We start from the raw sequence: 57,671 nt of genomic DNA, 5'->3' as shown, positions 1-57,671 counted from the left end.
CCAGCGAGTCTTCCTGCTGCGCAATACGAGCGGCCTCGATAGAGAGCTTACGATTGATGATATCCTCGTCGATACCCTCGAGCAGCATCTGGCTCTGCTTGTGCGAGAGCTCGGCGAGCTCGTTGCCCAGCTGGTCGTGACGCTTCATAAACTCGTAAAGCTTCTCATTGAGTGGCGAACCAGTAACGGTACGGCTGGCATTGTCGATATGAATCTCGATATCGCCCTGCTCTATCACGATAGGCATCATCAGGGGTTCATCATCCATATAGAGGTTGGCCAGCTTGATGGTATCAAGCAGACCTGTAAACTTAAACTTTCCATGTACCACATCGCACGAGTCGAGATTCTTCATCTCATCGTTAACCATGGTCTTAAGGTATAATTTGCTGCCGTCGAGGGCCGACACAGATGTCGAACCTTGGATTGTGTATGACTCAGCACATGATACGAATGTAACGGCTGTTAGTAATGCGTAGAATATTTTGTTCATAACATATTGTTTTCGGGCGCAAAAGTACAACGATATATTGATGTAGAAAAATAATTTTGCGCATTTTAAAACAAATGCGCAAACTTTTAATTATTTTTTTGCCTCTTTATCGAGTTCGTTGCCAATTCTGTGCATAGAATAGAGTTGAAGCAAGGCGGCGATGAGGAGTACAATCACCCACTTGTTGAACACATATTCTATATAAGTAATATAGCTTAATCCAAACACGTTGCCCATGTTGGCAAACATCAGCACCGCAGCTGCCAGGAACAGCACATCGCTCAGCACCTGCATACGGCGCAACCTACGGATGGTGAAATTACTGCCCTCATAGCGCTGCAGCATCTGCATCGAGGCAAAACCCAATGCACCTAAGGCATAGATATAGGGGGCACTACCCCATCCTAACAACGTGGTTCCGGCACCAATGGCCATCAGGATACCACCAAACAGGAAAATAGCGGTTTGTATCTTATTCAACTCTTTCATTGCTCTCCAGTGGTTTGGCTTCACGATCGTCATCACTCAGCACGAAGATATCCTCATCATCGGCCTTCATAAAATAACGCTCGCGTGCTATCTTCTCAATAGCCTTCGGGTTTCGGTCGAGTTCCTTGATCTGAGCCTGATCACGCTGGTAATCAGACTCATACTTCAGCTTCTCCTCCTCAAGATCTGCGATACGCTGGCGGTTCTGGAAATGACTCCACAGACTATTATCGTCGAGGAAGCCAACCAACAGCACTCCCAGGATACAAACCACGGCATATTTAAAATAGTCCGATTGCCATATCCTCAGCGCATAAGCCTTTATACTCGTCAAAACTTTCATATTATTCTTATTTGGCTGCAAAGTTACAAAAAACTCTTAATTCTTAATTCTTAATTCTAAAATATTTTGTATCTTTGCACAAAAATTTATCATAAGCAATATGGAATATATCGTTTCAGCCAGAAAATACCGTCCGCTGAGTTTCGACACGGTGGTTGGACAGGCTGCTCTCACCACCACGCTCAAGAATGCCGTCAAGAGCGGCAAACTGGCGCATGCCTACTTGTTCTGTGGTCCAAGAGGTGTGGGCAAGACCACCTGTGCACGTATTTTCGCCAAGGCCATCAACTGCCAGCACCCTACTGCCGAAGGAGAGGCATGTAACGAGTGTGAGTCGTGCCAGTCGTTCAACGAGCAGCGATCACTCAACATCTTTGAACTCGACGCTGCCTCGAACAACTCGGTAGAGCACATCAAGACCCTGATGGAGCAGACCCGCATTCCACCGCAGTTGGGCAAGTACAAGGTGTTTATCATCGACGAGGTGCACATGCTCTCGACCGCAGCCTTCAACGCATTCCTGAAGACGCTCGAGGAGCCACCCGCACACGTCATCTTCATCCTGGCTACCACCGAGAAGCATAAGATACTGCCTACCATCCTGAGCCGTTGCCAGATATACGACTTTGAACGTATGACCATCCGCAACACCATCGACCACCTGAAGCATGTGGCCGAGCAGGAAGGTATCAGCTATGAGGAGCAGGCATTAGCCGTGATTGCCGAGAAGGCGGATGGCGGTATGCGCGATGCCCTCTCCATCTTCGACCAGGCAGCCTCGTTCTGTCAGGGTAACATCACCTACGAGAAGGTGATTGAGGACCTGAACGTGCTGGACAGCGAGAACTACTTCAAGATTATCGACCTGGCAATTGATAACAAGGTGAGCGATATCATGGTACTGCTCAACTCGGTAATCAACAAAGGTTTTGATGGCGGACTGATGATTCAGGGACTGGCCAAGCATGTACGCAACGTGCTGATGGCCCGCGACCCGCAGACACTGCCCCTACTCGAAGTAAGCGACCAGATGCGCCAACGCTATGAGGAACAGGCTAAACGATGCCAGATACCATTCCTCTATGAGGCCTTGAAACTGATGAACCAGTGCGACATCAACTACCGCCAGTCGAGCAACAAGCGCCTACTGGTAGAACTCACACTGATAGAAATAGCACAGATCACCCAGCCTGCGGAGGATGGCGTGAGTGCGGGGCGTAAGCCCCGAAGACTGAAATCCCTGTTTAAGAACCTGATTCAGCAGTCGCAGCCCAAGAAGACCACGGCCCCGCAGGTAGCCGCGGCTGAACCTGCTGTATCAACCAGTACTGCCAGCGCTGCTGGTAGCAGCAGTACATCACGCACAACCAGCACCACCACTGCCCCATCGGCAAAGCCCAACATCCCCCTTGGCGGCATAGGATTCTCATGGAACAAGCTACGCCATCAGGACAACGGCACCAAGAAGGGCGGTATTCAGATTATACCTGGCTCTATCAACATGCCTACCGCCCAGGAGACTGTTACCGATGCCGTATTTACACAAACCGATCTGGAGTTCCAATGGATGTCGATGTGTAACCGCATGCCAAAAAATCTGAGCGGCATTGCCACACGTATGAAGAACATGAACCCGATGATCAGCGAATTCCCAACCATAGAACTGGTTGTAGACAACGAGCTGATCAAACAGGAAATAGAGAACATCCAGAAAAGTGTGGCCAAGACGCTGCAGATCTATCTGCGGAACAACCAGATAGAACTCACCGTCAGAGTGGCCGAACAGAAAGAGAAGCCAAAGATACTATCACGCCGCGAACAATATGAGGTGATGGCAGAAAAAAATCCTGCCGTAGCTCATCTACAGCAGGCTTTCGATTTAGAATTGGCTTGAGTCACTTACCGACTCAAGCCTTTTTCTTTATGATTACTCTCCTAACAGAGATTTGATCAGCTTCATGCACTCGTCGCGATTAACGGGTTTCGACAGGAAGCCCACACAACCAGCCTCTTGAGCCATCTGGCGATCGCTGTCGAAAGCATTGGCCGTCAAGGCTACAACTGGCAGTTCAGGATGCTGGGCCTTGATACGGCGGGTAGCCTCCAAGCCGTCCATGACTGGCATCTTAATGTCCATCAACACCAGGTCGTAAAGACCACTATCTGCCATCTCAACTGCGATCTGACCATTCTTTGCACGATCAAACTCGAAATCCTTCTTCAACAGATACGTCATCAGAACGTAATTACTGTCGTTGTCTTCTGCTACTAAAATCTTCTTCATATGCCAAAAAGTTAATTATTTGTGAGTTTATCTTTCCACATCTTACTCATATCCTCGAGTGTCTTACCCTTGGTCTCGGGCACAAGGCGCCATACAAACAGGGCTGCCACTACGCAGATAATACCATAGAGTCCGTAAGTAAACCAGTGGCCGAAGTCGTCACCCTCAGAAAGGTGCATGTTGAACATGGGCACAAACGATGAGCTGACGATGAAGTTTGAGATCCACTGGAACGCTACAGCGATAGCCACAGCACCACCACGGATGGTATTGGGGAATATCTCGGCAATGAGCACCCAGGTGATGGGGCCCCAAGAGAACATGAACGAAGCCGAATAAACCAGCAACGATACGGCGGTCAGCATCTCAAGTCCGGCATGTCCGAAGGTGAAAGCCACACCGAAGGCACCCAAGGCCATACCCAGCGAACCACTGATCAACAGCGGCTTACGTCCCCACTTCTCAACGGTGAACACAGCCACCAGGGTGAATGAGATATTGATGATACCCATGAATACGGTCAGGATCATCGGGTTGTCCATACCCATATCACCAAAGATACGTGGTGCATAGTAGAGCACGGCGTTGATACCTACTGCCTGCTGGAATACCGACAACATGATACCCACGAAGATGCAGAGTGCACCATAGGTGAGCAGCTTCTCGGTCTTAACCACCATGGTATCCTTGATATCCTGCAGAATCTGCTGGGCCTTCTGTGCGCCATTGATCTTGGCCAGAATACCCTCAGCCTTCTTGTCCTCACCGATGCTTACCAGATAACGTGGGGTTTCGGGCACAAAGCAGATGAGCAAGGCAAAGAGTCCTGCAGGAACAGCCTCGCTACCGAACATATAACGCCAACCTGTAGTAACGGTCCACTGAGCAGCTGGATTGATGGCAGCAATACCCTTACCCATCTCCTCGACCAGCGGCTGCAGATGATCGCCCAGGATGAAGAAGTTGACAAAGTAAACCACCAGCTGACCGAAGATAATGGCAAACTGGTTCCACGATACCAACATACCTCTTATATTAGAAGGAGCCACCTCGCCGATATACATCGGGCAGATGGCCGATGCCAAGCCAACACCAATACCACCAATCACACGATAGACATTGAACATCAAAGCCAAAGAGTAGCTTGGCTGACCATACTCAAAGAACAAGAACTCTGGATCCATAGAACCCAGCGCTGACACAAAGAACAGCAAACCAGCGATGATCAATGACTTCTTACGTCCTAAGTTAGTAGCGAGGAAGCCTGAGATGGCCGAACCGATGATACAGCCTATCAAGGCACTGGCCGATGTAAATCCATGCCAGCCATCAGTATAGGCAAAATCCTTTGACTCCATAAAGAATGCCTGCAATCCCTTTTCTGCTCCGGAAATAACAGCTGTATCGTATCCGAACAGCAGGCCGCCAAGCACTGCGACCATGACAATTGAAATGAGGTAGGCCTTGCTACCTTGCTCTGTTTGTTGATTTACCATAATTATAATGTTGTTTTAAGTTTAATAGGCAAGCTCAGTGTAAAGGAAGTGCCTCTTTCCGACGTTTGGTCGAGCTTCAAGGTGCCTCCCAGCTTCTCCACAGTTTCGTGGCAATAGGCCAGTCCCAGTCCCAGTCCTTCCTTGAACGCATTGACTTTGGTGAAGCGCTCAAAGATGGTGTCCACCTTATCAACAGGGATGCCGCATCCGGTATCCTCGATCGTAAAGTGGAAGTGGGTCTTATCTTTCTTCAGAATCAGTCGGATATAGCCCTCATCGGTAAACTTCGCCGAATTCTCAAGGATATTACCCAGCATCTGCAACAAGCTATCGCTATGGGTTTCCAGTATCTTGTTATCACTATTTGTCAGATCAGCCAGTTCTATTCGTACACGCGCAGCATCTACCTCTGGCATCGCACTGAGTGCCTTATGGCAGATGTCAAGTGCATCAGTCGCCTCTACATCCTTCAGCAGATCCTTGGTATGCTCGTTGGCCAGAGCCAGCATCTTGTTGACCAACGATGTGATCTGTCGGGTGTTTTTGCTGATGGTGTCGCCCAGACTCTTGCGCTCCTCTGGCGCAAACTGGGCATTATCCTCTGTCAGCAACTGGGTAAATCCGTTGATAATGTTGAGCGGTGTACGGATCTCGTGACTGACGTTGCGGATAAACTCCGTTTTCATCTCGTCGGCAGCAGCCGCCTGTTTATAGGCTTTCTTCAGTTCCTTATTCTTCTTAAGCAGGATATCCTGGTAACGGCGTTTGCCATAAATGGTCAGAGCAAGTCCCACAATCAGCATCATCGCCATGACCATTGCAATGACCAGCACGATATTCATCACACGGGCAGCCTTCTGGCCCTGCTTCAGCAGCACCATCTCCTCCTCCTGCTTCTGGATGTTCTCTGCAATGATGACACCTGTGATGGAGTCACGCTTATGCATCAGCTCACGCTGGGTGAGGAATGCCTTTTCGTTATCACCTATATATCTGTAGATGTCGCAACGCATCAGGTAGCTCTCCTTCATATTCGCCATCTTCTCAGCATCGGCCAGCGCCTTACTGGTGTTACCATCGTACAGGGTCTTATAGATACGGGCATAAGGCAGGAACAAATCAGCGGAAGGTGTGGCATTCATGCTATCTGCCTTTTCTGCCAACGCATAGAGCTCACGGAATGCGGCATAATGGTGCTGTTTGAATTTCACAATAGCCTTCATGGCATAAGCATTAGCCATTCCACGCCAGTATTCACGATGATCCTTGTGCTTGGCCAGCTCCTCCAGGTCCTTGTCCAACCACTTCAAGGTTTCCTCACTATCGTTATTCAGTTGGATATGAGCCATACCCAAATACAGGAAGCTCAGTCCGCCTTCTTCATAGCGCGTACCTTTAATCAGTTCGATAGCCTTTTCCAGTTCTTTCAGCGCCCCTGGTATATCGCCACAGGCATTAAAGATATGCCCCAGCATCTTGGGAGCCAAATACAACTCTTCCGACACCTCACTCCCGCGTGCCACGAGATCGTCCTTCAACTTATTGGCAATATGATAAGCATCGCGGATATTCATACGGTCCAGATTATACATGATGCCGCATACCCAAGAATCGTAATACCCCTGGTTATCCTTCTCTTCCTTACAATGAGCCTGATATTCCCAACATGCAGCATAAACCTTATGGACATCCTCCTGGGTACATAATGCCCACATCTGATCGTGTAGTTTCTGGTGCTTAACAGAGTCTTTACAGTTTAATGGCTGCGCCCCTAACTGAGTAGAAATCAGTAAGGTGCCCAAACATGCAATATATTTCGTCCAACGAGTGAAAGTCATTCCTTTAGGTTTATAAGAAAAATCCTCTGCAAAAGTAACGTTTTTCCTCGAAATCTCCAAACTTTTCACTCACTAATACGTTATTTTTTGTATAAATGACACCATTCTCAGTTTTTTTATGTAATTTTGTAACCGCTGGCAACTAATTACAAAACGAAATATGAAACATTTATCAGCAATCCTTCTGCTTGCATCCACTCTGACAGCTGGAGCACAGACCCACGTCTTCGACGTGAACACTAAAAAACTGGGCGCACCAGTACAGCCCACTATGTACGGCATCTTTTTTGAAGATATCAACTATGCTGCCGATGGCGGTCTTTATGCTGAACTGGTGAAGAACCGTTCGTTTGAATTCCCTAACGCCTTCACAGGATGGGACATTTCTGGTAACGTAACCCTCAAGGACGATGGTCCTTTCGAGCGTAATCCCCACTATGTACGTCTGGCACCTACGGGACATGGCGACAAACACACCATGATTGAGAACCATGGATTCTTCGGCATGGGTGTAAAGGGTGGTCAGGAATACCGATTCTCTGTATGGGCGCGCGTGCCCGATGGCGGTAAAGCCAAACTGTGGATCGACCTGGTTGAGAATGCCACCATGGACGATGACCAGAAACTGGGCAACGCCGGTATAGAAGTTGCCGGTAAGGAATGGAAGAAGTACACAGCCATCCTCAAGCCCAAACGTACGTGCGCCAAGGCTCACCTGCGTGTTTGGGGCGATGGAAAGGTAACAACCGATCTGGAACACGTATCACTCTTCCCCGTTGACACCTGGAAAGGCCGTGAAAACGGTATGCGTAAGGATCTGGCCCAGGCCTTGAACGATATGCGTCCCGGTGTATTCCGTTTCCCTGGCGGATGTATCGTGGAAGGTACCGACCTTGCCACACGCTACCAGTGGAAGAACACCGTTGGCCCAGTAGAAAACCGTCCGCTCAATGAGAACCGCTGGCACTACACTTTTACTAACCGCTACTTCCCCGACTATTTCCAGAGCTACGGACTCGGATTCTTCGAGTTCTTCCAGCTTTGCGAAGACTTCGGCTCCGAGGCGCTCCCTGTTATCTCATGCGGCCTGTCGTGCCAGTTCCAGAATCCCGATCCAACCAAGCCAGGTGTACATGTAGCACTCGAGGATCTGGAACCCTACATCCAGGACGCCCTCGACCTCATCGAGTTTGCCAATGGTCCTGCCGACTCTAAATGGGGTAAGGTTCGTGCCGAGATGGGGCACCCCGCTCCTTTCAACCTCAAGTACCTGGGTGTAGGCAACGAGCAGTGGGACTACGACGAGCAGCATGGCGGCTTCGGTCCTGTGTTCACCTCGCGCCTCAAGAAGTTCAGCGATGCCATCCGCAAAAAGTATCCTAACATCAAGCTTATCGGCACCACCGGTCCTAACTCTGAAGGCTGGGACTTCGACCTGCTGCAGCCCCGCATGAAGGAGCTCAAGGTTGACCTCTACGACGAGCACTACTATCGCAACGAGAAGTGGTTCCTAACCCACGGTCTGCGCTATGACTCATACGACCGCAAGGGTCCCAAGGTGTTTGCCGGCGAGTATGCCTGCCACGGCAGCAACAAGCACAAGTGGAACCACTATTATACCTCTTTATTAGAGGCTGCCCACATGACGGGTATCGAGCGTAATGCCGACATTGTACACATGGCGACCTACGCCCCACTCTTCGCCCATGTTGAGGGCTGGCAGTGGCGTCCAGATGCCATCTGGTACGATAATCTGCGCTCCTTCAAGTCGGTGAGCTACTATGTTCAGCAGCTCTATGCCACCAACAAGGGCACCCACGTGCTCCAGCTCACAATGAACAAGAAGCCCGTAGCCGGTCAGGAAGGTCAGGACGGACTCTTTGCCTCATCGGTATTCGATGCATCCACAGGCGAGGTCATCATCAAAGTGGTAAACACCAGCGATGCCATCCAGCCTGTCAGCATCCAGTTGACAGGCATGAAGGGTGCCCGTACCGCAGAGACCATTACCCTCTGCCACAACAGTATGGATGATGAAAACACGCTCGATGAACCCCAAAAGATTATTCCACGTTCTGGAACCTGCGCTGTAGATGCTGGCAAGGGTGCATCGCTCATCACCGACGATCTGCCTGCCAAGAGCTTCAGAATCTACAAGATCAAGAAGTAATCAGGTTATATAAACAAAAGAATCTCCCCCATCACGGGGAGATTTCTTTTTTTAATAGGATTCATATAATAAAACACCTTGTTTGGTTCGTCGGATATTCTTTGTGATTTTCGGGTACAAGGGATCATACTCGGCTTTGGGATTAGCCATAGTAAACCCTCTCACCTTAACAATAAAGCGATTCACACTATCAGTAGACAAGTGTTGTAAACGTGTCGACTCATTATAGAACTCAGTCATCTCAGTCATTGATTCTTGTTTCAACAACGGCGACTCACTTAAGTATGCCAGTCCTACTAAGAGGAGTGCTGTGACAGATAATAATACCTTCTTCATTTTTTAAGTAAAATGGTTGGTCTGATAATTACGGCTACAAATATAGACATATTTTTCTAAACTCATCACATTTTTCCATAAAAATATGCTCTAAAACTAAAAAAACATGCAAACAGCCATGCCAACCTCACCCAAAATGCCCTAATTGATCAGTACAAAATTTAAAAGAGGCTCGTTTCACAACGAACCTCTTTCAAAAAAATTACTTAAAAAACTAAATTAATCAACCATAAACCTTAACCATTAAAATCTTTTTCTGCTGCAAAGATAAACAATGTTTCCGAAATAAACGAATATTTTTGCTTAAAAAATGTTTAAAAGCAGAATTTTATCGCATATTAAACACAAAATATCTATAATTAAACAGCAAAAATAGCTTTTTTATCTTTTTTTCTTACGATATTCGTATAATTCAAGACTATTGACAATATTCTGCCACAGCACGTAACAGCCAGCACCTACCGATGCTACAGGGTTCAGGTAAGTATAGGCCACCCAGATGCTCAGGGCCGTATTCTTCTGGAACGAAGCCTGTCCACCATCGATCTCATCGCCCAACTGGCGACCAATCCAACGGCCCATCAGGAAAAGCACAAAGCAAAGAATCAGCGACATCATGGCTATCATCAACAGCGTACGTAGTGCAGCATCGCTATGAACAATGTTACGCACGGTTACACCCGACGTAACTGCCAACTGCGCTGCCCAAAGGTAGAACGAGAGGTCGGGTATCGACACAATCCATGCGCAAAGGCGCTTGGCATAGTGCTGCACCAACCATCCCAGCACCAGCGGAGCTACCAGCACCATAGCCAGTTTTTGCAGGATAATAAAGAACACCGCCCAGAAACCAGTGCTTACGCCACGCTCCAACAACGGGAACACCGCAGGAATCATAAGTGCCGAAGCAAAAGCCGACATCACGACGTAGGCCGTCATCGTATTGATGTTACCGCCAATCTTTGCAGTAACCACAGGAGCCGCCGTAGCTGCAGGACCGATGATACACGTAAGCACACTCTCCCATAGCAACTTCTGTTCGGGATCAGCATCAACCTGGAAGATAATCCACACGTTAAGCGCCACCAAAGCCACCTGCGCCACCAGCACACCTATGTGCCAGCGGTGAGGACGCATCTGATGAAAGTCGATACGACAATAGGTAGAGAACAACGTAGAGAACACCATAAACGGGAAAATGGCATCCACCACCTCGCCCAACGTATCGCCTGCACCATCGAGAAAAGGCAACAGATAAAACAGCAGATACACAACAGTACCAACGGCTATAGCCACCGGAAGTGTCCAATCTTTAACAAATTGCTTCAGTTTCATGCTGCAAAATTACAAAAAATTTTTGTAATAAAGAAATTTTTAGTATCTTTGCAGCCAATATGAGTGTTACTGAGTTTATCCATCAAGATAAGGAGGCTAAGCGATTCTCGTTCGAAGTACTGCCACCGCTTAAGGGTAATGGCACAGCCAAACTGTTTGCCGATATCGACAAACTAAGAGAATTCGACCCAGCCTACATCAATATTACCACCCATCACTCGGAGTTTGTTTATCGCGAACTTGAGAATGGGCAGTTTGAGCGTCGTCGCATTCGTCGCCGCCCAGGAACCATCGCTATTGCCGCAGCCATACAGCAGCGTTACCAGATTCCCGTTCAGCCCCACGTTATCTGTAGTGGTGCTACCATCGAGGATATCGAATACGAACTGCTCGACTTGCAATTCTTAGGCATTAACGATTTGTTGCTGTTGCGTGGCGATAAGGCCAAGGAGGACAGCCGGTTCCAGCCCACCCATGGCGGGCATGCGCATACCACAGACTTGATGGCTCAGGTAAAACGATTCAACGAGGGCTTTTTTGCTGATGGCACCCCCATCAAGAATCCAGGTCGTCCGTTCGACTATGGCGTAGCTTGCTACCCCGAGAAACACGAGGAGGCACCCAACCTCGAGATGGACATGCAATACCTGAAACAGAAACAGGACTTGGGTGCCCAGTATGCCGTAACACAGCTGTTCTTCGACAACGAGAAGTACTACGCTTTTGTGGAGAAGGCACGCCAGATGGGCATTACCATCCCCATCATCCCAGGCATCAAGCCCATGGCCAAGCTAAGTCAGCTGACAGTAGTACCCAAAACATTCCACTGCGATATCCCTGAGCCACTGGCCAAGGAGGTAGTGAAATGCAAGACCGACGAAGATGCCAAACAATTAGGTATAGAGTGGACCACCCAGCAGTGTAAGGATCTGTATGCGCATGGGGTACACAACATCCACTTCTACACAGTGTCGGCTGTAGATAGTGTTGCAGAAGTCGTCAAGCGACTTCTTTGATTGAACATTGAACATTGAGGATTAAGCATTATGGGGTTCGACGAGGTAATAGGACAGAAAGAAGCAGAGGAGCGATTGCTACAACTGGTGAAAGAGGAAAGACTCCCTCACGCGTTGATGCTATGCGGTCCGCAGGGGTGTGGCAAGCTGCCATTAGCAGTGGCTTTTGCCTGCTATCTGCTGGACAACGGTACGCCATCGGCCAAAGCCATGCTGGCCAAACTGGAGCATCCTGATCTGCACTTCACCTACCCTACCATCAAGCTGCCATCGATGGGAGCCGATCATAAGCCTGTGAGCGACGACTTTGCCAAAGAGTGGCACGAGCTGATAGCCAAAGGGCTCTATTTCACCATGGAAGAGTGGATGACGGCTATGAATACCGAGAACCAGCAAGCCATCATCACCGCTGGTGAAAGCGACGAACTGGTAAGGAAACTGAGTCTGAAATCGAGCCAGGGCGGTTATAAGGTAAGCATTGTATGGCTGCCTGAGCGCATGAATATAGAATGTGCCAACAAACTGTTGAAGCTGATAGAGGAGCCACCACACCAAACGGTGTTCATCATGGTCAGCGAAGAACCTGACAAGCTTCTGGAAACCATCCGTAGCCGTGTGCAAAGGATCGATATCAAGAAGATTGCCAATGAGGATATAGAGCAGGCATTGATAGAAAAGCGAGGTATAGGTCAGGAAGACGCCCACCGCATAGCCCGACTGGCCAACGGCAACTGGATCAAGGCGCTCGACGAGTTGCAGGTTGGTTCTGAAAACGAACTATTCCTCGACATGTACATCATGCTGATGCGACTGGCCTACCAGCGTAAGATCAAGGACCTGCGCAAGTGGAGCGAGCAGATGGCTGGCATGGGACGTGAGAAGCAGAAACGCTGGCTGACCTTCTTTCTGCGCATGACCCGCGAGAACTTTATGTACAACTTCCAAAACGAGGAACTGGTATATATGACCCAGCGCGAGGAGGACTTTGCCAAGAACTTTGCCCGCTTTATCAATGAAAAGAATATTCTGCCCATCAGCGACCTGGCTAATCTGGCCATCCGCGACATTGGACAGAACGCCAACGGTAAGATTGTATTCTTCGACTTGGCACTACAAATGATTGTTCTGCTACTGCAGAAGTGAAGAGTGATTAGTGATTTGTGAATAGTAAAGAAGTGAACAGTGATTATATATGGAAAAATCTAAAGAACATATCGTACAGGTAGGCTGTGACCGTGGTTTGTGCCATCAGGCCGTGGGGCGCCAGGACAAGCAGCTGAACACCTACGACTGGTTGGCCGATGTGCCTGGAAATGCAGATACTACCGACCTGGTAGAGGTGCAGTTCAAGCACACCCGTAAGGGCTATTACCACAACGTGAACCATTTAGACCTGAAGAAGGGCGACATTGTGGCAGTAGAGGCCAGTCCTGGTCACGACATTGGCGTGGTAACCCTCACAGGCCGTCTGGTAAAACTACAGCTCAAGAAGGTGAACATCAAGTCGCCCGATGATATCAAACGTATCTATCGCATAGCCCGCGAGAACGACATCCAGAAATGGCATGAGGCCCAGGCTCGCGAGCACTCAACCATGATTGAGAGCCGTAAGATAGCTAAAGGTCTGGGACTTGACATGAAGATAGGCGACGTGGAATATCAGGGCGATGGCAACAAGGCTATCTTCTACTACATTGCCGATGAGCGTGTGGACTTCCGACAACTCATTAAGGACTTGGCAGTAGCCTTCCACGTACGTATCGAGATGAAACAGATCGGAGCACGCCAGGAGGCTGGACGTATCGGTGGAACAGGCCCTTGCGGACGTGAGCTCTGTTGCGCTACGTGGATGAAAAACTTCTCGAGCGTAAGCACCAATGCCGCCCGATTCCAGGATATCTCGCTGAACCCACAGAAACTGGCAGGTATGTGTGCCAAGCTGAAATGCTGTCTGAACTACGAGGTAGACGACTATGTAGAGGCTAGCAAACAGTTGCCTGGCAAGGATGTGGTGCTACAGACACAGGATAGCGACTACTATCTGTTCAAGAGCGATATCCTGGCAGGACTCTGCACTTACAGCACCGATAAGAACATTGCCGTCAACTGCGAAACGATTACAGCCCAGCGTGCCAAGGACATCATTGAGATGAACCGCCGTGGTGAGAAGCCCCTATCGCTGGAGCACGATGAAGGCAAGAAGACAGAAGCCAAGCCACACGTGGATCTGGCAGGAGGCGACATCAGCCGATTTGATAAGGCCAAGAAGAAAAAGAAGAAAAAGAAGTCGGCAGCTGGAAATCGCAACAACGATAAGAAAGAAGCGAAAGAGGCGAAAGATGCGAAATAAGATGATGATACTGACACTGGCGATTACAGGCATGCTCACAGCTGCCTGTAATCGTTCGGTGATATATAACCACTACGAGCACGTTGACAACGATGGTTGGGAACGTAACGACACGATGCACTTCTACATCCCCCCAGTGAAGCAGGCTGGCAACTACCAGCAACAGGTGATGTTGCGTACAAACAACTCACTCCCCTTCTTAGGCATCAGCATCATTGTGGAACAGGACATCTACCCTATGGGGCGCAAGCTGCGCGAGCGCATAGACTGTCCGTTGGTAGAAAAGAACGGGCACGTATTAGGCAATGGTATCAGCTGCTATCAGTACACATTCGACGTAGGCAACATTGAACTTAACGAGGGCGACTCGTTGCACGTCTATGTGATGCACCACATGAAACTGGAAACGATGCCAGGTATCAGCGATGTAGGTATTCTAATTTCTCAATAGATTTCGGCCTGCGTCTATTCGGAGGAAGATAAACAGCAGCAGGGTGAATCCCCAAAGCGACGAACCACCATAGCTGAAGAAAGGTAAAGGAATACCGATAACGGGAGTCAAGCCCAATACCATTCCTACATTGATAAACACATGGAATAAGAAGATACTCACCACACAATAGCCATACACCCTGCCAAACCGATGCACCTGGCGCTCTGCCAGATGGATGAGACGTAGAATCAATGCCAGGAACAACAGCAACACGCTGGCCGAACCCACAAAGCCCTCTTCCTCACCAACGGTACAGAAGATAAAGTCGGTATCCTGCTCAGGCACGTATTTCAGTTTGGTCTGAGTACCATTCAGGAATCCCTTTCCCTGCAGTCCTCCAGAACCAATAGCAATCTCGCTCTGGTGCACATTATAACCCGCACCCTTCAGGTCCTCCTCAAGTCCCAGCAACACGTTGATACGTACACGCTGGTGAGGTTCCAGTACATGATTCAGGGTATAATCAGCCATACTGAAGAAGATCAATGACCCCAAAGCAAAAGCTGTTATCCACAGGTAATTACGCAAGCGCGTGGCCAGAAACCGATACAATAGATAGACAACCAAAGCCGTACAGAGCAGCATCTCGACAATGTTGATATCGAAGGGAATAATCCATAAGCCGAACAGTACTGCCACCAAAGTTGCTCCAAGCCCCACAAGTGCCATACGGATAGCGTTACGCTTATCGTTGCAATACACATATACCAGACCGGTGGAGAATACCTGAATCATGAGGAGCACAGCAAACTTACCGACTGATGTCGGGGTGATACTCAGCATCGTATCGGCAAAACGAATGCCTACCACGAAATACACCACCATAGCCACACCTGTGAACAGGATGCTGCCCGGCATTCCCTCGCGATACAGCATGAGGAAGAGTGACAGATATACCAATGCCGACCCCGTTTCACGCTGCAGCACTATAAACAGCATGGGCACGAAGATAACAGCCAGCACCAGGGCGAAATCCTTCCACTTCTGGATGGTAAACCCGTAGGTGTTCATCATCTTAGCCAATGCCAAAGCCGTAGCAAACTTGGCAAACTCGGCAGGCTGCAGACGGATAGGACCTAATACCAGCCAGGATCGGGACCCCTTGATGGAATGCGGATTAAAGATAGTACCAAACAGTAATATCAGCATCACACCAAAGATGATATAGGCAAACATATCCAGATAACGATCATCGAGCATGAGAATGACGAAACCCAGCACGATAGAGGTGCCGATCCACACAATCTGCATGCCCGAGCGGGTGTCGAGACTGAAGAGGTCGGTATCGCCATAACTGTAGCTGGCACCACACACACTCACCCATCCGAAGGTGAGTAGGGCAATGTAGATGATGATCGTCCAGTAGTCGAGTGAACGAATCACTCCTTTTTCCTTTCTATTACCTATCGCCTGCACCATAAGCTATTCTGCGTTCCTGAATGCTGCGAGCCTTAGCCTCGCTGGCTTCAGAGAGTTTTCCTTTTAAGTATTTCTCCATAATCAGACCGCCGATGGGCACACCATAGGTGGCACCCCATCCACCATTCTCTACATAGACGGCAACGGCAATCTTGGGATTATCCATAGGCGCAAAGCCCATGAAAACAGAGTGGTCATGTCCGCGGTTCTGAGCCGTACCCGTTTTACCGCAGGCATTAAAATCGTATTTACCTAACTCTTTACAAGTACCTCCCAGCACCGAGGAGCGCATCCCCTGCACAACATAGTCGTAAGCCTCACGACTGGCTTTGGTATAATGCTTACGGGTATAGGCAGTGTCGAGAGGCACACCCTGCACCTGCTTCACCACATGAGGCACGATATAATAGCCTCGGTTGGCGATGGTAGCACCCAGGTTGGCTATCTGCAGCGGTGTGGCATTCACCTCACCCTGGCCGATAGCGATAGAGATGACGGTGAGACCGTTCCACGAGCCCTTGTAGGCCTTATCGTAGAACATGGCGTTAGGAATCAGTCCACGCTTCTCGCCAGGCAGGTCGATACCTAAGCGATAGCCGAATCCCATGGATACCATATAGTCGCGCCAGGTATTCATGGCATTCTGTACCGACCCGTATTTCGACACGTTGGTATTGATCATGTGATACAATCCCCAACAGAAGTAACCGTTACACGAGGTACTGAGTGCAGGTACCAGCGGCAGTGGTGCCGCATGCCCGTGACAACCCACATGCAACCCCTTGAAGTTGAATCCATGCGAACAGGGATACAGGGTGTGCGAGTTGATGATACCCTCAGTCATAAACGTAAGTCCCTGGGTAGTCTTGAAAGTAGAGCCTGGAGGATATTGTCCCATGATGGCACGGTTCAGCAGAGGTTTCCACACATCCTGTGAGAGGGCACGATGCTTTTTGCTACGCAGGCGTCCCACCATCTGACGGGGATCGTACGTAGGCGACGACACCATACAGAGCACCTCACCCGTAGCAGGCTCGATGGCTACGATGGCACCTATCTTTCCTTCCATCAGGCGCTCACCTAAGGCCTGCAGCTCGGCATCGATACCCAGCGTCAGGTTCTTGCCAGGAATGGCACGACGGTCTAATGCACCATTCTGATAGCGCCCCTGGATACGTCCGTGCGCATCACGAAGCAGAATCTGGATACCTTTCCGTCCACGCAGCTCTTTCTCGTACGAACGCTCAATACCCAGCTTGCCGATATAGTCGCCGGGCTGGTAGTAATCGTCCTCCTCGATATCAGCTGGCGACACCTCACCCACATCACCAAGCACGTGGGCACCCATACTATAGGTGTACTGGCGCACACTACGCTTCTGGATGTAGAAACCTGGGAACCGATACATCTTTTCCTGGAAAACACTAAAATCCTTGTCGCTCAGCTGACTCATGAACAACTGTTCGGTGAATCGCGAGTAACCAGGATTCTTACTACGGTCCTTCATGGTGGTCATACGATGTTCGAACTCCTCCTTGGTGATACCTATGGCCTGACAGAAGTCGAGGGTATCGAGTCGGTCCTTCATCTCGTTCATCACCACCATGATATCATACGAAGGCATATTGTAAACCAGCAATTTGCCTTTACGGTCCAGGATGGCGCCACGAGAGGGATATTCTATTTTCTTGAGGAAAGCATTCGAGTCGGCGCTCTTCTTGTAGTCGTCGCTCGTAATCTGAAGTGTAAACAGCCTGACGATGTAGATGAACACAATCAATGCGGCCACCCCACCAATCACGTATTTACGGTATTCCAGATCGTAATTCTTCTGCTTCACCTGCTTCTAACACTTTCAACAGCTAACATCAGCAACATTGTGAGGAGGGCACTGACTACCGAACGCGACAACCACAACAGTACATCGAAGAAGTTAAACGCTTCGAGGGCGAAGAACACCAGACAATAGAGAAATGTCAGCAGTCCGCTGAGCACCACAAACTTACTGAGTCCCAACGACTTGATAGACACTTCCAGATCATCAGCAGAGTCGCGTGGAATCAGCAGTTCTATCAGATAAGCCTGAGCCAGCCCCACAAGCGTCATGACACTCGACGCCAGACCTGGCGTACACGAGAAGATATCGATGACCAGTCCGAGCAGGAAACACGATACCAGGATCAGCCATTTCGGGAAATGGCGACGGAAAGTGACAGCAAAATAGACATAGAGCAACGGCGTGCCTACACCAAACATGTGAACATGATTCAGAATCAGCACCTGAACCACGAACAATGTCAGAAACATGACCAACCGGTTAACGAGTTCTATCTTCATACTATTATCGCTGTTTGAAACTGATAGAGTCGCGAGCAGCCTGCATCAGCGTAGCACGCTCGGCAATACTCTTATCGCTGATAACCACCACGTCGCGGATATTTCCGAAATCGGTACTCAGACGTACCTTGAGTTTATACGACAAACCGTCGCTTGAGTTATAAGCCTGCTCAATCTTGCCTACCAATACGCCCGATGGGAAGATTGAGGAGAATCCACTGGTAACCATCCACTCGCCGAGTTTGAATTTGGCGTGGCGAGGCACATCCTCGACATAAGCCACCGATGGGTCGCCACCATACCAGTGCAGATAGCCGAAGTATCCACGGTTACGGATAGAGCAGCTGATACGCGATGAAGCTGCATTGAGGGCAGAGATAACCACCGCATAATGATCGCTCACGAGGTAGACCACGCCAACGATACCATTACCGCATGCCACACCCATATCGGGCTCAACACCATCCAGACGGCCCTTATCAATGGTAATAAGGTTCTCCTGCTTATGGATGGAGTTCTCGACCACCTTGGCAGATATCAGCTGATAGCGGTTCAGGAAATCCAGTTCCCTGCGCTGGGCTTCTGTGGTATCCTTTGTCACGTCGGCATAGAGTCGGCGTAACTGGTCGAGCTGTCGCTCCTGGTAGATATTACGGAGGGTGAGCTCGCGGTTCATCTCAGCCATCGACAGATAGCTGGTCAGACTGCTCTCTATCTCGTACACCTTACCAGCCACAGCATTGGCACTCGTGAACCACACACTATTCTGATAACTGTTATACTGAAACAACAGAACAACACTGACTACTTCGAGCAATACGAAGACTAGCCAGTGATGATACTTGTATAGAAAATCCAGCAGGTTTCTCATCTACCTGTCAATTGTCAATATTCAATTGTCAATTATTGATTATCTCATCAAGAAATTAAATCTATCGATATTCTTCAGAGCGATGCCAGCACCCTTAGCTACACTGTGCAAGGGATCCTCGGGCACGTGAAATGGGATGTGCATCTTGTCGGTAAGACGACGGTCCAGACCACGCAGCAGAGCGCCACCACCTGAGAGATAGATACCATTCTTCACGATATCGGCATACAGCTCTGGGGGAGTATTCTCAAGTGCTGAGAGTACAGCGTTCTCAATCTTTGCCACGGTCTTATCGAGACAGTGTGCAATCTCCTGATAGCATACAGGCACCTCCATGGGGAGTGCTGTGATACGGTTAGGACCATGAACGATGAAGTCCTCGGGAGCCTCGTCGCCCAGATCGGTCAGCGCCGAACCTACATTAATCTTGATACGCTCAGCCATACGCTCCGAAACCTTCACGTTGTGCTGGCGGTACATATATTCCTGGATATCAGCCGTCAGATCGTCACCAGCGGTACGGATCGAGTTGTTCGAAACGATACCACCCAGCGAGATGACAGCAATCTCGGTAGAACCACCACCGATATCAACAATCATGTTACCCTCTGGTGCCTCTACATCGATACCGATACCGATAGCGGCAGCCATAGGCTCGAAAATCAGATAGACATCACGTCCATCAGCATGCTCTGCAGAGTCGCGTACGGCACGCAGCTCTACTTCGGTAGAACCTGAAGGTACACCAATCACCATACGGAGTGATGGCGAGAACAGGCGGCTACCTGTGTGTACCATCTTGATCAGTCCACGCATCATCTGCTCGCAGGCAGAGAAGTCGGCAATCACGCCATCACGCAGCGGACGGATGGTACGAATGTTGTCATGAGTTTTCTCATACATCATCTTCGCCTCGTTACCAACGGCAATCATCTTGTCAGTACGGCGATCAAGAGCAACTACTGAGGGCTCATCAACCACAATCTTATCATCACTGATAATGATGGTATTGGCCGTTCCCAGGTCCATTGCTATTTCCTGTACGAAACTAAAAAATCCCATTTACTATTTCTTTAATGTTTATTCTTAGCAACGGACTACAGGACTTAAGGAAATTTTTGTTTTTGGATAAACCAGTCCTGTCAGTCCTGTTGTCCGTTGTAAATGATTATTTTTTCTCAAACCAGGCGTTGATAGCTGTATCGTAGTGGCTGCTCACACCGAAGGCACGGGTAGCAAACATACGACGATCCTCGATATCGGTCTGAGCACCCTTCTTGTTCAGGATATCGAGCAGCACGCTGTACTCAGCCTTGCTGGGCACAATGACTACATCCTTGAAGTTCTTGGCTCCAGCACGAATCAGAGAAATACCACCGATATCAATCTTCTCGATGATATCAGCCTCGCTGGCACCACTGGCTACAGTCTGCTCAAATGGATAGAGATCTACGATAACGAGATCAATCTCAGGAATCTCGTACTGCTTCATCTGCTCTATGTCACCGGCATTCTCACGACGGGCCAGAATACCTCCGAACACCTTCGGATGGAGGGTCTTTACGCGACCACCCAGGATTGATGGATAAGTGGTTACATCCTCAACCTTCTGACACTCATAACCAAGTGATTCGATAAACTGCTGTGTTCCACCAGTCGACAGGAACTTCACACCTTCCTCGTTCAGTTTCTTCAACAGTTCATCCAGTCCATCCTTGTGGAAAACAGACACCAATGCGGTCTTAATCTTCTTAATTTCAGCCATTTATAAATATTTTAATAACGTTATTAATATCCAAAAAACAAGCGCATCGCACGCAATCGCATGCAAAGGTACAAAAAGAAAACGGATTAACCTCAATTTCTCGGCGAAATTTTAGATTAATCCGTGTTAAAAATATGATAGGTCAATTATTTAAGCTTGAAATTCTTCACCCACTCACGCATCGGTTCTACAGCCTCACTATGCTCCGGCTTGTAGCGCAGCATTACTGTCACCAGGCGGATGGTATCGTCCTCAAGCACCTTGCCGTAGTAGTCGAAATTCTCGTCCGACCCCTCCTGGATGCTATAGTCGTCGCCCACCTCTAGCAGGTCGGCTCCCATGGCTAACATCTGCTGGCTGGCCGACCGAATGTTTCCCGTCAGCGAGTCGACCATCACCGATATCGACATCTGGTCGCTCATAAACACCTCCTGACAAGGTTCCTCAGGCAGGTCCTGCTTGCAGAGGAACGACGGATAGTTGATGTCGAGCCCCAGCTTGTCGCTATGATATTTCAGCAGGTCCCATTGGCCCATACTGATGGTCATGCTGTCGGCACTGGTCAGTTCAATACCGCCATAAGCCTTAGGCTGTTTCTGTCCGCCACAAGCGCACAGCATCCCCGCCAGCAAGCCAGCTAACAACCAACACCTAACCCTCATTAACTGTCAATTATCAATTGGCAACAAATCACTTAAATCAGGTTCATTCCCAACTGCTTGCACTGTTTGCGCATCTCCTCGGGCCAGATAGAGGCCTGAATCTCGCCGATGTGACCTTTGTGCAGCAATACCATACAGAGTCGGCTCTGACCGATACCACCACCAATACTCAGTGGCAGTCTGTCATTCAGCAGCTGCTGATGGAAGTAGAGCTGTTCGCGCTCCTCCTTGCCTTCCAGTTTCAACTGGCGCAGCAGGCTCTCCTTATCCACGCGGATACCCATGCTCGAGAGTTCGAAGCTTCGACCCAGAACGGGATACCATATCAGGATATCGCCATTCAGTCCGGCACGTCCGTCCTCGGCGATGGTGCTCCAGTCGTCATAGTCAGGGGCGCGTCCATCATGCTTCTTACCATCACTCAGCTTGCCGCCTATACCTATTATAAATACAGCGCCGTATTTCTCGCAGATGGCATCCTCGCGCTCCTTTGGTGTCTTGTCAGGATACATCTCCACCAGTTCCTCGGCATGTACGAAGTGTATCTGCTCGGGCAGGAATGGCTTGATTTGCGGATAAGTCTCGCAGGTGAGATATTCTGTACGGCGGATGGCAGCATAGATACGCTCCACAATGTTCTTCAGGAATGCCAGGGTGCGGTCCTCCCTACGGATAACAGCCTCCCAGTCCCACTGGTCGACATACAGCGAGTGCAGGTTGTCCAGCTCCTCGTCGGCACGGATAGCATTCATATCGGTGTAGATACCATAGCCAGGCTCGATTTTGTACTCAGCCAGGCTCAAGCGCTTCCACTTAGCCAGCGAGTGTACCACCTCGGCTTTGGCATCACCCAGGTCCTTGATGGGGAAGCTCACGGGGCGCTCCACACCATTCAGGTCGTCGTTGATACCTAATCCTTTCAGCACGAACAACGGTGCTGTCACTCGACGCAGTCTGAGTTCTGTCGACAGATTCTGCTGAAAGAACTCCTTTATCAGTTTGATACCCTGTTCCGTCTGCTTCATATCCAGCAGCGGCTCATACATCACGGGTTTAATTACTTGTCCCATTTCTACAGTTAATGTTTAAAAAGCGGTGCAAAGATACACTTTTTCCGCAATTCTGCAAGCAAAATTGCGGATTTTTTTGCAAAATGACACAAAAACATTGATTTTGACTATCAATCTGACTATACACAGAGTTCTATTTCTATCTTATAATAGTCCTTATCCTTCACTGGGGGACATACCGCGAAATGGTTTTCGTATTCATCACATCCCCAAGGCGTAGCCAGATAGAGGTACTTATCGTCGGCTTTAGTCTGTACCAGATAGGTCTTTCCGTTATACGATATCGACTCCGTTTTACACAGACGATCGAAGAAGCGCTCTGCATCGCCCAGATCCTTGAAGTTCAGGGAGGCCTGTGTCGAATTGTCGACACTCACGCAGAAGTAGCACCCATGAGGCGAAGTGGCTTTCAGCTCGTAGCCCACAGCCTTCTTGGATCCCTTCTCCACATCGCGCCCATACACCACCTGTATCAGCTCCATATCGCCAGCCGTCACATCGTCGCGACAGATGAACCGCAACGGTGTATCAGGCTTCCGGCCCGAGCCTTCGTAGTTATACAATAAATCAAGCAGATGCGTGGGCGACAGCTCGGTGGCAGTACTTGCCGTGGATGACGACAAGGAGAAGACGCCAGCTGCCATCAGCGCCAATACGAGGATAGGTGTTAGTACATGCTTCATGATATTTATATTTTGTGTCTTAGTTATACTTTCTGCGGCAAAAATAGTATTTTTTTCGCAAACCACCAACTTTTTTTGCAGAAATTTGCTGATTTATTTTTTTTGTAGTACCTTTGCACACGATTTGCTGCACCCGTAGTTTAAAGGATAGAATAACGGATTCCGGTTCCGTTGGTCACGGTTCGATTCCGTGCGGGTGTACTATCATGCAAAAGGTGGCTGATCATCACGATCAACCACCTTTCTTTTTTAATAACTAAAACAAATACTTACTTTATAAATTATACACCTGTGATTAAAGCTCGGGGGAAATAGCAGCCAGCCATGCCTCGATGCGGGCGTCGGTCTGGTCGTCCTCGTTGATATCGTCGAGAGGCAGTCCAATAAACTTGCCACCGATCACGGCTTCCGAGTCGTCGAAGGTATAGCCGTCGGTCTCAACGCTACCGATGAATCGGGCACCGCTGTCCTTGATGCCGTTGTAGAGCTCGCCCATACCGCCTACGAAGGTATCGCTATAGGAAGAGCAGTCGCCGCATCCGAAGATGGCAATGGTCTTTCCGCTCAGCTCGGCACCCTGCAGCGTCTTCAGTCCGTCGTACCAGTCGTCCTGCAGCTCACCGGCTCCCCAGGTAGAGGTGCCGAGAATCAGATTCTGGTTGGCAGCCACCACATCGGGCGTGATATCCTGTACGTTGAGGGCTTCGCAGCCCAGTTTCGAGGCAATCTTCTCTGCGATAGCCTCGCAGGTTCCAGTCGAAGAACCATAGATTACAATAGTTGAATTCATTTTTAATGTTTTATTATATGATTAATTCCTGTTGATGCATGTCTCGTTGCAGTCGCCCTGGCATTTACGTCTGCAGTAGCGTTCGCATTGTGCACAGATATCATATCCCAGCATGGCTCCCAGGATAAAGTCCTCCTCAGGTGTGAGCTGGTTGAGCGGACGGGTGACGATGAGTCGGATGGCCTCAAGGCACTCGCGCTTACCGAAGTACACATTCAGGTTCTTGCTTCCTGCAGGCTGCAGCACATAGGGGATGCCCTGACTCTCCAGTCGTTCTATCGTCTGTTCACCATATCTCTTATTACAGGTGAAGAGCACCATCTGGCGCACGCCTTTCTGCAGTTCGTAGATGTGGTTCATCAGCACCTTGATCTCTGTGGGAATGTTTGTAATTGCTCTCATTTTCTGTACTTTCATTTCGACGGTGCAAAGGTACGGGCTTTTCCTTACACCCGCAATACCTAAAACAGAGTGTTTTTCGGGTGGCGCCCCCCCCACAGGTTGCAAAAACCAATTAATCATAAGTAGGTATGCAAATGACCGCCCCCACGAGAAAAAAATTACGGGCCCACGGGGAAAGCGATTTTACGACCAGGAGCCATCATGCGCGGAGGGTGCGCATGGCATTGAGCACAGCCAGCACGGTGACACCTACATCGGCAAACACAGCCAGCCACATGGTAGCGGCGCCAAAGGCAGCCAGTACCAATACCGCCAGTTTGATACCGATAGCCAGCCACACATTCTGCGAGGCGATACGGAGGGTACGACGGGCGATACGGATGGCAGTAGCTATCTTAGATGGCTGGTCGTCCATCAGCACCACATCGGCAGCCTCAATAGCGGCATCGCTGCCCAGACCTCCCATCGCTATACCTACATCGGCACGCGCCAGCACAGGGGCATCGTTGATACCATCGCCCACAAAGGCGAGAGGTGCCGACTGCTGCGCGTTGGCGGTTGAGAGTCGCTCTACCTGCGCCACTTTATCGGCAGGCATCAGCTCGGCATGATATTCGGATAATCCCAGCTGGCGCGCCACATTCTCGGCCACCTCCTGGCGGTCGCCTGTCAGCATCACCGTACGCTGCACACCCAGCTGAAGGAGGGCTGCTATAGCCTCAGCGCTATCGGCCTTGACCTGATCGTTGATCACGATATGGCCAGCATACGTGCCATCGATAGCCACATGGATGATGGTACCCAGGTGCTCGCAGTCGTGCCAGTGAGCCCCCACGCTGTCCATCAGCTTGGTATTGCCTACAGCCACCTCTTTCTCAGCCACACGGGCGATGATGCCCTGCCCTGCCAGCTCGCGCACATCGCTGATCTTACAGCCATCGGTAGCCTCATCGGGGAAAGCATCGCGCAGGGCGGCACCTATGGGATGGGTAGAGAAATGCTCTACATGGGCAGCCAGATGCAGCAGCTGGTGCTCATCGAAGCTGTCGGGATGAACCGCCGTGACAGCAAACACACCATGGGTGAGCGTGCCGGTCTTGTCGAACACCACCGTACGCACCTTGGCAAGCACATCGAGATAGTTGGCACCCTTGATGAGGATACCGCGGCGCGAAGCACCGCCGATGCCGCCGAAGAACGTGAGGGGCACGCTGATGACAAGGGCACACGGGCACGATACCACCAGGAACATCAAGGCACGATAGAGCCACGTGCTGAAAAGGGCTACCGGTGAGAGATGGCTGGTGGCGGCCATGAGCAGCGGCGGAACCACAGCCAGAGCTACGGCTGCCAGCACCACGATAGGCGTATAGATACGGGCAAAACGGGTGATAAAGGTCTCGCTCTGCGACTTATGCTCGCCGGCATTCTCAACCAGACGGATAATCCTGGAAACGGTACTCTCGCCAAAGGGCTTGGTGACCTTGACGCGCAGCACGCCACTCAGGTTCACGCAACCTGATATCACCTCGTCGGCCTCAGCCACATCGCGAGGCAACGACTCACCAGTAAGCGCCACCGTATTGAGCGCACTTGTACCCTCGACGACAACACCATCAAGAGGTACTTTCTCGCCCGGACGGATCACGATGATATCGCCCACCTGAACCTCCTCGGGCGACACACGGCGATCGCCCTCAGCCAGGGTGGCATAGTCAGGCTTGATCTCCATCAGATGGGCTATACTGTCACGGCTCTTACCCTCGGCATAGCCCTCGAAGAGCTCGCCCACCTGAAAGAACAGCATGACAAACACCGCCTCGGGGAACTGGGCCTCGGCACCTGGCAGGAACCCGATACAGAGAGCACCGATGGTAGCCACCGACATGAGGAAGTGCTCATTGAACGGCTCGCCATGCAGCAGCCCCTCGACAGCCTCCTTCAGCGTGTCGTGACCTATCACGAGATAGGGTACAAGATATACCAGCAGCAACTGCCAGGTGGGGAGTGCCGTCAGATGTTCCACTGCCACAGCAGCTACCAGCAGTACTGCCGAAATAATAATGAGTCTCAACTGCTCACGGGTATCATGTTCGTGATGATGTTCGTGATGATGCTCATGAACATCGCAGTAATCACAATATGCGTCTTGATGTGCCATAATCTTACATGTTTATCTGTTTCCGGGTGCAAAGGTACAAAGAAAGCGTTGCAACCCGGTTGCAAATAACTGTCGGCGCAAAAATAACGTGCACAAAGTTTGGCGTTTTCAGCTTTTTTGCGTACTTTTGCCGTCAATAAAAAAAAGTACGATATGCAGAAACTCATAGAATTATATAAGGAATGGAACGGTGCCGAACCAGCCAACGTACAACAGATACCTGGCGGCGGCAGTAACCGCACCTACTACCGACTGACCAGCAACGAGGGACAGTCGGTGATTGGCGTCATCGGAACCAGTCGCGACGAGGACCACGCCTTCATCTACCTCACACAGCACTTTACACGCCGCAAGCTGCCGGTGCCACAGATTCTGGCTGCCAGCGACGATATGTTGCGCTACCTGCAGACCGACTTAGGCAGCATGTCGCTCTTCGACGCCATCCGAGGCGGACGAGAGGCAGGCGGACGTTACACCTTGAAGGAGCAGGAACTGCTGAAGCGTACCATACGCGAACTACCGAACATTCAGATAAGAGGCGCTAGGGAGCTCGACTTCGACAACTGCTATCCGCAAGCCGAGTTCAATGTGGACAGCGTGCTCTTCGACCTGAACTACTTCAAGTACTGTTTCCTGAAGGCGACGGAGATTGATTTCCACGAACTGAAGCTGGAAGCCGACTTCAGACTGATGGCCAAAGACCTGACTGCCGAGAGCTGCGACACCTTCCTGTATCGTGACTTTCAGGCCCGCAACGTGATGCTCGACCACGACGGCAACCCCTGGTTCATCGACTACCAGGGCGGCAGAAAGGGTCCCTACTACTACGATATCGCCTCGTTCCTCTGGCAGGCCTCGGCCAAGTATCCGCACAAGCTGCGCCGCGAACTGGTGTACGAGTACTACAACTCGCTGAAGAACTACATGGAGGTGCCACCCGTGCGCCACTTCGTCAACCGTCTGTCGCTCTTCGTCCTGTTCCGCACCCTACAGGTGTTAGGCGCCTACGGATTCCGCGGCTACTTCGAACAGAAAAAGCACTTCATCGAGAGCATACCACCTGCCATACAGAACCTGCGCGAGCTGCTTGACAGCTCGACACAGTGGCACTACCCCTACCTGATGGACATCCTGCGCCAGCTGACAGAGCTGCCACAGTTCCAGCAGATAGAAGCCGTGGCCAGTCGTGCCGATGGTTACAAGACCACCGACCTGAACCCCTACAAAGCCCACCCGCAGGACGGACCCGCCACCTTCTCGAAATACGATGCACAGGGACCGCTGGTGGTCAAGGTGTTCAGCTTCTCGTATCGCAACGGCATCCCTGAGGATGAGAGCGGTAATGGCGGCGGCTACGTGTTCGACTGCCGCAGCACGCACAACCCAGGCCGCTATGAGCCTTACAAGAAACTGACAGGACTGGATGAGCCCGTGATCCGATTCTTAGAGGACGATGGCGAGATACTGACCTTCCTCGACTCGGTTTACAAGCTGGCCGATGCCCATGTGCGCCGCTACATCCAGCGCGGATTCACCTCGCTGATGTTCTCGTTCGGCTGCACAGGCGGACAGCATCGAAGCGTATATTCTGCCCAGCATCTGGCTGAGCATATCCACGAAAAATTCGGTATTGAGGTTCGCGTAGAACATCGCGAACAGAAAATCAAACAGGTGTTTGAAGCTAAACAATAAACAAAAAAGAGCAGCAATCGCTGCTCCTTTTTTTATTTCTCCTCCTCGGCAGGCTCCTCGTCCTTGAAGTCGGTGATACCAGCCTCAACAAGGATGTTATACCAGGTAATCAACTTCTTGATGTGGCTATCCTTTACACGATCCTGATCCCACTCAGGCAGAACCTTTGTGAAATACTCGTGCAGCTCGGCTGAGCTGGCCTTCTTCTCGTTGATGCTGGCCTTCTTGCCATCCTCGAGCTTCTTCAGGTTCTCGAGAACATCAGTCAGGGGAACATCGTCGGTCTCTGTAAACATGGCGATATCGCCAAGTGATGTGATACGATCGGTAGCGAAGGCTGGCATACGCTTATGAGTAGCGTCGAGAGCCTCAACGATCAGGTTGTTATGACCTCTGGTAACCAGTTTATACAAACCTGGCTTACCGGCAATTGCTAAAATTGTTTGTTGCATTGTCTTATGATTATATGTATTTGTTTATCTATATCTGCTTCACCATCGTTGATGATGACGTAATCCGACTTACGGATGATGTCCTGCTGCGGCATCTGGCGCGCCATCCACTCCTCCACCTTTTCGTGGCTGATATGATCGCGCTCCATCACACGCTGCATACGTATCTCCTTGGGAGCTATCACAGCAATGACGATATCCACCAGCCGGGAGGCACCCGACTCGAACAGGATGGCACTCTCCATCAGTTTGAGACCGCTCTGACGGAAGGCGTCGAAAACGGCTGGATGCACAATCTTATTAACAGCCTCGGCATGACTTTCCGACGACAGCAGGTAATGAGCCACGATAGCCTTGTTGAGATTACCGTCGGCATCGTAGGTATGAGGACCTATCAACGCTGTGAGGCGCTGACGGATATCGGGCGAAGTGCGCATCAGCTTCTTGGCCTCGCTGTCGCAGTCGAATACCTCGTATCCCTGCTCCCGCAACTTCTGGCAGACATAGCTCTTACCGCTACCTATTCCGCCTGTGATACCTATCTTCATTCTGATTCCGATTCAATCAGGTAATCCACCATGCTCGTTTCCAGACGGGCTCTGGATATGCCGCGTGGTACAGTCTTCAAATAGATATGGCACTTCTCCTGAGGATGCTCCATAATCTCGTTGTAATCAGCCACTACCGTAAAGTCGGTTGGCTTCAGATGGCGGAACACGCTCACACCCGTAACGAACTTGACGCCCACACGCGACGGGAAGGTACGGAGCACCTTGCCTGCTGGCATATTGATGGCCTTGATAGGCACACCCTCGATATTCTCCTCGGTGAGCACATCGGTACAGAACGTCACCCGCACATGGTCGGGCACCATCTTCACACCACGGATCTTAGCCAGCTCGCAGTTAGCACGCAGCGTATCACGGAAGTTCACATGATTCAGATGCTCGGTGTACACCACGTTGATACTGTCGAGCTTCTCTTTCGAAGCATAGATGGTGATACTGTCGGGCTTGTAGGTCACACGCGAGATAAAGAATAGTTCCTCGGGAATCACACGACCGCTCCACCGCACTGGCACCACCTTCTTGGCACCGTAGTTGTAATAGAACTCCAGCTTTTCGGGTTTCACGTTGATAATACGCGAACCGTTTGCCAACTGCTGGTAAACCAGCTTCTGCAGCTCCTGCGATGTAACGATACCCGTACCGTTACCCCTGTTATAGGTTCTGAAACTGACGTTGAGCCTCTTCAGGACGTCGCCATACATATAAGTAAGCAAGGTGAATCCCTTGTCACGGATGGTCATTCGCACCGTGTCAGTCTCGTCGGATGTCAGCACGGCATTCTTGGGAATGTCGGTTACCGATACGGGAATGGCAAACTCGCGTTCGTAAACCTCGTTAAGTGTGGTCTGCAACCAGAATACACCCGAAAGTGCCAGGAAGAACACAAACAACAGGAGCTCCTTATTAGTACTGCTAAAAAGGAGCTTACGGATCTGCTGTCCTATTCTTCCTAACTTCATATCTTATTTCTGAGGCGTGCTTGCCATATCCTTGAAAACAGAAGTCTTCTCAACGGTAACAACCACGTCGCGTGCAATCTTCACGTCAACGGTGTTCTTAGCCAGATCAACGCTCTTCACTGTTCCATGAATGCCACCGCCAGTAACCACTTCGGTACCCTCGCTCAGCTCGTTCTGGAACTTCTGAATCTCCTTCTGCTTCTTCTGCTGTGGACGAATCATGAAAAACCACATAATGGCAAAGATGGCCACCATCATGATGATCATACTCATGCCGCCTCCCTGTGCTGCCTGGGCAGCCAATACGATACTAGTCATTTTCTTTCTTTATTTAAGTTTATTTCTATGGTTCTCTTTCTTGGGTTCGATGAACTTGGCCAGGCGTCCGCTCTCTACCAGATTGCGGGCTATTCCATCAAGCATACCATTGATGTAGCCAGCACTCTTTGGTGTAGAGTAGAACTTAGCTATCTCAACATACTCGTTGATGGTTACATTGATGGGAATATTCGCCAGGGTCATCATCTCGGCGATGGCTATCTGCATCAGGATAATATCCATGTAAGCCAGGCGCGAGAAATCCCAGTTGCGTGATGCCTCACTCATAAAGCGCTGATACTCGTCGGCATTCAGGATGGCTGCACGGAATATCTTGCGTGCAAAATCCTTCTCATCCTCACTATCCCACTCAGGCAACAACTCCTGCTTCGCACCATTCTGCTCCTCGAAACGCTTGATGGTCTTCAGCACGAATGTATCAACGATAGGCTTATCATCATTCCAATAGAGGCTCTGGTCCTCAAGGATGGCATCAATATCATCGTTATCCTGAATGAGTGTGCGGTATATCTTACGCCAGAACTCACGATCCACATCGTAGTTATCCTCTGGATTGTTCATATATTCCTGATATATGTCGCTCTGCTCTATCTTCTCGAGCAGCGAGGCCACGAAAACGGCATTCTCATCCCAACCGCTCTTCTGCGTGCTGATGAACTCGTTTAACTGCTTATTCTCGGCCAACTGAATTGCAAATCGATTGAAAACAAATCTTTGTGATGGTTCTGGTGTTCCTTCGCGCTTTGCTCGTTGTACCAACACTTCCATACGACGGCTTGCCTCCTTGTTTACGGCTACAATCAGAGCCAGCATGTAGTTGTAGAGGTCATAAGCTTTCGAAAGACTGAAAAATAGCTCTTTCTCAGCCGTGTCGATGTTCTTGTTACCGTTTTGATAGTAAGCATAGGTTAACTGAACAATCTTAATTCTAATAATTTCTCTGTTAATCATCTCACTTGATGTTTTTTTATTTATTATACCTTATTTATATAAACTGAAACGTTATAATCGGCTGCAAAATTAGCAATAAAAACTAAAATCTGCAAGAAAAAAGCCGAAAATTGAGGTTTTTTAGCCAAATATTTGGTTGGTATCAAAAAAAGTCGTACCTTTGCACCGCTTTTTCGGCTACATGCCGAGATTCGTGTGATGGCGAATTAAGCAAAACGTAATTTTTAACAACTTAATTTAGAGTAACACATTTATGAAAGAAATTAGCGTAAGTGGCCAGAAGCGTGCCACAACTGGCAAGAAGGCCAGCAAGGAAATGCGTAAGGAAGGTCTTGTACCTTGTAACCTTTATGGTGAGAAGAAGGGTGAGAACGGTGCACCTGAGGCTCTTGCATTTGCAATCCCAGCATCTCAGCTCCGTCGCGTAGTTTATTCACCCGACGTTTACGTTGTAAACATCACCATCGACGGTGAGGCTCACAAGGCTGTTATGAAGGAGCTCCAGTTCCACCCAACAACAGACGCTCTGCTCCACGTTGACTTCTACGAGGTAAACGAGGAGAAGCCCATCACTATCGGTATCCCCGTTAAGTTGGTAGGTCACGCACAGGGTGTTCGTGATGGTGGTCGTCTGAGCCAGGCTGTTCGTACACTGAACGTTACAGCTCCTTACAAGCAGATTCCTGAGGTTCTGAATGTAGACGTTACAGAGCTCAAGCTCGGTAAGGCTATCAAGGTAGCAGAACTGAACTTCGAGGGTCTGCAGATCGCTACTCCTGCTCAGGTTGTAGTATGCTCAGTTAAGGCTACACGTGCTTCTCGTTCTGCAGCTGCCCAGGCTGCTGAGTAATTTATCTAATTCGTTTGCGAATGGATAAGTACTTGATTGTTGGACTGGGAAATATCGGCGACGAGTACGAGAACACCCGCCACAATACAGGCTTTATGGTATTGGATGCTTTTGCTAAGGCATCCAATATTCATTTTGATGATAAGCGCTATGGGTTTGTAGCCGAAACATCATTGAAAGGTCGTAAAGTATTCCTGCTGAAACCCTCTACCTATATGAACCTGAGCGGCAATGCGGTACGCTATTGGCTAAACAAGGAAAATATAGAACAAAACAGACTATTGGTCATCAGCGACGACGTAGCGCTACCATTAGGCGCATTCAGACTGAAAGCCAATGGTTCGAACGGAGGGCACAATGGTCTGGGACACATTCAGCAGCTGATAGGCCAGAACTACGCCCGACTGCGTATGGGTATAGGCAACGACTTTCCACGAGGCATGCAGGTGGACTGGGTACTCGGCAAGTACGACGAGGAAGACATGAAGACACTCCAGCCAAGTATCGATACAGCCTGCGAGATCATCAAAAGCTTCGTATTAGCCGGCATCGATATCACAATGAATCAATTTAACAAATTAGGAAAGAAATAACATATGGAAGAAGCAAGGATTGACAAATGGCTATGGGCATCACGCATCTTCAAGACACGTTCGATTGCTGCTGATGCTTGCAAGAATGGACGCGTTACCATCGAGGGGGTTAACGTCAAACCTTCACGTATGGTGAAAGTCGGCGAGACTGTCAATGTCCGTAAACCACCCATCACCTACTCTTTCCGTATTCTGAAAACCATCGAGCAGCGAGTGGGTGCCAAACTCCTGCCTGAGATCTACGAGAACGTGACTGCTCCCGAGCAGTATGAACTACTGGAGATGACCCGTATCAGCGGGTTTGTGGATCGTGCACGAGGTACTGGGCGACCTACCAAGAAAGATCGCCGCAGTCTTGATGCATTTATCAACGACATGGAATAAAATGTTCATCGTGTTATGACACTTATCAACATCGGATTGATTATTGTTGGCATCATCCTCATCATTTGGGGAGCCGACAGACTGACAGAAGGCGCTTCGTCGCTGGCACGTGGCATGCGTGTGCCGGAAATTGTAATCGGTCTCACCATCGTAGCCGCAGGTACATCGGCACCAGAATTGTTTGTGAGTCTGGTATCCGCCCTCAAAGGCACAAGCGACTTAGCCGTTGGTAACGTGTTAGGGTCAAACATCTTTAACACCCTGCTCATTGTGGGCTGCTCCGCTGCTGTTGCGCCTATCGCCGTAGCATCCAACACGGTGAAGAAGGATATCCCTTTCGCCATCGGAGCCTCATTGCTGCTGTTCATGTTGTGTTTCGACGATATGGACTCACCTCACCTCTGGGGCAACGAAATCAGCCGATCTGACGGCATCATCCTGTTGATAGGATTCATAGCTTTCCTGATCTACACCTTCCAAATGGCAGGAAAAGCAGGATTACTGCCAAGCAGGGAGGAAGAACTTGGCATAGAACGTGAGAAGGAGCCCCGCGATTATTCACACCTCTGGCAGAATCTGGCATGGATAACAATCGGACTTGCCTGCCTGATTGGAGGCAGTAATCTGTTTGTTGACAGCGCTACCTATCTGGCTCACCGCTTTGGTATCCGACAGAGCGTTGTAGGTCTAACGATTGTAGCCGGCGGCACATCACTACCCGAATTGGCAACAAGTGTAGTTGCAGCCTATAAAGGGCGCGCTGCCTTAGCCATCGGAAACGTCATCGGATCGAACGTCTATAACATCCTGCTCATCCTGGGCGTAACAGCTGTTATACACCCTATGCGCATCATAGGTATCACCATTGTCGACCTGATGATGATGCTGTGCAGCATCGGCCTCATGTGGATTTTTGCCATCACCAAATACTACGTATCACGTAGAGAAGGATGGCTGTTGATTCTGGCATTCCTGGGATACATGGGCTGGCTTTTATACTTATTATAATGGATAACAGGGGTACTTGAACACCCCCTTTAACAAAACAAGAATAATGGAAAAATTAAAAGAAAATCAGAGAATTAGTGTGCTGTTCATGATGTACGGCATACTGTTTTGCGTATGCCTGATTACGGCAAACGTATTAGAGACAAAACAGATTTCGTTCGGACCCGCCAACATGACTGCAGGTCTGATTGTGTTCCCTGTAAGCTACATCATCAACGACGTGGTTTGCGAGGTGTGGGGCTACCGCCGCACACGCCTGCTTATCTGGCTGGGATTCGCCATGAACTTCATGTTTGTGGTGTTTGGCGCCATCGCCGACTGGATTCCTGGTGCACCTTACTGGCACGGCGAAGAGGGATTCCATCAGATTTTCGGCCTGGCACCACGTATTGCAGGTGCATCGTTCCTGGCATTTCTGGCAGGATCGTTTATGAATGCCTACGTGATGAGTAAGATGAAGCTGAACTCAAATGGTAAGAACTTCTCGGCACGTGCCGTGATGAGTACTATCTGGGGCGAGCTTACCGACTCTATCATCTTCTTCCCCCTGGCACTGGGTGGCGTAATTCCCTGGGAGGAGATGCCTTCGTTGGTTATCACACAGGTAACACTGAAGACGGTTTACGAAATCATCGCACTTCCTGTAACCATCCGTGTGGTTAACTTTACCAAGAAGCACGACCACGAGGATGTGTACGACGAGGATGTGAAATATAACATTTTTAAAGTTAAGGAATTATGATGAGAGAACAAGAAGGATTGCAAGCACTCGGTAAGAAGACTGAGTACAAGAGTGATTATGCACCCGAAGTGCTTGAAACATTCATGAACAAGCACCCCGAGAACGACTACTGGGTACAGTTCAACTGCCCTGAGTTTACATCACTCTGCCCCATTACCGGACAGCCTGATTTCGCAGAGATTAAGATCATGTATATTCCTGGCGAGAAGATGGTAGAGTCGAAGAGTCTGAAGTTGTATCTGTTCAGTTTCCGTAACCATGGCGATTTCCACGAGGACTGTGTGAATGTGATCATGAAGGATCTGGTAAAACTGATGGATCCCAAGTATATCGAGGTGATTGGCCTATTCACACCACGTGGCGGTATCAGCATTTACCCCTACGCCAACTACGGTCGCCCCGGTACCAAGTACGAGAAACTGGCTGAAGAGCGATTGTATAAACATTCATTTTAATATTGAGCCCTGCAAAAAAATATAAAATTTGCAGGGCTTTTTGCCGCTATGTGCGGAAAAAGTGCTATATTTGCATTCAAATTTTGAAAATTAGCTTTAAGAAATATGGCAAAAAAGAAAATCCAATTCAGTCTCGTTTACAGAGACATGTGGCAGAGTTCAGGCAAATTCCAGCCTCGTAAAGACCAGCTGGAACGCATTGCGCCCGCCATTATCGACATGGGCTGTTTCGCCCGAGTAGAAACCAATGGTGGAGCCTTTGAGCAGGTGAACCTGATGGCTGGCGAGAACCCCAATCTGGCAGTTCGTGCATTCTGTAAGCCTTTTAACGAAGTTGGCATCAAGACCCACATGCTGGATCGTGGCCTGAATGCACTTCGCATGTATCCCGTGCCCGATGATGTTCGTGCGCTGATGTATAAGGTCAAGCATGCTCAGGGTGTAGATATCACTCGTATCTTCTGTGGATTGAACGATACCCGCAATATCATCCCAAGTATCAAATGGGCCAAGGAGGGCGGCATGACACCACAGGCAACACTGTGTATAACCACATCGCCTGTTCACACCGTAGAGTACTATGCTGCTATCGCCGACGAGGTAATCGCTGCTGGTGCCGAGGAAATCTGTTTGAAGGATATGGCTGGTATCGGTCAGCCTGCTATGCTGGGTCAGCTCACCAAGGCCATCAAGACCAAGCACCCCGATATCATCATTCAGTATCACGGTCACTCAGGTCCTGGTTTGTCTATGGCTTCTATCCTCGAGGTTTGTAACAACGGTGCCGATGTAATCGATACTGCTATCGAGCCTCTGTCATGGGGTAAGGTTCACCCAGATATCATCTCGGTTCGTTCTATGCTGAAGAACGAGGGCTTCGAGGTGGCCGATCTGGATATGAACGCCTATATGCAGGCACGTACACTCACTCAGGAGTTTATCGACGACTGGTTGGGTTGCTTCATTAACCCTGCTAACAAGCACATGTCATCACTGTTGCTTGGTTGCGGTCTGCCTGGTGGTATGATGGGATCTATGATGGCCGATCTTGGTCCTATCCAGAAGATGATTAATAAGGAACGCGAGAAGAAGGGTGAGAACGCACTCACTATGGACGATATGCTGGTTAAGCTGTTCAACGAGGTTGAGTACGTATGGCCAAAGGTAGGTTATCCCCCATTGGTAACACCATTCTCTCAGTACACTAAGAATATCGCTCTGATGAACCTCCTCACCATGGAGCAGGGTAAGGGTCGTTACGTGATGATGGACGATGCCATCTGGGGTATGATTCTTGGTAAGAGCGGTAAGGTGCCCGGAACAATCGCTCCCGAGCTGGTTGAGCTGGCCGAGAAGAAGGGTCTTAAGTTCACCGATGCCGATCCTCACACGCTGTTGGAGAACTCACTCGATACCTTCCGCAAGGAGATGGACGAGAACGGTTGGGATTACGGACAGGACGACGAGGAGCTGTTCGAGCTGGCTATGCACCCTGAGCAGTACCGTCCATTCAAGAGCGGTCAGGCTAAGAAGCAGCTGCTGGCTGATATCCAGAAGGCTAAGGATGCCAAGCTGGGTGGTGGTCAGAAGATTTCGCAGGAAGAGATCGACGCTATCAAGCATGCTAAGGCCGACGCTGTAAAGGCTCCTCTGGCTGGTCAGCTGTTGTGGGGCTTCGGTGGCGAAGGTGTACTGGCACCATGCGTTGAGCCATTCATCGGTCAGAAGTACAAGGAGGGCGACACCTTCTGTTATCTGCAGACCAAGTGGGGCGAGATTGTATCAATCCCTGCCGCTATGGGTGGTAAGCTGGTTGATATCAGCGTTAAGCCTGGTCAGAACATTCGTCAGGGCGACACCATCGCCTGGATTGAGCGCGAAGCATAATGGATTATCAATCGATTATAGACAAGTATTATCCGTCGGAGAATGAACTCCGACGGATACTCTTATTGCATAGTCGTCAAGTTGCCGACAGATGTCTGAAAATAGCCAAAGCACATCCGGAATTACGACTGGATGAAGAATTTCTGGAAGAAGCTGCCATGCTGCACGACATCGGTATCTTCCGCTGTAATGCGCCCAACATCCAATGTTTCGGAACAGCCCCCTACATCTGCCATGGCTATATCGGTGGACAGATACTACGTGAAGAAGGTTTCGAACGCCATGCGTTAGTATGTGAACGCCATACAGGAACAGGGCTGTCGCGCGAACAGATAGAAACAAGAAAACTACCATTACCCTTGGATCGTAGTTACGAGCCAGATGTATTGGAAGAACAAGTAGTTTGTTATGCCGACAAATTCTATTCAAAATCACACATCGAACATGAACGTACTGTAGTCGAAACAGCACAAAGTTTGGAGAAATTCGGTCAAGAAGGTGTGCAGAAATTCCTAAAATGGGTTGATTTGTTTGAATAAAAACAAATAAACTGTAATAATCTCTGCTATCTATAGAAGAAATCGCAAAATTATTATTAATTTTGCAGCCGTGAAAAGAAAATCAGTATTGGTTGTGTTCGCTTTCGCTATCTTGATGATGATGGCGGAGGTGCCCATGAAAATGATTACCGAAACTCAGAAGAGCTCCGGAGATAATGATAGTATCCCTGTTGATTCGGCATCTACGATCCTTGAGAAGACTACAGAGACTGCCAAGAATCACATGGATACCACAACAATGGATTCCATCCAACTTGCCATATACCGTCATAACAAAGCTGTTGACGACTCATTGGCACAGGATAGCATCAACAAAAGTCGCAAAAATGGTATTGATTCGCCTGTGGAGTACTCTGCCGAAGATTCTCTGACTTACGATGCCGCCTCGGGGCTGGCACATCTATATGGAGACTCGAAGGTAAAGTATCAGAACATGGACTTAGAGAGCGATCAGATCTACATGAGCCTTGACAGCAGTCTTGTTCACGCCACTGGTAGTATTGATACCACCACCAACGAATTGACAGGAACACCTGTTTTCAAAATGGGAAGCGATGAGTATCAAAGTGATACGATGGCATTCAACTTCAAAACGAAAAAAGGTCTTATCAGTAGCGTGTACACACAGCAGGATGATGGCTATCTAACCAGCGAATTATCCAAACGTGGCGCTAACGGAGAAATGTTCCTACAACATGGTCGCTACACCACCTGCGATGATCCACACCCCGATTTCTATCTGGCCATGTCGCGTGCCAAGGTTCGTCCTGGCAAGGATGTTGTATTCGGACCTACCTATCTGGTTGTAGCCGATGTACCCCTGCCACTGGCTATCCCTTACGGATTCTTCCCCTTCACCAAAAGCTATTCAAGCGGACTGATTATGCCAACCTACGGCGACGAGACTGAACGAGGCTTCTATCTACGCGATGGCGGTTACTACTTTGCCATCAACGATAAGATGGACCTGAAATTGATTGGTGAAATCTACACAAAAGGTTCATGGGGCTTATCGGCAGCAACCAACTACCGCAAGCGTTACCGATACAACGGTTCGTTCTATGCCAGCTATCAGAATACTATCAACGGCGAAAAGAACATGCCCGACTACTCGAAGCAGACAAGCTTTAAGATCCAATGGAGTCACCGTCAGGATGCCAAGGCAAATCCTTATTCGCAGCTCTCTGCCAGCGTAAACTTTGCTACCAGCAGCTATGAGCGCAATAATCTGTCATCAATGTATAATCCCCAATCGCTCACACAGTCTACACGAACCTCTTCTGTATCATGGAGTACAACGTTCTCGAGCATTGGTATGACATTGAGTTCGACCGCCAACCTGAACCAAAATATGCGTGACTCAAGCATCTCAATGACACTACCTGATCTGAACATCACCATTGCCCGTTTCTACCCTTTCAAACGTAAGAAACGAGTTGGTGATGAGCGTTGGTATGAAAAGCTGTCAGTGCAGTACCGTGGACAGTTCAAGAACGAGATTAATACCAAAGAAAGTAAACTCATGCACTCTTCACTGTCAAAAGACTGGAAGAACGGCATGCAACACGTGATACCCATTAGTGGCAACTTCACTTTGTTTGGCTACCTGAATGTGAATCCCTCTTTCAATTTTACCGATCGAACATATTTCAGCAAGACACATAAATCATGGGATACTGAACACCAGCGTGAAGTAGTCGACACACTTAGCGGATTCTATAACGTTTATAACTGGAATCTCTCATTGAGTGCTTCTACAAAACTGTACGGTATGTGGATTCCCAATCGTAAGATTTTCGGTGACAAGATCCAAGCTATCCGCCACGTCGTCACACCAAGTATCAGTTACAGCTACGCTCCTGATTTCAGCGCCTCTCGATACGGCTATTATGAGCAGTATCAAAAGACCGATGCCGATGGTAACGTAACAATGGTAGAGTACTCCCCCTATCAGATTGGTGCCTATGGCGTACCAGGTAAAGGCAAGACGGGAAGCATATCATTAGACCTCTCACAGAATCTTGAAATGAAAGTGAAGAGCGATGATGACTCAACAGGTTTCAAGAAGATATCGCTGATTGATGAGTTGCGAATGTCAATGTCATATAACATGTCTACCAAAGTTCGCCCATGGAGTGATCTTTCAACCTCTTTACGCCTGAAACTCACTAAGAGTTATACGCTGAATATCAACGCCGTATTTGCATCGTATGTCTACGAGGCCGATAGTGTGGGAGCAACTCCACGAGTATCAGACACCAAGACGTATTGGGGCATGGGAAAAATAGGTCGCTTCCAAGGTATATCGCAGAATCTGTCATACACACTAAATAACGAAAAGATCGCCAAGTTCTTCAAACGCTTACGAGGCGAAAAGGTTGACGATAAGAAAGACAAAAACCGTAGCAGTCAGAACGATGATGACGAGTGGGACAGCGATGTAGAAACAAACGTAGACAAGGATATGGAAAAAGCCAAACATGGAGCCAAACGCAAGGGTGGCTCGAAGGCAGAGACTGACGAAGACGGCTATATGGCCTTCCAGATGCCTTGGAGCCTGAGTTTTGGCTATGGTATCACCATGCGCGAAGACCAAACACTCAGCAAGTTTAATTATAACACCATGCGCTATCCCTACAAGTTCACACAGAATCTGAATGTGAGTGGCAACTTGCGCATCAGCGATGGTTGGAACATTTCATTCTCGTCAGGTTACGATTTTGACAACAAAAAAATATCCATGACTACCGCATCGCTTTCACGCGATCTGCATTGTTTCAATATGTCGTGCTCTGTGGTACTGGCTCCGTACACCAGTTATAACTTCTCATTCCGTTGTAACGCATCGACTCTGACCGATGCATTAAAATACGACAAGCGCTCGAGCTACTCGAATGCTGTGCAGTGGTACTAAAAACCTGATAATATGGCAGAACTACCTACAATGATAGCAGATCTGGCACTCATCTTGATGGTGGCAGGTGTGGTTACACTCATATTCAAAAGCCTGAAACAACCCTTGGTGTTAGGCTACATCGTCGCTGGTTTTCTGGTAAGTCCTAACATGCCATATACGGCATCTGTAGTCGATATGGCCAACGTTCACCTATGGGCGGATATCGGCGTCATGTTCCTGTTGTTCTCTTTAGGACTTGATTTCTCATTTAAGAAAATCCTTAAAATGGGTGCCTCGCCTATCATTTCAGCGATGACCATCATTTTCTGCATGATGATGTTAGGCATTGTGGTAGGTCACGTATTCAACTGGGGTAAAATGGACTGCATCTTCCTTGGTGGTATGCTGGCAATGTCAAGTACCACAATTATCTATAAGGCTTTCGACGACTTGGGGCTACGACAGCAGCAATTTGCCGGCATGGTGATGAGTGTACTGATTCTGGAAGACATTCTGGCAATTGTGATGATGGTGATGCTAAGTGCACTGGCAAGTGGTGCCAACCCCGATGGCGGCCAGCTACTCCAGTCGGTCATGCGCATTGGTTTCTTCTTGATTTTATGGTTAGTGGTGGGCATTTTTGCAATTCCCCTGTTTCTGCGTCGAGTACGCAAATCGATTAATAACGAGGTACTGCTCATTGTATCATTAGGACTTTGCTGCGCCATGGCAGTATTCTCTACCAAGGTAGGTTTCAGTTCTGCTTTTGGAGCGTTCATTATGGGTAGCATCTTAGCAGAGACCATTGAAGCAGAAAGGATTGAAAAACTGGTGGAGCCAGTAAAGAACCTGTTTGGAGCAGTATTCTTTGTGTCAGTTGGTATGCTGGTAGATCCTAAAATTATCGTGGAATATGCTATTCCCATCGTATGCCTGGTATTGACAATTATCGTGGGACAAAGCCTGTTCGGAACCATCTCATTCATGTTAGGTGGGCAATCACTTAAATCGGCTATACGATGTGGATTTTCTATGGCACAGATTGGTGAATTCTCGTTCATCATAGCATCATTGGGCTTGTCACTCGGCGTTATCGGTAAATTCCTATATCCTGTAGTTGTGGCAGTATCAGTCATTACCACCTTTCTGACACCATATATGATCCGCTTGTCGACCCCTGCTTACGATAAACTTGAGAAACATATACCTAACAAGTTGATTAGATCACTCAACCAGTTGACAATGGGCAACACACACAGTCAAGAGGAAAGCAAGTGGAAGAGTCTACTCACACAGATGGGGCTCAACACTATCATCTACTCTATCCTCTCATCGGCCACAATCGCGCTCATGTTTACATTTGTACTGCCGTTTACACGCAAGCTACTACCAGGTTGGGAACTGCATTGGTATGCCAATGCCATTACAGGTGTATTAACAGTAACACTCATTGCACCGTTCCTACGCGCCATGGTCATGAAGAAAAACCATAGCGAGGAGTGGAAAGCATTATGGGCCGAAAGCAACCGTAATCGATTACCGCTATTATTCACGATTCTGGTACGCATGGTAATTGCTGTAAGTTTTATCTTTTACATTTGCAACTATCTGAGCCGATTCACTAACGCGCTGATGATTACTATCGGATTCATCGTCATCGTACTCATCATCTTTTCACGTACTGCCAAGCACCGTAGCATCACACTCGAACGCCTTTTCATCCAAAACCTGCGGTCACGTGATATTGAAGCACAGGTACACGGCAAAAAACGCCCGCTATACGAAGGCAGATTATTAGATCGCGACGTACACATTGCCGAGTTCACCTTACCCAACAATTCCAATTGGATGGGGCAATCATTGGCACAGCTGAACCTTGGAAAAAAATACGGTGTTCATATTAGTAGTATTTTGCGTGGTGGTCGACGCATTAATATTCCTGATGGCTATAACATACTTTTTCCTGGAGATGTACTACAGGTGATAGGTAGTGACCAACAGTTTACCTTATTTAGAGAAGCAATCGAAAATGAACTGATTGGGCCTGATGTCGAGTTAGAGAAGAGAGAGATGAAGTTGCGTCAGCTTATTATCGGATCCGATAGTAAGTTTGTTGGACAAACGCTGATAGAAAGTCGCATTCGCGATTTGTACAGCTGTATGGTAGTGGGTCTTGAAGAGGGAAAGGAAAGCCTCTCCCCCTACAATCCAAACCGTCGATTCCGCAAAGGCGATATCATCTGGGTTGTCGGCGAGCAAGAATCGCTCGACGCCCTGTTTAACAGTTAAAATCAGCAGTTAATTCGCAGATCTTTACAATCACATTCTTGGCTTTTTCCATTGACTGGATACTTACGAATTCGTAAGGTCCGTGAAAATTAACGCCACCAGCGAAGATATTGGGGCAAGGAAGACCACGGAACGATAATTGTGCACCATCAGTACCTCCACGAATAGGTTTCACCTTAGGTGCTACTCCACAGTCCTGCATGGCGTGAAGCACCAAATCAACAACGTGCATCTGCGGATCAATCATTTCCTTCATATTGTAATACTGATCCTTCACCTCGACTACTACAGTACCATCACCGTAACGCTGGTTCATTGTAGCCGCTACATTCATAATAGTACGCTTGCGCTCTTCGAATCGCTCGCGGTCATGATCACGGATGATAAAATGCATCTGTGCCTTCTCTACCGATCCCTCTACACCCAGAAGATGAAAGAATCCTTGATAGCCTTCTGTAGTCTCAGGACGCTCATCAGCAGGCAGGAGTGTGACAAATTCCATCGCCAAGAGATTGGCATTCACCATCTTATCCTTCGCATAACCTGGGTGTACACTTACGCCTTTTATATGTACACGTGCGCTGGCTGCATTAAAGTTTTCAAACTCCAACTCACCCACGTCGCCACCATCCATCGTATAAGCCCACTCACAGCCGAATTTTTCCACATCAAAATGATGGGCGCCCATACCAATCTCCTCATCGGGATTGAATGCAATACGGATATCGCCATGGCGTATTTCCTTGTGGTCACGTAAATAACACATGGCCTCTACAATTTCTGCAATTCCAGCTTTGTCATCAGCTCCTAAGAGTGTGGTACCATCAGTCACGATCAGATCCTCACCAATATGCTGAAGCAGTTCTGGGAATCGTTTCGGACTACTAACAATACCTTCTGAAAGCAGGATATCACTTCCATCGTACTGTTTCACAATGTGTGGATGGATGTCTGCACCTGAACAATCAGGGCTGGTATCATAGTGCGATATGAATCCTATGGTTGGAACATCTCCCTTGGTGTTGGCCTTTAATGTTGCATAGATGTAACCTCTCTCATCCATCTCAACATCCGAAAGCCCCTCACGCTCAAGTTCTTTCTTCAGATATTCAGCAAATACCAGCTGTTTCGAAGTACTTGGAACAGTTTCACTATCCTCGGCAGATTGGGTATCGAACTGTGTATAATTCAAAAATCTTTCTGTTATATCCATTATGTAACGTTTTGATTGTTGCGGCTGCGAAATTACTAATAAAATCCGAGCTGACCAAACATCAACACGTTTTTCGTCATTTTATCATTAAAACACTTCAAAAAATTTGGAAGTTTCAATATATTTCCTTATATTTGCGACATCGTATAAGTATTGAATATTGGAATCCATAACTAAGACTAAAACTGAGTATGAAGAAAATAATGGTCATTGATGGTGGTCCACGTAAAAACATGAATACCGCTACTATGTGTGAGAAGTTTGCTGAGGGTGCCCGCGCTGCTGGTGCCGATGTAAAGATTGTACGATTGTACGACATCGACTACAAGGGCTGTCGTTCCTGTATGTCATGTAAACTAAAGAACCAGCCCACAGCATCATGCCAGTTTCCAGATGGCATAACAGACATTCTTGCAGAATGTGCTTCGGCCGACGGAGTAGCTTTGGGATCCCCTATCTATTTTGGAGAGGTAAGCGCCCAACTCCGTGCTTTTTTCGAGCGTCTGACATTCCCATGGCTTAGTTACACGAAAGGCTATTTCGATGCTCCAAAGAAATTCCCCATCACCATTATTTACACCATGAACGGCATGCCTGAGGATGGACGTAATGTACGTAAGAATATGCAGGTTTTCGAGGGCGTATTAGAATCGGCTGGTTGCGATATCAACCACATTTTCAGCTATAACACCATGTGGGTTACCAATTACGCTCCTTACGATTTTATGCCCGAAACAGCCGAGGATAAACTCTTATGGCGTAATGAACATTGGGAGCAAGACATGCAAACGGCCTACGATGCAGGTCTTCGTATGGCCTCCCACCTATAATAAAGCAATCAGGGTGCCGATTGGCACCCTGATATTTTTTCTTAAACTTCCCAGCCGATGGCAGAAGCACCAAGTACTGCAGCACTGGCACCATCCAAACCACTCACCAAGAATTTGGCCTTTCCTTTGAATATCTTGAGGACATGGGCCTCATAAGCCTCGCGAATAGGTTTCATAATCAACTCGCCAGCCTTGACCATACCACCGAAGAAGATGAATGCCTCAGGTGATGAGAATGCGGCAAAATCGGCACAAGCCTCACCCAGCATTTTTCCTGTGAACTCGTAGATTTCCTTAGCCAGTTCATCTCCTTTACCAGCTGCAATAGAAACATCAAGCGATGTGATATCCTCTGGATTCATTTCACGCAATACTGAAGGACGATCTGTAGTTGCCAACAGTTCACGAGCAGTACGAGCAACACCAGTAGCCGAGCAATAAGCCTCAAGACAGCCTGTACGACCACAACCACAACTGCGACCTTCGGCACCACGAACCATTGTTACGTGACCCAATTCGCCAGCAAAACCATCGTGACCATACAACAACTGACCATTAACAACAATACCCGAGCCAACACCAGTACCCAGTGTGATGACAATGAAGTTCTTCATGCCACGGGCCACACCATATACCATCTCGCCAATAGCAGCGGCATTAGCATCATTGGTGAGGGCTACAGGGATACCATTCAAACGCTCACTAAACATCTTAGCCAAAGGCACTACGCCGTCATGGGCCCAAGGAAGATTGGGAGCAAACTCGATTGTACCATTATAGTAATTGCCATTAGGAGCACCTACACCCATTGCCTTAATCTTCTCGATACCGCCCACCTGGTCGATAATTACCTGAAGAGCCTCCACACAGGCATCAACATAATCTTCTGCCTTCTGGTAATTACCGGTCTTAATAGCTGTAGTAGCTTTAATATCACCACGTGCATCTACAATACCGAAAACAGAGTTGGTTCCACCTAAGTCCAAGCCAATTACGTAGGGCTTAATTTCTGCGTTTTGTTCGTTCATAATTATAATAAGTTTATTAGCCGTTTTGAAAAATTTCAATTTCAAGGCACAAAATTAGTAAAAAACCAGCAGAACGCTTGACTTTTTACGGAAATTAACCATTATTTTATAAAAGAATGACCAAAATCAACAGAATGAGGAAAAAAATTCGTAACTTTGCGCCCGTTATGCCAATTCATATACCCATAAATATATTAGATTTCATCTTCAAAGGGATGTTGATCGGAGTAATAGCCAGCGCGCCTATGGGGCCTGTTGGTATCTTATGCGTTCAACGCACGCTGAACAAGGGAAGATGGTTCGGTTTTGCCACTGGACTCGGCGCAGCCTTCAGTGATATTATCTATGCAGCATTCGCTGGTTACGGCATGGCGTTCGTCATGGACTTTATCACCAACGATCAAAACCGTTTCTACCTACAAATAGCTGGTAGTATCATGTTGCTCTGCTTTGGCTGGTACACCTATCATACCGACCCAACCAGAAAAATGCACCAAAGCGGTAAGCAGCAGGGAACCCTCTGGTACAATTCGTGGACAGCTTTCTTGGTAACCTTCTCTAACCCTCTCATTATTTTCCTCTTTCTGGCCATGTACGCCCAGTTTGCATTCGTATTGCCCAACCATCCTTTCGAGATGATTGTTGGTTTTGCCAGCATTGTGGGTGGTGCATTACTTTGGTGGTGGGGACTGACATGGCTGGTAGATCAGATTCGTACGAAATTTGATACTAACGGCATTAAGATTATCAACAAGGTTATAGGTGTTGCAGTCATTGTTGGTAGCATCATCATGCTACTTGGCCTCACCACCAACCTACTTAGATTTTTTTAGCACAGGTAAGATTATTTTAGGATACAGATATGTTTATAGCAAACGAACTGAGAAAGACCAACATTGCCGAGTATCTGCTCTATATGTGGCAGATGGAAGACACTGTGCGTGCATTCGACTGCTCGCTCTCACGTATCAAGAACGAATACATCGCACGTTTCGACTATACTGATGAGCAAAAGGAAGAAGAGACTGACTGGTTTGGTAATCTGATTCGCATGATGAACCAAGAAGGCTGTCGCGCACAAGGACATTTACAGATTAACAAGGTAACTATGCAGATGCTGATTGAGCTACACAGCCAATTGTTACAGTCAAGCAAGTTTCCTTTCTACAACACAGCATATTACAAGGTACTACCCTTTATTGTTGAGTTACGCAACCGTGGTGCCAACAAGGAAGAAAATGAAATTGAGACCTGTTTTAACTCACTCTACGGCGTGATGCTGCTCAGATTACAGAAGAAACAGATTTCACCCGATACTGCACATGCCGTGAAAGAAATAACCACCTTTATAGGTATGCTCTCTGATTATTACAAGAAGGATAAAGAAGAAGGATTGAAGTTTGAATAAATGAATATTTTAATTACAGGCTGCAACGGGCAGCTGGGAAACGAAATGCAATTGCTGGAGGAAGAAAATCTCCAGCATACCTATTATAATACAGATGTAGCCGCGCTCGACCTTCAAGGTCGCTTGCCTCAGCAAGAACTTGACATCACCGACGAAGCGGCCATCAACCGTTTTGTTGATGAGAAACAGATTGACGGCATCGTGAACTGCGCTGCATATACAGCTGTCGACAAGGCCGAAGATAACCAAGAACTTTGCAACAAGTTGAATGCCATAGCTCCATCCTATTTGGCCCAAGCTATTGAGCGACGAGGAGGATGGATGATACAGATATCGACCGACTACGTGTTCGACGGCACAAACCACCGTCCCTACGTAGAGACTGATCCTGTGTGTCCAAACAGCACATACGGCCGAACCAAGTTAGCTGGCGAGCAAGCCGTTTTGGCAAACTGCGCCAAAAGCATGATTATCCGCACGGCATGGCTCTACTCTACCTTTGGCAACAACTTCGTGAAGACGATGATACGCCTCGGGAACGAGAAGTCAGAACTTGGCGTTATCTTTGACCAAATTGGAACACCTACTTATGCGCGCGATTTGGCAGTAGCCATCTTTGCCGCCATCAATCAGGGCATTGTGCCAGGCGTATATCACTTCAGCAACGAAGGTGTCATCTCTTGGTATGACTTTACCAAAGCCATCCATCGTATCGCCGGTATCAATACCTGCCATGTGCGTCCACTCCATACTTCGGAGTATCCCACGCCTGCTGCACGCCCACACTACTCTGTGCTCGACAAAACAAAGATCAAACAGACCTACAACCTCGACATCCCATATTGGGAGACCTCGCTGGCCGAGTGTATTGAGAATTTAGAAAGAGAAAGATAAGAAGATTATATGAATCAGGAAATAGAAAGAAGACGTACATTTGCCATCATTTCGCACCCAGATGCGGGTAAGACTACGCTAACAGAGAAGTTTCTGCTGTTCGGTGGACAGATACAGGTGGCAGGAGCTGTAAAAAGCAACAAGATTAAGAAAACTGCCACCAGCGACTGGATGGATATCGAGAAGCAGCGTGGTATCTCTGTATCGACCTCTGTGATGGAGTTCGATTACACCCCCGATGGCAAGGATATCGAATACAAGGTGAACATTCTGGACACCCCAGGTCACCAGGACTTTGCCGAGGATACCTTCCGCACACTCACCGCTGTAGATTCTGCGATTATCGTAGTGGATGGTGCCAAAGGTGTTGAGACGCAGACCCGTAAACTGATGACGGTGTGCCGCATGCGCAAAACACCCGTTATCATCTTTATCAATAAGATGGACCGCGAAGGTCGCGATCCGTTCGACTTGCTCGACGAACTGGAGCAGGAACTCGAAATCAAAGTTCGCCCACTGTCTTGGCCTATTAATCAGGGTGCCAAGTTCAAGGGCGTTTACAATATCTACGAACAGAAACTCGACCTGTTTACACCCGACAAGCAGCGCGTGACAGATAAGGTTGAGGTTGACATCGACAGCGAAGAGCTCGACCAGCGTGTAGGCGAGGAGAACGCCGCCAAGCTGCGCGAGGATCTGGAGCTGGTAGACGGTGTTTACCCCGAGTTCGACGTAGAGACATACCGCGAGGCCGAAGTGGCCCCCGTATTCTTCGGATCGGCCCTGAACAACTTTGGTGTGCAGGAGCTGCTTAACTGCTTTGTTGAAATTGCACCATCGCCCAGACCCACCAAGGCCGAGGAGCGCGACGTACAGCCCGAGGAGCAGAAGTTTACAGGCTTTATCTTTAAGATTACTGCTAATATCGACCCCAACCACCGCTCGTGTATCGCATTCTGTAAGGTATGCTCTGGTAAGTTCCAGCGCAACCAGCCTTACCTGCACGTACGCCAAGGTAAAACGATGCGTTTCTCAAGCCCCACACAGTTTATGGCGCAGCGTAAGAGCACCATCGACGAGGCTTGGCCAGGCGATATCGTAGGTCTGCCCGATACAGGCGGCATGTTTAAGATTGGCGACACCCTGACCGAGGGCGAGAAACTGCACTTCCGCGGACTGCCGTCGTTCTCGCCTGAGTTGTTCAAGTATATCGAGAACGACGACCCCATGAAGGCCAAGCAGCTACAAAAGGGTATCGACCAGCTGATGGACGAGGGTGTGGCACAGTTGTTTGTTAACCAGTTTAACAACCGCAAGATTATCGGAACCGTAGGTCAACTGCAGTTCGAGGTTATCCAGTATCGTCTGGAGAACGAGTACAACGCCAAATGCCGCTGGGAGCCCGTACATCTGTATAAGGCCTGCTGGATTGAGAGCGACGATCCACAGGAGCTGGAGAACTTCAAGAAGCGTAAGTACCAGTACATGGCCAAGGACAAGGACGGTCGCGACGTGTTCCTGGCCGATAGCGCCTACGTGCTGAGCATGGCCCAGCAGGACTTCGAAAACATTAAGTTCCACTTTACCAGTGAGTTTTAATTATGAAACAAGAAGACGATATAAGACAGGCCGTTGAAACGATGCGTAAGGGTGGCGTGATACTCTACCCTACCGACACCGTTTGGGGTATTGGTTGCGATGCTACCAACGCCGAGGCCGTGAAGCGTGTTTACGAGATTAAGCAGCGCGAGGATTCGAAAGCACTTATCTGCTTGGTGGATAGTGATGCCCGCATGCAGCGCTACTTCCGCAATGTGCCCGATGTGGCCTGGCAGCTCATCGACAGCTTGAAAGAGGCTACCGATGCCAAGCCTACCACACTGATTCTGGATGGCGCTATCAACCTGGCACCCAATCTGATTGCCGAGGATGGTAGCTTAGGCATCCGTATCACCAATGAGCCTTTCTCAAAGGAACTCTGCTTCCGATTCCAGAAGGCCATTGTATCCACATCGGCCAATATCAGTGGCGAACCTGCCGCACAGAACTACTGCGACATCGACCCACGCATCCTTGAGGCTGTAGATTACGTGTGCTGGAGCCGTCGCCAGGAGCATAAGCCCCACACACCCTCAAGCATCATCAAACTGAAAGAAAACGGCGAAGTAACAGTTATTCGGAAATAAGTGGAAGCAACAGTTATAGATAGAAGACCTGAGTGGCTGAAACGCCTACACGACTGGCGCGTAGAGCACGTAAGCGAGAGGATGTTTATGATTATCCTCGCCCTGCTTGTGGGCTTCTTTGCTGCCGTAGCAGCCTTTGTGCTGCATTGGATTATCAACCAGATAGTGATGCTACTTACCAGCTCGTTCGAACAGAGTCGGGCCAACTGGCTTTATCTGGTCTATCCTGTGGTCGGTATCTATCTCACATCGTTGTTTGTGCGCTACATCGTCAAGGACAATATCTCACACGGAATCACCCGTATCCTCTATGCCATCTCGACCAATAAGTCGCGCCTCAAGTCGCATAACTGCTGGTCGTCTGTGATAGCTTCTGCCATCACCATCGGCTTCGGAGGTTCGGTGGGAGCCGAGGCTCCTATCGTGCTTACAGGTTCAGCCATCGGCTCAAACCTTGGTCAGCTGTTCCATCTGGATCGTAAGATGCTGATGACACTCGTAGGCTGCGGTGCTGCAGGTGCTATTGCAGGTATCTTTAAGGCCCCGATAGCCGGACTGGTGTTTACGCTTGAGGTGCTCATGATTGATATGACCATGTCGGCACTCCTGCCAATTTTGGTATCGTGCGTTACCGCAACTGTATTTACCTATATCTTCAGCGGCGACTCATCGCTCTTCACCTTCCATCTCGACAGCGAATGGAGTGTTGAGCGTATTCCAGCCTGCATAGGTTTGGGTATCGCCTGCGGACTGGTATCACTCTACTTTATCCGCATGATGGGTGTATGCGAAGACGTGTTTTCCAAGTTCAAGGATAAGCCCTACATAAAATTAGCCATCGGCGGCACTACCCTGAGCTTGCTCATCTTCCTTTTCCCCTCCCTGTATGGCGAGGGATATAGCAGCATCAATCTGCTGTTGAACGGGCAGAATCCCGACGACTGGAACAAGATACTGAACAACTCGCTCTTTTCTGGTCAAGGTTCACTTTTGATTGTCTATATCGCCTTGGTACTGTTCACCAAAGTGGTGGCCACATCAGCCACTAACGGTGGTGGCGGTTGCGGTGGTACATTTGCACCCTCACTGTTCATCGGATGCTTTACAGGCTTCCTGTTCTCGCGCCTATGGAATATCAACCAGATAGGCGTATATGTACCTGAAAAGAATTTTGCGTTGCTCGGTATGGCAGGTGTCATGTCGGGAGTCATGCATGCCCCCCTTACCGGTATCTTCCTGATTGCCGAGTTGACAGGCGGCTATTCGATGTTTATGCCACTGATGATTGTAAGCGTGTGTGCCTATATCACCATCAGCATTTTCGAGCCTCACAGCATCTATGGCTCACGTTTGGCTAAACAAGGCAAATTACTTACTCACCACACCGACCACGCCGTACTCACGCTGATGAATCTCGACTCTGTCATTGAGCGCGACTACCTGGGTGTTGAGCCCGATATGGAGCTGAACGAGATTGTACAGAAAATCAGTCGCAGCCACTCTACCGTACTGCCCGTACTTGATGCAGGCGGCAAGTTGTTGGGCGAGATCGACATCATGAAAATAAGAAATGTAGTATTCAGAATAGAACTCTATCATCACTTCAAAGCCTCTCAGCTGATGACCGATCCCAAGGCGCTGCTGACAGATGGCATGCCCATGCGACAAGTGATGCGCACATTCGACCGTACAGGCGCCAACTGGCTGCCCGTACTCGATGCCGGCAACCACCTGAAGGGTTACATCTCGCGCCAGCGTATCTACACCATGTACCGTAAGATGGTGGCCGACATGAGTGAGGACTAATATTAGTTGATAATTGACAATTGATAATTGACAGTTAAGAAGAATGGAGAAGAAGGATTTACGAATTGTATTTATGGGAACACCAGAGTTTGCAGTGGAGACACTGAAAGCACTGGTAGAGAATGATTATAATGTGGTGGCCGTGATTACCCAGCCTGATAAACCCGTAGGTCGCCATCAGACTGAGATGCAGCCATCGGAGGTTAAGAAGTACGCCCTGGAGCATAACCTGCCCGTACTGCAACCCGTCAAGATGAAGGATCCAGAGTTTGTAGAACAGCTGCGCAGCTATCAGGCCAACCTGCAGGTGGTAGTAGCTTTCCGCATGCTGCCCGAGGTGGTATGGGACATGCCCGAATATGGCACCTTCAACGTACACGCCGCCTTGCTGCCACAGTATCGTGGAGCAGCCCCCATCAACTGGGCAGTGATTCACGGAGAGACACAGACAGGCGTCACAACCTTCTTCCTCGACCACGACATCGACACTGGGCGCATCATCATGCAGAAGCCTTTCGACATCCCCGAGACAGCCGATGTGGAATACGTGTACGACGGATTGATGCACCTGGGTGCCGAGATCTGTTTAGAAACCCTCAACCGCATCATCGCTGCCGATGGACATCCTGAAAGCATTCCTCAGGAAGAGATGATTGCCGTAGGTAGCGAATTGCACGCTGCGCCGAAAATCTTCAAGGAGACCTGCGAAATCAACTGGAATCAGCCCGCCAAGAAGGTCTATGACTTTATCCGCGGCCTCAGTCCCTATCCTGGTGCCTGGTGCACTTTGGTATCGCCCGAAGGCAAGGAAACCATTCTGAAAATCTTCAAGACCAGTCGCACAGACAAGACTGCTGGTCAGCCCCGCTCCACCGCAGTGGTCGACCGCAAGCCCTGCATTAAGGCTACCGACGAGTTGCTGATGATTGAGGAACTTCAGTTGGCAGGCAAAAAGCGCATGAGCGGTCGCGATTTCCTGAACGGCATTAAAAATTTCGAAAACTATATAATAAAATAAGGTGTAAATGCGTTACTATAATAGGACTAATAGAAATAATGTATTGCCTATGAAGATTTTTACTCCAGAAGACAACATGTTCAGCGAGAAGACATTCAAGCCACGCAAGCAAACGCTCGACCTCATTCGTCTTGTTGCCTACACCTATCGTAGTAACAGCAACGAAACATCGAATCTGAACTAACAAATTATTATGGCATTAGTATCACCATCCTTACTCGCCGCCGACTTCTTGCATCTCGATCGCGACATCAACATGATTAATCGCAGTGAGGCCGATTGGCTCCACCTCGACGTGATGGACGGCTCTTTCGTCCCCAACATTTCATTCGGCTTCCCCGTACTCGAGGCCGTTGCAAAAGCTTGCACCAAACCCCTCGATGTGCATTATATGATAGAGCACCCCGAGCGTTATATCGCCCAGACAGCCAAGTTGGGTGCTATGATGATGAACGTACACTACGAGGCGTGCCTGCACCTACATCGCACCATTCAGGAGATTCATCAGGCTGGCATGAAAGCCGGTGTAACACTGAACCCCGCCACACCCGTTAGCGTGTTAGAGGATATTATCGGCGATGTGGATATGGTACTGCTGATGAGCGTAAACCCAGGCTTTGGCGGACAGAAGTTCATCGAGAACACCATCGACAAGATGAAGCGTCTGCGCCAGATGATTAACGAGAAAGGATGCCAAACACTGATCGAAGTGGATGGCGGCGTACAGGGCGAAACAGCCCCCCGACTAGTAGCGGCAGGCGTTGATGTGCTGGTAAGCGGCAGTTACGTATTCGGAGCAAAGGATCCTGAAAGCGTTATCCGCGCTCTGAAATCACTCTAAACTCAAATTGATTTCGTGCTCGCGCAATAATTTGCGCATATTCAATAGGGCGTATCTCATGCGTCCTAATGATGTGTTGATGCTTACCTGAGTCTCCTCAGCAATCTCCTTGAACGAGAGATTCTGGAAATAGCGCATATACACGACTTCACGCTGGGCAGCAGGCAGCATGTTCATCAGCGACACGATATCCTTCAGTGTCTGATTATTGGTCAGTTCGTTTTCCCGACTATCCCCCATCAACGAGGCGCTTTTAATCAAGCTCAGGTCGTTATCCTTCGAAGCGTCGACCACCTTATCGTTTTTCTGCGATCGATAGTAGTCAATCACCACATTGTGAGCGATGCGGTTAACCCAACAGATAAACTTGCCACTATCATTGTACTGGCGATTCTGTAATTTGTGGATTACCTTCAGGAAGGTTTCCTGAAACAAGTCGTTGGCCACGTCCTCGTTCTTCACGTTATACATAATGTACGTGAAGATCTTGTCCTGATTACGCGAAAGTAACTCGTCGAATGCTCTGTTATTGCCATCAATGTAAGCAAGTGCCAACTCTTCGTCGGTCATACTTTTGATTGTACTCATTTCTCAAAATTTAAAATTGAGTAGAAGCTGTTTCGATAGGCAATAAAGTTTTAAAATGTTAATAATCTGTGGCAAAAATAGATATTTTTCGCCAAATCACCAAAAAAAATCACCAAAATCTTAACATTCTACGAAAATTTTCCTAATTTTGCAGATATTTATCAGCTAAAAAGGAAGAATATGAAACTATTTGTACCAGGTCGCCTGTGTCTATTTGGCGAACATACCGACTGGGCAGGACACTACCGAACAATGAATGCCGACATCAAGCCCGGCGCAGCCATTGTAACAGGAATCGAACAGGGCATCTATGCCGAAGTTGAAAAATCTAGTACTTTTGAACTCTACAGTTCTGCAGGCGAGATTAAGGATATTTGGCAGGATTTCAGTTGCCGCATGGACGAAATCGAGCTGAAACGCATCGCCAAGAGCGGTTCGTTCTTCTGCTACTGTGCTGGTGTAGCCTCGTACATGCTGGAGTGGTACAAGGTAGGCGGTGTCCGCATCCGCATTACCGACATGACCCTCCCCATGAAGAGCGGTCTGTCGTCGTCAGCCGCCATCTGCGTACTGGTAGCGCGTGCGTTCAATCAGTTGTATAATCTCAACCTCAACACCTTGGGCGAGATGAACATCGCCTATCTGGGCGAGCTCCGTACCAGTAGCCGTTGCGGACGTCTGGACCAAGCATGTGCATTCGGCGTAAAACCCAACCTGATGACCTTTGACGGCGACGAGATCGAAGTACGCTCGCTGAACGTGAAGAAGCCGCTCTATTGGGTGTTTGCCGACCTGTGCGCCGAGAAGAACACCATTAAAATTCTGTCAGACCTGAACAAGGCCTACCCTTTCCCCAACAGCGATGCTGAACGGGCAGAGCACGAGGCACTGGGCGAACAGAATTTAGAGATTGTAGAACGTGCCATCAAATATATGGCCGCTGGCGATGCCGAGAGCTTAGGTAAGCTGATGACCGAGGCCGAGGCGTTGTTCGATGCCAAAGTAACCCCCATGTCGTCAGCCCTTTGGGCGCCTAAACTGCATAGTGTTTTAGAAGACCCCAACATCCAAGCATGGATATGGGGCGGCAAGGGTGTTGGTTCGCATGGCGACGGCTCTGTGCAGTTCCTGGCACGCGATGAGCAGTCACAGCTGGCGCTGACCGACTATCTGAACGCACATGGCATGAAGGCCTACACGCTCACCTTGAAACCCGTCCACACCGTGCGTCGCGCCATTATTCCTGTGGCAGGTTTCGGCACCCGCCTTTATCCGTCAACCCGTGTCATCAAGAAGGATTTCTTCCCTATTCCCTGTCCCGACGGCATGGTACGTCCAGTCATTCTGATACTGCTCGAAGAGCTGGTACAAAGCGGTATCGAGGAGATTTGTCTGGTATTAGGCTCTGAAGAGGAGCGCCAGCAGTATGCCGACTTCTTCGAGCACCCGCTGCCCGATGAGCATCTGCGCAAGCTGAATCCCGAAGCCCAGGAATACGAGAACCACATATTGGATATCGGCAAGAAGCTGCACTATGTCTATCAGCACGAGAAGCGCGGATTCGGCCATGCCGTTTATCAGGCCGCTCAGTTTGCCAGCAACGAGCCCGTCCTGCTGTTGCTGGGCGACACCCTCTATCGCAGCCAATCCAACAAGCCCTGTGCCCTGCAGATGATTGAGGATTACGAGCACTACAACCGCCTGATGGTCAGTATTCACCCGATACCATTGGCCGAGGTGAGCCGCTATGGCATCCTGCATGGTGTATGGGAGGATAAGGACCAGACCGTGCTGAACGTGTCCGACATGCAGGAAAAGCCCAAGGCCAGCTATGCCGAGGAGTACCTTGCCGTACGTAATAAGAAAGGTGTAAAGGAATACTACAGTGTATTCGGCCAATATATTCTCACGCCCGAGGTCTTCTCACAGCTGCACGAGGACATCATGCAGAAGGAGATTGAAGGCGACCACCAGACCGAGATTGAGCTTACCTCAGCACTCGAGGCTGTTCGCAAGCGTAGCGGCATGGTAGGTGTAAGATTGCGTGGTAACATGTTCGACATGGGCAATCCCGCCGCCTTCACAAAGGCTATCACCGAGTTTGCTGCACCGTAATAAGAAATCCCGCAATTACTTGGAGGGCACTGAAAAAGTCCTATTAGGCACTTTTTAACAATTACAGTCTGCACATAGTCAGTAAAACATTTGGCTATGTGCAGATTTTTTTGTACCTTTACAGCATAAAAGAGAGTGCTTATGCTGTCGCAACAACAAGAGTTAGTATTGAGTGAGTATAGTGCCTTGTACGACATAGTTGTCCCACAAGACAATCTTCTGAGACGTATCAACGGGCTCGTTGATTTTTCTTTTGTCTATCAAGAGTTGTTAGACAAATACTGTCCAGACAATGGTCGTATGGCAGAGTCTCCT

56 protein-coding genes, 1 tRNA gene and 1 pseudogene (1 of these 58 running past the window's edge) are annotated in these 57,671 nt (G+C 48.9%); 30 read left to right on the top strand and 28 right to left on the bottom strand.

Annotated elements, in window-relative coordinates:
- The 3 genes from T491_RS0112490 to T491_RS0112480 all read right to left on the bottom strand — a co-directional run.
- On the bottom strand, window positions 1-493 hold the 5' portion of the coding sequence (locus T491_RS0112490; protein WP_028904191.1) for a DUF4369 domain-containing protein. 287 nt of this gene lie to the left of the window's left edge; 493 of the gene's 780 nt are visible here — the first part of the coding sequence; it begins with the start codon at window positions 491-493; its stop codon lies off the left edge, out of view.
- A gap of 90 nt (window positions 494-583) precedes the next feature.
- Window positions 584-982 carry a hypothetical protein gene (locus tag T491_RS0112485; protein ID WP_028904190.1) on the bottom strand — a complete coding sequence of 133 codons (399 nt, stop codon included), beginning with the start codon at window positions 980-982 and terminating at the stop codon, window positions 584-586.
- Entirely contained in the window at window positions 966-1,325 is a 360-nt protein-coding gene (locus tag T491_RS0112480) for a septum formation initiator family protein (RefSeq protein ID WP_051523150.1), read from the bottom strand. Before T491_RS0112480 ends, T491_RS0112485 begins: the two co-directional genes overlap by 17 nt.
- A 100-nt stretch (window positions 1,326-1,425) precedes the next feature.
- Here T491_RS0112480 and T491_RS0112475 point away from each other — a divergent pair, with 100 nt between their 5' ends.
- Window positions 1,426-3,219, top strand: coding sequence for a DNA polymerase III subunit gamma/tau (locus T491_RS0112475; protein ID WP_028904188.1), 1,794 nt, complete (start codon window positions 1,426-1,428; stop codon window positions 3,217-3,219).
- A 33-nt stretch (window positions 3,220-3,252) separates the two neighbouring features.
- Here the strand turns inward: T491_RS0112475 and T491_RS0112470 are convergent, their stop codons facing one another.
- The 3 genes from T491_RS0112470 to T491_RS0112460 are packed head-to-tail and all read right to left on the bottom strand — an operon-like array spanning window position 3,253 to window position 6,943.
- Window positions 3,253-3,609 carry a response regulator gene (locus tag T491_RS0112470; RefSeq protein ID WP_028904187.1) on the bottom strand — a complete coding sequence of 119 codons (357 nt, stop codon included), beginning with the start codon at window positions 3,607-3,609 and terminating at the stop codon, window positions 3,253-3,255.
- A gap of 11 nt (window positions 3,610-3,620) precedes the next feature.
- Window positions 3,621-5,105 carry a D-xylose transporter XylE gene (gene xylE / locus T491_RS0112465; protein ID WP_036916082.1) on the bottom strand — a complete coding sequence of 495 codons (1,485 nt, stop codon included), beginning with the start codon at window positions 5,103-5,105 and terminating at the stop codon, window positions 3,621-3,623.
- A 2-nt stretch (window positions 5,106-5,107) separates the two neighbouring features.
- Window positions 5,108-6,943: a HAMP domain-containing sensor histidine kinase gene (locus tag T491_RS0112460; RefSeq protein ID WP_028904185.1), complete on the bottom strand. Its 1,836-nt coding sequence runs from the start codon at window positions 6,941-6,943 to the stop codon at window positions 5,108-5,110.
- A gap of 160 nt (window positions 6,944-7,103) precedes the next feature.
- Between T491_RS0112460 and T491_RS0112455 the strand changes: the two genes are divergently transcribed.
- Window positions 7,104-9,113: an alpha-L-arabinofuranosidase C-terminal domain-containing protein gene (locus T491_RS0112455; protein ID WP_028904184.1), complete on the top strand. Its 2,010-nt coding sequence runs from the start codon at window positions 7,104-7,106 to the stop codon at window positions 9,111-9,113.
- Between the two features lie 51 nt (window positions 9,114-9,164).
- Here T491_RS0112455 and T491_RS0112450 read toward each other — a convergent pair whose 3' ends face one another.
- Both T491_RS0112450 and T491_RS0112445 read right to left on the bottom strand, forming a co-directional pair.
- Window positions 9,165-9,449 (bottom strand): hypothetical protein, encoded by a 285-nt coding sequence (locus T491_RS0112450; protein WP_028904183.1) that lies wholly within the window; start codon window positions 9,447-9,449, stop codon window positions 9,165-9,167.
- A gap of 381 nt (window positions 9,450-9,830) precedes the next feature.
- On the bottom strand, window positions 9,831-10,784 hold the full coding sequence (locus T491_RS0112445) for a hypothetical protein (protein ID WP_028904182.1): 954 nt from the start codon (window positions 10,782-10,784) through the stop codon (window positions 9,831-9,833).
- 59 nt (window positions 10,785-10,843) lie between these two features.
- Here T491_RS0112445 and metF point away from each other — a divergent pair, with 59 nt between their 5' ends.
- From metF to T491_RS0112425, 4 genes are read left to right on the top strand one after another with little or no spacing between them, the layout of a single operon-like run.
- The gene (gene metF, locus T491_RS0112440; RefSeq protein ID WP_028904181.1) at window positions 10,844-11,800 is read left to right on the top strand and encodes a methylenetetrahydrofolate reductase [NAD(P)H]; all 957 of its coding nucleotides are present in this window, start codon (window positions 10,844-10,846) and stop codon (window positions 11,798-11,800) included.
- Window positions 11,801-11,830: 30 nt separating this feature from the next.
- The gene (locus T491_RS0112435) at window positions 11,831-12,943 is read left to right on the top strand and encodes an AAA family ATPase (RefSeq protein WP_028904180.1); all 1,113 of its coding nucleotides are present in this window, start codon (window positions 11,831-11,833) and stop codon (window positions 12,941-12,943) included.
- A gap of 49 nt (window positions 12,944-12,992) precedes the next feature.
- A complete protein-coding gene (locus tag T491_RS16535; RefSeq protein ID WP_033148017.1) occupies window positions 12,993-14,150 on the top strand; it encodes a regulatory iron-sulfur-containing complex subunit RicT in 1,158 nt (385 codons plus the stop codon).
- Window position 14,151: 1 nt separating this feature from the next.
- The gene (locus T491_RS0112425) at window positions 14,152-14,601 is read left to right on the top strand and encodes a gliding motility lipoprotein GldH (RefSeq protein WP_197018874.1); all 450 of its coding nucleotides are present in this window, start codon (window positions 14,152-14,154) and stop codon (window positions 14,599-14,601) included.
- Here T491_RS0112425 and rodA read toward each other — a convergent pair.
- The 9 genes from rodA to T491_RS0112380 all read right to left on the bottom strand — a co-directional run bounded on the left by rodA (window position 14,587) and on the right by T491_RS0112380 (window position 23,450).
- Window positions 14,587-16,062, bottom strand: a complete 1,476-nt coding sequence (rodA, locus tag T491_RS0112420; RefSeq protein ID WP_028904178.1) for a rod shape-determining protein RodA — start codon at window positions 16,060-16,062, stop codon at window positions 14,587-14,589. The two genes, T491_RS0112425 and rodA, sit on opposite strands and share 15 nt — an antisense overlap.
- The gene (gene mrdA / locus T491_RS0112415) at window positions 16,043-17,902 is read right to left on the bottom strand and encodes a penicillin-binding protein 2 (RefSeq protein WP_028904177.1); all 1,860 of its coding nucleotides are present in this window, start codon (window positions 17,900-17,902) and stop codon (window positions 16,043-16,045) included. The genes rodA and mrdA overlap by 20 nt, the downstream gene beginning before the upstream one ends.
- Window positions 17,899-18,399, bottom strand: a complete 501-nt coding sequence (gene mreD / locus T491_RS0112410; protein WP_028904176.1) for a rod shape-determining protein MreD — start codon at window positions 18,397-18,399, stop codon at window positions 17,899-17,901. The genes mrdA and mreD overlap by 4 nt, the downstream gene beginning before the upstream one ends.
- A 4-nt stretch (window positions 18,400-18,403) precedes the next feature.
- The gene (mreC, locus tag T491_RS0112405; RefSeq protein WP_028904175.1) at window positions 18,404-19,270 is read right to left on the bottom strand and encodes a rod shape-determining protein MreC; all 867 of its coding nucleotides are present in this window, start codon (window positions 19,268-19,270) and stop codon (window positions 18,404-18,406) included.
- 39 nt (window positions 19,271-19,309) lie between these two features.
- Window positions 19,310-20,332, bottom strand: coding sequence for a rod shape-determining protein (locus tag T491_RS0112400; protein ID WP_028904174.1), 1,023 nt, complete (start codon window positions 20,330-20,332; stop codon window positions 19,310-19,312).
- A gap of 106 nt (window positions 20,333-20,438) precedes the next feature.
- Entirely contained in the window at window positions 20,439-21,035 is a 597-nt protein-coding gene (locus T491_RS0112395; RefSeq protein WP_028904173.1) for an IMP cyclohydrolase, read from the bottom strand.
- A 146-nt stretch (window positions 21,036-21,181) separates the two neighbouring features.
- Complete coding sequence (locus T491_RS0112390; RefSeq protein ID WP_155950130.1) at window positions 21,182-21,697, bottom strand: hypothetical protein; 516 nt, start codon at window positions 21,695-21,697, stop codon at window positions 21,182-21,184.
- 32 nt (window positions 21,698-21,729) lie between these two features.
- Window positions 21,730-22,767, bottom strand: a complete 1,038-nt coding sequence (asnA, locus tag T491_RS0112385) for an aspartate--ammonia ligase (protein WP_028904171.1) — start codon at window positions 22,765-22,767, stop codon at window positions 21,730-21,732.
- A 119-nt stretch (window positions 22,768-22,886) separates the two neighbouring features.
- Window positions 22,887-23,450 carry a hypothetical protein gene (locus tag T491_RS0112380; protein ID WP_155950129.1) on the bottom strand — a complete coding sequence of 188 codons (564 nt, stop codon included), beginning with the start codon at window positions 23,448-23,450 and terminating at the stop codon, window positions 22,887-22,889.
- Between the two features lie 129 nt (window positions 23,451-23,579).
- Here T491_RS0112380 and T491_RS0112375 point away from each other — a divergent pair.
- Window positions 23,580-23,651: transfer RNA gene (locus T491_RS0112375), tRNA-Arg, on the top strand.
- Between the two features lie 94 nt (window positions 23,652-23,745).
- Here T491_RS0112375 and fldA read toward each other — a convergent pair.
- The 3 genes from fldA to T491_RS0112360 all read right to left on the bottom strand — a co-directional run bounded on the left by fldA (window position 23,746) and on the right by T491_RS0112360 (window position 26,803).
- Window positions 23,746-24,240, bottom strand: coding sequence for a flavodoxin FldA (gene fldA, locus T491_RS0112370; RefSeq protein WP_028904169.1), 495 nt, complete (start codon window positions 24,238-24,240; stop codon window positions 23,746-23,748).
- A gap of 21 nt (window positions 24,241-24,261) precedes the next feature.
- Window positions 24,262-24,642, bottom strand: coding sequence for a DUF2023 family protein (locus T491_RS0112365; protein WP_028904168.1), 381 nt, complete (start codon window positions 24,640-24,642; stop codon window positions 24,262-24,264).
- A 199-nt stretch (window positions 24,643-24,841) separates the two neighbouring features.
- Window positions 24,842-26,803: a heavy metal translocating P-type ATPase gene (locus T491_RS0112360; RefSeq protein WP_081773380.1), complete on the bottom strand. Its 1,962-nt coding sequence runs from the start codon at window positions 26,801-26,803 to the stop codon at window positions 24,842-24,844.
- Between the two features lie 153 nt (window positions 26,804-26,956).
- Here T491_RS0112360 and T491_RS0112355 point away from each other — a divergent pair, with 153 nt between their 5' ends.
- A complete protein-coding gene (locus tag T491_RS0112355; RefSeq protein WP_028904166.1) occupies window positions 26,957-28,495 on the top strand; it encodes an RNase adapter RapZ in 1,539 nt (512 codons plus the stop codon).
- Window positions 28,496-28,527: 32 nt separating this feature from the next.
- Here T491_RS0112355 and T491_RS0112350 read toward each other — a convergent pair whose 3' ends face one another.
- Genes T491_RS0112350 through nusB form a run of 5 tightly spaced genes read right to left on the bottom strand, consistent with a single transcriptional unit; the run spans window position 28,528 to window position 31,765 of the window.
- The gene (locus T491_RS0112350; protein ID WP_028904165.1) at window positions 28,528-28,947 is read right to left on the bottom strand and encodes a DUF5606 domain-containing protein; all 420 of its coding nucleotides are present in this window, start codon (window positions 28,945-28,947) and stop codon (window positions 28,528-28,530) included.
- The gene (coaE, locus tag T491_RS0112345) at window positions 28,929-29,495 is read right to left on the bottom strand and encodes a dephospho-CoA kinase (protein ID WP_028904164.1); all 567 of its coding nucleotides are present in this window, start codon (window positions 29,493-29,495) and stop codon (window positions 28,929-28,931) included. Before coaE ends, T491_RS0112350 begins: the two co-directional genes overlap by 19 nt.
- Window positions 29,492-30,475 (bottom strand): hypothetical protein, encoded by a 984-nt coding sequence (locus T491_RS0112340; protein WP_028904163.1) that lies wholly within the window; start codon window positions 30,473-30,475, stop codon window positions 29,492-29,494. The genes coaE and T491_RS0112340 overlap by 4 nt, the downstream gene beginning before the upstream one ends.
- A gap of 3 nt (window positions 30,476-30,478) precedes the next feature.
- Window positions 30,479-30,793 carry a preprotein translocase subunit YajC gene (yajC, locus tag T491_RS0112335; protein WP_028904162.1) on the bottom strand — a complete coding sequence of 105 codons (315 nt, stop codon included), beginning with the start codon at window positions 30,791-30,793 and terminating at the stop codon, window positions 30,479-30,481.
- Window positions 30,794-30,802: 9 nt separating this feature from the next.
- On the bottom strand, window positions 30,803-31,765 hold the full coding sequence (nusB, locus tag T491_RS16530) for a transcription antitermination factor NusB (protein WP_033148023.1): 963 nt from the start codon (window positions 31,763-31,765) through the stop codon (window positions 30,803-30,805).
- Window positions 31,766-32,018: 253 nt separating this feature from the next.
- Between nusB and T491_RS0112325 the strand changes: the two genes are divergently transcribed.
- From T491_RS0112325 to T491_RS0112280, 10 genes are all read left to right on the top strand, one after another.
- Window positions 32,019-32,615, top strand: a complete 597-nt coding sequence (locus T491_RS0112325) for a 50S ribosomal protein L25/general stress protein Ctc (protein ID WP_028904161.1) — start codon at window positions 32,019-32,021, stop codon at window positions 32,613-32,615.
- Between the two features lie 20 nt (window positions 32,616-32,635).
- Window positions 32,636-33,208 (top strand): aminoacyl-tRNA hydrolase, encoded by a 573-nt coding sequence (gene pth, locus T491_RS0112320; protein ID WP_028904160.1) that lies wholly within the window; start codon window positions 32,636-32,638, stop codon window positions 33,206-33,208.
- Between the two features lie 3 nt (window positions 33,209-33,211).
- The gene (locus T491_RS0112315; RefSeq protein ID WP_028904159.1) at window positions 33,212-33,592 is read left to right on the top strand and encodes an RNA-binding S4 domain-containing protein; all 381 of its coding nucleotides are present in this window, start codon (window positions 33,212-33,214) and stop codon (window positions 33,590-33,592) included.
- Between the two features lie 15 nt (window positions 33,593-33,607).
- Window positions 33,608-34,600 (top strand): calcium/sodium antiporter, encoded by a 993-nt coding sequence (locus T491_RS0112310; protein WP_028904158.1) that lies wholly within the window; start codon window positions 33,608-33,610, stop codon window positions 34,598-34,600.
- Between the two features lie 46 nt (window positions 34,601-34,646).
- A complete protein-coding gene (locus T491_RS0112305; protein ID WP_028904157.1) occupies window positions 34,647-35,342 on the top strand; it encodes a queuosine precursor transporter in 696 nt (231 codons plus the stop codon).
- A complete protein-coding gene (gene queF, locus T491_RS0112300) occupies window positions 35,339-35,797 on the top strand; it encodes a preQ(1) synthase (RefSeq protein WP_028904156.1) in 459 nt (152 codons plus the stop codon). Before T491_RS0112305 ends, queF begins: the two co-directional genes overlap by 4 nt.
- A gap of 105 nt (window positions 35,798-35,902) precedes the next feature.
- Window positions 35,903-37,684 carry an oxaloacetate decarboxylase gene (locus T491_RS0112295; protein WP_028904155.1) on the top strand — a complete coding sequence of 594 codons (1,782 nt, stop codon included), beginning with the start codon at window positions 35,903-35,905 and terminating at the stop codon, window positions 37,682-37,684.
- Entirely contained in the window at window positions 37,684-38,223 is a 540-nt protein-coding gene (locus tag T491_RS0112290; protein WP_028904154.1) for an HD domain-containing protein, read from the top strand. The genes T491_RS0112295 and T491_RS0112290 overlap by 1 nt, the downstream gene beginning before the upstream one ends.
- Window positions 38,224-38,293: 70 nt before the next feature.
- Window positions 38,294-41,158 carry a putative LPS assembly protein LptD gene (locus T491_RS0112285; protein WP_028904153.1) on the top strand — a complete coding sequence of 955 codons (2,865 nt, stop codon included), beginning with the start codon at window positions 38,294-38,296 and terminating at the stop codon, window positions 41,156-41,158.
- 12 nt (window positions 41,159-41,170) lie between these two features.
- Window positions 41,171-43,429 (top strand): cation:proton antiporter, encoded by a 2,259-nt coding sequence (locus tag T491_RS0112280; protein ID WP_028904152.1) that lies wholly within the window; start codon window positions 41,171-41,173, stop codon window positions 43,427-43,429.
- On the opposite strand, the gene pepT is transcribed toward T491_RS0112280, so the two are convergent.
- On the bottom strand, window positions 43,419-44,642 hold the full coding sequence (gene pepT / locus T491_RS0112275; protein WP_028904151.1) for a peptidase T: 1,224 nt from the start codon (window positions 44,640-44,642) through the stop codon (window positions 43,419-43,421). The two genes, T491_RS0112280 and pepT, sit on opposite strands and share 11 nt — an antisense overlap.
- A 191-nt stretch (window positions 44,643-44,833) precedes the next feature.
- Between pepT and T491_RS17200 the strand changes: the two genes are divergently transcribed.
- On the top strand, window positions 44,834-45,472 hold the full coding sequence (locus tag T491_RS17200; protein WP_051523149.1) for a flavodoxin family protein: 639 nt from the start codon (window positions 44,834-44,836) through the stop codon (window positions 45,470-45,472).
- A 41-nt stretch (window positions 45,473-45,513) separates the two neighbouring features.
- Here the strand turns inward: T491_RS17200 and T491_RS0112265 are convergent, their stop codons facing one another.
- Window positions 45,514-46,500, bottom strand: a complete 987-nt coding sequence (locus T491_RS0112265) for an ROK family protein (protein ID WP_028904150.1) — start codon at window positions 46,498-46,500, stop codon at window positions 45,514-45,516.
- A 167-nt stretch (window positions 46,501-46,667) separates the two neighbouring features.
- Here T491_RS0112265 and T491_RS0112260 point away from each other — a divergent pair, with 167 nt between their 5' ends.
- Genes T491_RS0112260 through rpe form a run of 9 tightly spaced genes read left to right on the top strand, consistent with a single transcriptional unit; the run spans window position 46,668 to window position 54,653 of the window.
- Window positions 46,668-47,333, top strand: a complete 666-nt coding sequence (locus T491_RS0112260; protein ID WP_028904149.1) for a LysE family translocator — start codon at window positions 46,668-46,670, stop codon at window positions 47,331-47,333.
- Window positions 47,334-47,362: 29 nt separating this feature from the next.
- A complete protein-coding gene (locus T491_RS0112255) occupies window positions 47,363-47,908 on the top strand; it encodes a DUF4924 family protein (protein ID WP_028904148.1) in 546 nt (181 codons plus the stop codon).
- The gene (gene rfbD, locus T491_RS0112250) at window positions 47,909-48,802 is read left to right on the top strand and encodes a dTDP-4-dehydrorhamnose reductase (RefSeq protein WP_028904147.1); all 894 of its coding nucleotides are present in this window, start codon (window positions 47,909-47,911) and stop codon (window positions 48,800-48,802) included.
- A gap of 9 nt (window positions 48,803-48,811) precedes the next feature.
- Window positions 48,812-50,401: a peptide chain release factor 3 gene (locus T491_RS0112245; protein ID WP_028904146.1), complete on the top strand. Its 1,590-nt coding sequence runs from the start codon at window positions 48,812-48,814 to the stop codon at window positions 50,399-50,401.
- Between the two features lie 2 nt (window positions 50,402-50,403).
- Window positions 50,404-50,988 carry an L-threonylcarbamoyladenylate synthase gene (locus T491_RS0112240; RefSeq protein ID WP_028904145.1) on the top strand — a complete coding sequence of 195 codons (585 nt, stop codon included), beginning with the start codon at window positions 50,404-50,406 and terminating at the stop codon, window positions 50,986-50,988.
- Window positions 50,989-52,794, top strand: coding sequence for a chloride channel protein (locus tag T491_RS0112235; RefSeq protein WP_028904144.1), 1,806 nt, complete (start codon window positions 50,989-50,991; stop codon window positions 52,792-52,794). It abuts the gene before it with no gap.
- A gap of 43 nt (window positions 52,795-52,837) precedes the next feature.
- Entirely contained in the window at window positions 52,838-53,812 is a 975-nt protein-coding gene (fmt, locus tag T491_RS0112230; protein WP_028904143.1) for a methionyl-tRNA formyltransferase, read from the top strand.
- A gap of 49 nt (window positions 53,813-53,861) precedes the next feature.
- Window positions 53,862-53,996, top strand: coding sequence for a hypothetical protein (locus T491_RS18180; protein ID WP_255327034.1), 135 nt, complete (start codon window positions 53,862-53,864; stop codon window positions 53,994-53,996).
- Window positions 53,997-54,002: 6 nt separating this feature from the next.
- Window positions 54,003-54,653, top strand: a complete 651-nt coding sequence (rpe, locus tag T491_RS0112220) for a ribulose-phosphate 3-epimerase (RefSeq protein WP_155950128.1) — start codon at window positions 54,003-54,005, stop codon at window positions 54,651-54,653.
- On the opposite strand, the gene T491_RS0112215 is transcribed toward rpe, so the two are convergent.
- Complete coding sequence (locus T491_RS0112215) at window positions 54,645-55,241, bottom strand: RNA polymerase sigma factor (RefSeq protein WP_028904141.1); 597 nt, start codon at window positions 55,239-55,241, stop codon at window positions 54,645-54,647. The two genes, rpe and T491_RS0112215, sit on opposite strands and share 9 nt — an antisense overlap.
- 180 nt (window positions 55,242-55,421) lie before the next feature.
- Here T491_RS0112215 and T491_RS0112210 point away from each other — a divergent pair, with 180 nt between their 5' ends.
- Window positions 55,422-57,356 (top strand): sugar phosphate nucleotidyltransferase, encoded by a 1,935-nt coding sequence (locus tag T491_RS0112210; RefSeq protein WP_028904140.1) that lies wholly within the window; start codon window positions 55,422-55,424, stop codon window positions 57,354-57,356.
- 141 nt (window positions 57,357-57,497) lie between these two features.
- Window positions 57,498-57,671: pseudogene (locus T491_RS17710) on the top strand (IS5/IS1182 family transposase); the annotation flags it as partial.

This window comes from Prevotella sp. P6B4 (assembly GCF_000619985.1).
GTDB lineage: Bacteria > Bacteroidota > Bacteroidia > Bacteroidales > Bacteroidaceae > Prevotella.
Note: the sequence above shows the minus strand (reverse complement) of the source record. Positions and strands in the feature narration are given on the sequence as shown.

What these genes read in the sequence shown, in the direction of transcription:
- T491_RS0112485 (WP_028904190.1), bottom strand. Translation starts at nt 982, where the DNA reads ATGAAAGAGTTGAATAAGATACAAACCGCTATTTTCCTGTTTGGTGGT.
- T491_RS0112480 (WP_051523150.1), bottom strand. Translation starts at nt 1,325, where the DNA reads ATGAAAGTTTTGACGAGTATAAAGGCTTATGCGCTGAGGATATGGCAA.
- T491_RS0112475 (WP_028904188.1), top strand. Translation starts at nt 1,426, where the DNA reads ATGGAATATATCGTTTCAGCCAGAAAATACCGTCCGCTGAGTTTCGAC.
- T491_RS0112470 (WP_028904187.1), bottom strand. Translation starts at nt 3,609, where the DNA reads ATGAAGAAGATTTTAGTAGCAGAAGACAACGACAGTAATTACGTTCTG.
- xylE (WP_036916082.1), bottom strand. Translation starts at nt 5,105, where the DNA reads ATGGTAAATCAACAAACAGAGCAAGGTAGCAAGGCCTACCTCATTTCA.
- T491_RS0112460 (WP_028904185.1), bottom strand. Translation starts at nt 6,943, where the DNA reads ATGACTTTCACTCGTTGGACGAAATATATTGCATGTTTGGGCACCTTA.
- T491_RS0112455 (WP_028904184.1), top strand. Translation starts at nt 7,104, where the DNA reads ATGAAACATTTATCAGCAATCCTTCTGCTTGCATCCACTCTGACAGCT.
- T491_RS0112450 (WP_028904183.1), bottom strand. Translation starts at nt 9,449, where the DNA reads ATGAAGAAGGTATTATTATCTGTCACAGCACTCCTCTTAGTAGGACTG.
- T491_RS0112445 (WP_028904182.1), bottom strand. Translation starts at nt 10,784, where the DNA reads ATGAAACTGAAGCAATTTGTTAAAGATTGGACACTTCCGGTGGCTATA.
- metF (WP_028904181.1), top strand. Translation starts at nt 10,844, where the DNA reads ATGAGTGTTACTGAGTTTATCCATCAAGATAAGGAGGCTAAGCGATTC.
- T491_RS0112435 (WP_028904180.1), top strand. Translation starts at nt 11,831, where the DNA reads ATGGGGTTCGACGAGGTAATAGGACAGAAAGAAGCAGAGGAGCGATTG.
- T491_RS16535 (WP_033148017.1), top strand. Translation starts at nt 12,993, where the DNA reads ATGGAAAAATCTAAAGAACATATCGTACAGGTAGGCTGTGACCGTGGT.
- T491_RS0112425 (WP_197018874.1), top strand. Translation starts at nt 14,152, where the DNA reads ATGATGATACTGACACTGGCGATTACAGGCATGCTCACAGCTGCCTGT.
- rodA (WP_028904178.1), bottom strand. Translation starts at nt 16,062, where the DNA reads ATGGTGCAGGCGATAGGTAATAGAAAGGAAAAAGGAGTGATTCGTTCA.
- mreD (WP_028904176.1), bottom strand. Translation starts at nt 18,399, where the DNA reads ATGAAGATAGAACTCGTTAACCGGTTGGTCATGTTTCTGACATTGTTC.
- mreC (WP_028904175.1), bottom strand. Translation starts at nt 19,270, where the DNA reads ATGAGAAACCTGCTGGATTTTCTATACAAGTATCATCACTGGCTAGTC.
- T491_RS0112400 (WP_028904174.1), bottom strand. Translation starts at nt 20,332, where the DNA reads ATGGGATTTTTTAGTTTCGTACAGGAAATAGCAATGGACCTGGGAACG.
- T491_RS0112395 (WP_028904173.1), bottom strand. Translation starts at nt 21,035, where the DNA reads ATGGCTGAAATTAAGAAGATTAAGACCGCATTGGTGTCTGTTTTCCAC.
- T491_RS0112390 (WP_155950130.1), bottom strand. Translation starts at nt 21,697, where the DNA reads ATGAGGGTTAGGTGTTGGTTGTTAGCTGGCTTGCTGGCGGGGATGCTG.
- asnA (WP_028904171.1), bottom strand. Translation starts at nt 22,767, where the DNA reads ATGGGACAAGTAATTAAACCCGTGATGTATGAGCCGCTGCTGGATATG.
- T491_RS0112380 (WP_155950129.1), bottom strand. Translation starts at nt 23,450, where the DNA reads ATGAAGCATGTACTAACACCTATCCTCGTATTGGCGCTGATGGCAGCT.
- fldA (WP_028904169.1), bottom strand. Translation starts at nt 24,240, where the DNA reads ATGAATTCAACTATTGTAATCTATGGTTCTTCGACTGGAACCTGCGAG.
- T491_RS0112365 (WP_028904168.1), bottom strand. Translation starts at nt 24,642, where the DNA reads ATGAGAGCAATTACAAACATTCCCACAGAGATCAAGGTGCTGATGAAC.
- T491_RS0112360 (WP_081773380.1), bottom strand. Translation starts at nt 26,803, where the DNA reads ATGGCACATCAAGACGCATATTGTGATTACTGCGATGTTCATGAGCAT.
- T491_RS0112355 (WP_028904166.1), top strand. Translation starts at nt 26,957, where the DNA reads ATGCAGAAACTCATAGAATTATATAAGGAATGGAACGGTGCCGAACCA.
- T491_RS0112350 (WP_028904165.1), bottom strand. Translation starts at nt 28,947, where the DNA reads ATGCAACAAACAATTTTAGCAATTGCCGGTAAGCCAGGTTTGTATAAA.
- coaE (WP_028904164.1), bottom strand. Translation starts at nt 29,495, where the DNA reads ATGAAGATAGGTATCACAGGCGGAATAGGTAGCGGTAAGAGCTATGTC.
- T491_RS0112340 (WP_028904163.1), bottom strand. Translation starts at nt 30,475, where the DNA reads ATGAAGTTAGGAAGAATAGGACAGCAGATCCGTAAGCTCCTTTTTAGC.
- yajC (WP_028904162.1), bottom strand. Translation starts at nt 30,793, where the DNA reads ATGACTAGTATCGTATTGGCTGCCCAGGCAGCACAGGGAGGCGGCATG.
- nusB (WP_033148023.1), bottom strand. Translation starts at nt 31,765, where the DNA reads ATGATTAACAGAGAAATTATTAGAATTAAGATTGTTCAGTTAACCTAT.
- T491_RS0112325 (WP_028904161.1), top strand. Translation starts at nt 32,019, where the DNA reads ATGAAAGAAATTAGCGTAAGTGGCCAGAAGCGTGCCACAACTGGCAAG.
- pth (WP_028904160.1), top strand. Translation starts at nt 32,636, where the DNA reads ATGGATAAGTACTTGATTGTTGGACTGGGAAATATCGGCGACGAGTAC.
- T491_RS0112315 (WP_028904159.1), top strand. Translation starts at nt 33,212, where the DNA reads ATGGAAGAAGCAAGGATTGACAAATGGCTATGGGCATCACGCATCTTC.
- T491_RS0112310 (WP_028904158.1), top strand. Translation starts at nt 33,608, where the DNA reads ATGACACTTATCAACATCGGATTGATTATTGTTGGCATCATCCTCATC.
- T491_RS0112305 (WP_028904157.1), top strand. Translation starts at nt 34,647, where the DNA reads ATGGAAAAATTAAAAGAAAATCAGAGAATTAGTGTGCTGTTCATGATG.
- queF (WP_028904156.1), top strand. Translation starts at nt 35,339, where the DNA reads ATGATGAGAGAACAAGAAGGATTGCAAGCACTCGGTAAGAAGACTGAG.
- T491_RS0112295 (WP_028904155.1), top strand. Translation starts at nt 35,903, where the DNA reads ATGGCAAAAAAGAAAATCCAATTCAGTCTCGTTTACAGAGACATGTGG.
- T491_RS0112290 (WP_028904154.1), top strand. Translation starts at nt 37,684, where the DNA reads ATGGATTATCAATCGATTATAGACAAGTATTATCCGTCGGAGAATGAA.
- T491_RS0112280 (WP_028904152.1), top strand. Translation starts at nt 41,171, where the DNA reads ATGGCAGAACTACCTACAATGATAGCAGATCTGGCACTCATCTTGATG.
- pepT (WP_028904151.1), bottom strand. Translation starts at nt 44,642, where the DNA reads ATGGATATAACAGAAAGATTTTTGAATTATACACAGTTCGATACCCAA.
- T491_RS17200 (WP_051523149.1), top strand. Translation starts at nt 44,834, where the DNA reads ATGAAGAAAATAATGGTCATTGATGGTGGTCCACGTAAAAACATGAAT.
- T491_RS0112265 (WP_028904150.1), bottom strand. Translation starts at nt 46,500, where the DNA reads ATGAACGAACAAAACGCAGAAATTAAGCCCTACGTAATTGGCTTGGAC.
- T491_RS0112260 (WP_028904149.1), top strand. Translation starts at nt 46,668, where the DNA reads ATGCCAATTCATATACCCATAAATATATTAGATTTCATCTTCAAAGGG.
- T491_RS0112255 (WP_028904148.1), top strand. Translation starts at nt 47,363, where the DNA reads ATGTTTATAGCAAACGAACTGAGAAAGACCAACATTGCCGAGTATCTG.
- rfbD (WP_028904147.1), top strand. Translation starts at nt 47,909, where the DNA reads ATGAATATTTTAATTACAGGCTGCAACGGGCAGCTGGGAAACGAAATG.
- T491_RS0112245 (WP_028904146.1), top strand. Translation starts at nt 48,812, where the DNA reads ATGAATCAGGAAATAGAAAGAAGACGTACATTTGCCATCATTTCGCAC.
- T491_RS0112240 (WP_028904145.1), top strand. Translation starts at nt 50,404, where the DNA reads ATGAAACAAGAAGACGATATAAGACAGGCCGTTGAAACGATGCGTAAG.
- fmt (WP_028904143.1), top strand. Translation starts at nt 52,838, where the DNA reads ATGGAGAAGAAGGATTTACGAATTGTATTTATGGGAACACCAGAGTTT.
- T491_RS18180 (WP_255327034.1), top strand. Translation starts at nt 53,862, where the DNA reads ATGAAGATTTTTACTCCAGAAGACAACATGTTCAGCGAGAAGACATTC.
- T491_RS0112215 (WP_028904141.1), bottom strand. Translation starts at nt 55,241, where the DNA reads ATGAGTACAATCAAAAGTATGACCGACGAAGAGTTGGCACTTGCTTAC.
- T491_RS0112210 (WP_028904140.1), top strand. Translation starts at nt 55,422, where the DNA reads ATGAAACTATTTGTACCAGGTCGCCTGTGTCTATTTGGCGAACATACC.